Source organism: Moritella sp. F3 (genome assembly GCF_015082335.1).
Lineage (GTDB): Bacteria > Pseudomonadota > Gammaproteobacteria > Enterobacterales > Moritellaceae > Moritella.
In genome coordinates this window covers 115,344-173,014 of record NZ_BLRL01000005.1, presented here as the reverse complement: position 1 = coordinate 173,014, position 57,671 = coordinate 115,344, and the positions used below count along the sequence as shown (strand labels likewise).

Annotated in this window: 51 protein-coding genes, 1 tRNA gene and 1 riboswitch (2 of these 53 cut by a window edge); of the genes, 24 read left to right on the top strand and 28 right to left on the bottom strand. The window is 40.2% G+C overall.

Going from position 1 to position 57,671, the window contains the following annotated elements:
- From JFU56_RS10900 to JFU56_RS10870, 7 genes are all read right to left on the bottom strand, one after another.
- A protein-coding gene (locus tag JFU56_RS10900) for a hypothetical protein (protein WP_198437310.1) crosses the window boundary here: on the bottom strand, positions 1-179 show its beginning. 358 nt of this gene lie to the left of the window's left edge; only the first 179 of its 537 coding nucleotides appear in the window; it begins with the start codon at positions 177-179; its stop codon lies off the left edge, out of view.
- Positions 176-1,510 (bottom strand): type II and III secretion system protein family protein, encoded by a 1,335-nt coding sequence (locus JFU56_RS10895; protein ID WP_242065949.1) that lies wholly within the window; start codon positions 1,508-1,510, stop codon positions 176-178. Before JFU56_RS10895 ends, JFU56_RS10900 begins: the two co-directional genes overlap by 4 nt.
- A gap of 8 nt (positions 1,511-1,518) precedes the next feature.
- Entirely contained in the window at positions 1,519-2,322 is an 804-nt protein-coding gene (gene cpaB / locus JFU56_RS10890; RefSeq protein ID WP_198437309.1) for a Flp pilus assembly protein CpaB, read from the bottom strand.
- Between the two features lie 7 nt (positions 2,323-2,329).
- Complete coding sequence (locus JFU56_RS10885) at positions 2,330-2,782, bottom strand: prepilin peptidase (protein WP_256432192.1); 453 nt, start codon at positions 2,780-2,782, stop codon at positions 2,330-2,332.
- Complete coding sequence (locus JFU56_RS10880; protein ID WP_198437307.1) at positions 2,766-2,969, bottom strand: Flp family type IVb pilin; 204 nt, start codon at positions 2,967-2,969, stop codon at positions 2,766-2,768. The genes JFU56_RS10885 and JFU56_RS10880 overlap by 17 nt, the downstream gene beginning before the upstream one ends.
- 265 nt (positions 2,970-3,234) lie before the next feature.
- Positions 3,235-4,119: a LysR family transcriptional regulator gene (locus JFU56_RS10875; RefSeq protein WP_198437306.1), complete on the bottom strand. Its 885-nt coding sequence runs from the start codon at positions 4,117-4,119 to the stop codon at positions 3,235-3,237.
- A 388-nt stretch (positions 4,120-4,507) separates the two neighbouring features.
- Entirely contained in the window at positions 4,508-5,344 is an 837-nt protein-coding gene (locus JFU56_RS10870; RefSeq protein WP_198437305.1) for a TOBE domain-containing protein, read from the bottom strand.
- 357 nt (positions 5,345-5,701) lie between these two features.
- On the opposite strand from JFU56_RS10870, the gene JFU56_RS10865 reads away from it, so the two are divergent.
- From JFU56_RS10865 to JFU56_RS10830, 8 genes are all read left to right on the top strand, one after another.
- Positions 5,702-6,976, top strand: coding sequence for a serine dehydratase subunit alpha family protein (locus tag JFU56_RS10865; protein WP_198437304.1), 1,275 nt, complete (start codon positions 5,702-5,704; stop codon positions 6,974-6,976).
- A 286-nt stretch (positions 6,977-7,262) separates the two neighbouring features.
- Entirely contained in the window at positions 7,263-8,360 is a 1,098-nt protein-coding gene (locus tag JFU56_RS10860; RefSeq protein ID WP_198437303.1) for a diguanylate cyclase, read from the top strand.
- A gap of 444 nt (positions 8,361-8,804) precedes the next feature.
- On the top strand, positions 8,805-9,602 hold the full coding sequence (gene modA / locus JFU56_RS10855) for a molybdate ABC transporter substrate-binding protein (protein ID WP_198437302.1): 798 nt from the start codon (positions 8,805-8,807) through the stop codon (positions 9,600-9,602).
- Between the two features lie 41 nt (positions 9,603-9,643).
- The gene (gene modB, locus JFU56_RS10850; protein WP_198437301.1) at positions 9,644-10,330 is read left to right on the top strand and encodes a molybdate ABC transporter permease subunit; all 687 of its coding nucleotides are present in this window, start codon (positions 9,644-9,646) and stop codon (positions 10,328-10,330) included.
- Positions 10,330-11,418 (top strand): molybdenum ABC transporter ATP-binding protein ModC, encoded by a 1,089-nt coding sequence (modC, locus tag JFU56_RS10845; RefSeq protein WP_198437300.1) that lies wholly within the window; start codon positions 10,330-10,332, stop codon positions 11,416-11,418. Before modB ends, modC begins: the two co-directional genes overlap by 1 nt.
- Positions 11,419-11,566: 148 nt before the next feature.
- Complete coding sequence (locus JFU56_RS10840; protein WP_198437299.1) at positions 11,567-11,761, top strand: DUF1059 domain-containing protein; 195 nt, start codon at positions 11,567-11,569, stop codon at positions 11,759-11,761.
- 188 nt (positions 11,762-11,949) lie between these two features.
- A complete protein-coding gene (locus JFU56_RS10835) occupies positions 11,950-12,657 on the top strand; it encodes an AraC family transcriptional regulator (RefSeq protein WP_198437298.1) in 708 nt (235 codons plus the stop codon).
- A gap of 144 nt (positions 12,658-12,801) precedes the next feature.
- Positions 12,802-13,665, top strand: coding sequence for a DMT family transporter (locus JFU56_RS10830; RefSeq protein WP_198437297.1), 864 nt, complete (start codon positions 12,802-12,804; stop codon positions 13,663-13,665).
- A gap of 125 nt (positions 13,666-13,790) precedes the next feature.
- On the opposite strand, the gene JFU56_RS10825 is transcribed toward JFU56_RS10830, so the two are convergent.
- Complete coding sequence (locus JFU56_RS10825; protein ID WP_198437296.1) at positions 13,791-16,190, bottom strand: glycosyl hydrolase family 18 protein; 2,400 nt, start codon at positions 16,188-16,190, stop codon at positions 13,791-13,793.
- Positions 16,191-16,713: 523 nt separating this feature from the next.
- Positions 16,714-16,813: riboswitch (purine riboswitch) on the top strand.
- Between the two features lie 29 nt (positions 16,814-16,842).
- Here JFU56_RS10825 and add point away from each other — a divergent pair.
- Entirely contained in the window at positions 16,843-17,838 is a 996-nt protein-coding gene (gene add, locus JFU56_RS10820; RefSeq protein WP_198437295.1) for an adenosine deaminase, read from the top strand.
- Between the two features lie 123 nt (positions 17,839-17,961).
- On the opposite strand, the gene JFU56_RS10815 is transcribed toward add, so the two are convergent.
- Positions 17,962-18,753 (bottom strand): carbon-nitrogen hydrolase family protein, encoded by a 792-nt coding sequence (locus tag JFU56_RS10815; RefSeq protein ID WP_198437294.1) that lies wholly within the window; start codon positions 18,751-18,753, stop codon positions 17,962-17,964.
- 110 nt (positions 18,754-18,863) lie between these two features.
- On the opposite strand from JFU56_RS10815, the gene JFU56_RS10810 reads away from it, so the two are divergent.
- Positions 18,864-19,835, top strand: a complete 972-nt coding sequence (locus JFU56_RS10810; protein ID WP_198437293.1) for a ribonuclease Z — start codon at positions 18,864-18,866, stop codon at positions 19,833-19,835.
- On the opposite strand, the gene JFU56_RS10805 is transcribed toward JFU56_RS10810, so the two are convergent.
- Positions 19,828-21,231 (bottom strand): MATE family efflux transporter, encoded by a 1,404-nt coding sequence (locus tag JFU56_RS10805; protein ID WP_198437292.1) that lies wholly within the window; start codon positions 21,229-21,231, stop codon positions 19,828-19,830. The genes JFU56_RS10810 and JFU56_RS10805 overlap by 8 nt on opposite strands.
- Positions 21,232-21,393: 162 nt before the next feature.
- Between JFU56_RS10805 and JFU56_RS10800 the strand changes: the two genes are divergently transcribed.
- The 5 genes from JFU56_RS10800 to JFU56_RS10780 all read left to right on the top strand — a co-directional run bounded on the left by JFU56_RS10800 (position 21,394) and on the right by JFU56_RS10780 (position 27,980).
- Positions 21,394-22,272: a LysR family transcriptional regulator gene (locus tag JFU56_RS10800; RefSeq protein WP_198437291.1), complete on the top strand. Its 879-nt coding sequence runs from the start codon at positions 21,394-21,396 to the stop codon at positions 22,270-22,272.
- Between the two features lie 270 nt (positions 22,273-22,542).
- A complete protein-coding gene (locus JFU56_RS10795) occupies positions 22,543-24,255 on the top strand; it encodes an ABC transporter ATP-binding protein (protein ID WP_198437290.1) in 1,713 nt (570 codons plus the stop codon).
- Positions 24,256-24,361: 106 nt separating this feature from the next.
- A complete protein-coding gene (locus JFU56_RS10790) occupies positions 24,362-25,912 on the top strand; it encodes an ABC transporter substrate-binding protein (RefSeq protein ID WP_198437289.1) in 1,551 nt (516 codons plus the stop codon).
- A 143-nt stretch (positions 25,913-26,055) separates the two neighbouring features.
- Positions 26,056-27,030: an ABC transporter permease gene (locus JFU56_RS10785; protein WP_198437288.1), complete on the top strand. Its 975-nt coding sequence runs from the start codon at positions 26,056-26,058 to the stop codon at positions 27,028-27,030.
- Between the two features lie 5 nt (positions 27,031-27,035).
- A complete protein-coding gene (locus tag JFU56_RS10780) occupies positions 27,036-27,980 on the top strand; it encodes an ABC transporter permease (RefSeq protein WP_198437287.1) in 945 nt (314 codons plus the stop codon).
- Positions 27,981-28,150: 170 nt separating this feature from the next.
- Here the strand turns inward: JFU56_RS10780 and JFU56_RS10775 are convergent, their stop codons facing one another.
- Positions 28,151-29,620, bottom strand: coding sequence for a peptide MFS transporter (locus tag JFU56_RS10775; RefSeq protein ID WP_198437286.1), 1,470 nt, complete (start codon positions 29,618-29,620; stop codon positions 28,151-28,153).
- 335 nt (positions 29,621-29,955) lie between these two features.
- Between JFU56_RS10775 and JFU56_RS10770 the strand changes: the two genes are divergently transcribed.
- Positions 29,956-30,519, top strand: a complete 564-nt coding sequence (locus JFU56_RS10770) for a prepilin-type N-terminal cleavage/methylation domain-containing protein (protein WP_198437285.1) — start codon at positions 29,956-29,958, stop codon at positions 30,517-30,519.
- Positions 30,520-30,591: 72 nt separating this feature from the next.
- Here JFU56_RS10770 and JFU56_RS10765 read toward each other — a convergent pair.
- Positions 30,592-30,667, bottom strand: a tRNA-His gene (locus tag JFU56_RS10765).
- 348 nt (positions 30,668-31,015) lie between these two features.
- Here JFU56_RS10765 and JFU56_RS10760 point away from each other — a divergent pair.
- Positions 31,016-31,795 carry a hypothetical protein gene (locus JFU56_RS10760; protein ID WP_198437284.1) on the top strand — a complete coding sequence of 260 codons (780 nt, stop codon included), beginning with the start codon at positions 31,016-31,018 and terminating at the stop codon, positions 31,793-31,795.
- Positions 31,796-31,800: 5 nt separating this feature from the next.
- On the opposite strand, the gene JFU56_RS10755 is transcribed toward JFU56_RS10760, so the two are convergent.
- Both JFU56_RS10755 and JFU56_RS10750 read right to left on the bottom strand, forming a co-directional pair.
- On the bottom strand, positions 31,801-32,838 hold the full coding sequence (locus JFU56_RS10755; RefSeq protein ID WP_198437283.1) for a phospholipase A: 1,038 nt from the start codon (positions 32,836-32,838) through the stop codon (positions 31,801-31,803).
- Positions 32,839-33,020: 182 nt separating this feature from the next.
- On the bottom strand, positions 33,021-35,219 hold the full coding sequence (locus tag JFU56_RS10750; protein WP_198437282.1) for a TonB-dependent hemoglobin/transferrin/lactoferrin family receptor: 2,199 nt from the start codon (positions 35,217-35,219) through the stop codon (positions 33,021-33,023).
- A gap of 608 nt (positions 35,220-35,827) precedes the next feature.
- Between JFU56_RS10750 and gltS the strand changes: the two genes are divergently transcribed.
- The gene (gene gltS, locus JFU56_RS10745; protein ID WP_198437281.1) at positions 35,828-37,051 is read left to right on the top strand and encodes a sodium/glutamate symporter; all 1,224 of its coding nucleotides are present in this window, start codon (positions 35,828-35,830) and stop codon (positions 37,049-37,051) included.
- Positions 37,052-37,254: 203 nt separating this feature from the next.
- On the opposite strand, the gene JFU56_RS10740 is transcribed toward gltS, so the two are convergent.
- The 4 genes from JFU56_RS10740 to JFU56_RS10725 all read right to left on the bottom strand — a co-directional run bounded on the left by JFU56_RS10740 (position 37,255) and on the right by JFU56_RS10725 (position 42,011).
- On the bottom strand, positions 37,255-37,683 hold the full coding sequence (locus JFU56_RS10740) for a hypothetical protein (RefSeq protein ID WP_198437280.1): 429 nt from the start codon (positions 37,681-37,683) through the stop codon (positions 37,255-37,257).
- 97 nt (positions 37,684-37,780) lie between these two features.
- Positions 37,781-39,319, bottom strand: a complete 1,539-nt coding sequence (locus tag JFU56_RS10735) for a sigma-54 dependent transcriptional regulator (RefSeq protein ID WP_198437279.1) — start codon at positions 39,317-39,319, stop codon at positions 37,781-37,783.
- 128 nt (positions 39,320-39,447) lie between these two features.
- The gene (locus JFU56_RS10730) at positions 39,448-40,851 is read right to left on the bottom strand and encodes a lipopolysaccharide biosynthesis protein (RefSeq protein ID WP_198437278.1); all 1,404 of its coding nucleotides are present in this window, start codon (positions 40,849-40,851) and stop codon (positions 39,448-39,450) included.
- Positions 40,848-42,011: a glycosyltransferase gene (locus tag JFU56_RS10725; protein WP_198437277.1), complete on the bottom strand. Its 1,164-nt coding sequence runs from the start codon at positions 42,009-42,011 to the stop codon at positions 40,848-40,850. Before JFU56_RS10725 ends, JFU56_RS10730 begins: the two co-directional genes overlap by 4 nt.
- A 129-nt stretch (positions 42,012-42,140) precedes the next feature.
- Between JFU56_RS10725 and JFU56_RS10720 the strand changes: the two genes are divergently transcribed.
- Complete coding sequence (locus tag JFU56_RS10720) at positions 42,141-42,944, top strand: class I SAM-dependent methyltransferase (RefSeq protein ID WP_198437276.1); 804 nt, start codon at positions 42,141-42,143, stop codon at positions 42,942-42,944.
- Here JFU56_RS10720 and JFU56_RS10715 read toward each other — a convergent pair.
- From JFU56_RS10715 to JFU56_RS10700, 4 genes are read right to left on the bottom strand one after another with little or no spacing between them, the layout of a single operon-like run.
- Complete coding sequence (locus JFU56_RS10715) at positions 42,930-43,832, bottom strand: metal ABC transporter permease (RefSeq protein WP_198437275.1); 903 nt, start codon at positions 43,830-43,832, stop codon at positions 42,930-42,932. The genes JFU56_RS10720 and JFU56_RS10715 overlap by 15 nt on opposite strands.
- Positions 43,832-44,689 carry a metal ABC transporter permease gene (locus tag JFU56_RS10710; RefSeq protein ID WP_198437274.1) on the bottom strand — a complete coding sequence of 286 codons (858 nt, stop codon included), beginning with the start codon at positions 44,687-44,689 and terminating at the stop codon, positions 43,832-43,834. Before JFU56_RS10710 ends, JFU56_RS10715 begins: the two co-directional genes overlap by 1 nt.
- A complete protein-coding gene (locus JFU56_RS10705; RefSeq protein ID WP_198437273.1) occupies positions 44,686-45,537 on the bottom strand; it encodes a manganese/iron ABC transporter ATP-binding protein in 852 nt (283 codons plus the stop codon). The genes JFU56_RS10710 and JFU56_RS10705 overlap by 4 nt, the downstream gene beginning before the upstream one ends.
- Positions 45,534-46,466, bottom strand: a complete 933-nt coding sequence (locus JFU56_RS10700) for a metal ABC transporter substrate-binding protein (RefSeq protein ID WP_305798244.1) — start codon at positions 46,464-46,466, stop codon at positions 45,534-45,536. Before JFU56_RS10700 ends, JFU56_RS10705 begins: the two co-directional genes overlap by 4 nt.
- A 169-nt stretch (positions 46,467-46,635) precedes the next feature.
- On the opposite strand from JFU56_RS10700, the gene JFU56_RS10695 reads away from it, so the two are divergent.
- Positions 46,636-46,923, top strand: a complete 288-nt coding sequence (locus JFU56_RS10695; RefSeq protein WP_198437272.1) for a nitrogen fixation protein NifW — start codon at positions 46,636-46,638, stop codon at positions 46,921-46,923.
- Positions 46,924-46,953: 30 nt separating this feature from the next.
- Here JFU56_RS10695 and JFU56_RS10690 read toward each other — a convergent pair whose 3' ends face one another.
- Entirely contained in the window at positions 46,954-47,544 is a 591-nt protein-coding gene (locus JFU56_RS10690) for a DUF938 domain-containing protein (RefSeq protein ID WP_198437271.1), read from the bottom strand.
- Positions 47,545-47,752: 208 nt separating this feature from the next.
- On the opposite strand from JFU56_RS10690, the gene JFU56_RS10685 reads away from it, so the two are divergent.
- Positions 47,753-47,971 carry an acetyltransferase gene (locus tag JFU56_RS10685; protein ID WP_242065947.1) on the top strand — a complete coding sequence of 73 codons (219 nt, stop codon included), beginning with the start codon at positions 47,753-47,755 and terminating at the stop codon, positions 47,969-47,971.
- Positions 47,972-48,018: 47 nt separating this feature from the next.
- Here JFU56_RS10685 and emrD read toward each other — a convergent pair whose 3' ends face one another.
- On the bottom strand, positions 48,019-49,239 hold the full coding sequence (gene emrD / locus JFU56_RS10680) for a multidrug efflux MFS transporter EmrD (RefSeq protein WP_198437270.1): 1,221 nt from the start codon (positions 49,237-49,239) through the stop codon (positions 48,019-48,021).
- A gap of 386 nt (positions 49,240-49,625) precedes the next feature.
- Between emrD and JFU56_RS10675 the strand changes: the two genes are divergently transcribed.
- A complete protein-coding gene (locus JFU56_RS10675; RefSeq protein ID WP_198437269.1) occupies positions 49,626-49,964 on the top strand; it encodes a universal stress protein UspB in 339 nt (112 codons plus the stop codon).
- A gap of 34 nt (positions 49,965-49,998) precedes the next feature.
- On the opposite strand, the gene JFU56_RS10670 is transcribed toward JFU56_RS10675, so the two are convergent.
- Positions 49,999-50,409, bottom strand: a complete 411-nt coding sequence (locus tag JFU56_RS10670; protein ID WP_198437268.1) for a hypothetical protein — start codon at positions 50,407-50,409, stop codon at positions 49,999-50,001.
- Between the two features lie 338 nt (positions 50,410-50,747).
- Here JFU56_RS10670 and JFU56_RS10665 point away from each other — a divergent pair, with 338 nt between their 5' ends.
- On the top strand, positions 50,748-52,346 hold the full coding sequence (locus JFU56_RS10665) for an AMP-binding protein (protein ID WP_198437267.1): 1,599 nt from the start codon (positions 50,748-50,750) through the stop codon (positions 52,344-52,346).
- A 57-nt stretch (positions 52,347-52,403) separates the two neighbouring features.
- Here the strand turns inward: JFU56_RS10665 and JFU56_RS10660 are convergent, their stop codons facing one another.
- The 3 genes from JFU56_RS10660 to JFU56_RS10650 form a co-directional block, all read right to left on the bottom strand.
- Positions 52,404-53,825: an ATP-binding protein gene (locus tag JFU56_RS10660; protein WP_242065946.1), complete on the bottom strand. Its 1,422-nt coding sequence runs from the start codon at positions 53,823-53,825 to the stop codon at positions 52,404-52,406.
- Positions 53,812-54,510, bottom strand: a complete 699-nt coding sequence (locus JFU56_RS10655) for a response regulator transcription factor (RefSeq protein ID WP_198437266.1) — start codon at positions 54,508-54,510, stop codon at positions 53,812-53,814. Before JFU56_RS10655 ends, JFU56_RS10660 begins: the two co-directional genes overlap by 14 nt.
- Positions 54,511-54,808: 298 nt before the next feature.
- A complete protein-coding gene (locus JFU56_RS10650) occupies positions 54,809-56,515 on the bottom strand; it encodes a hypothetical protein (RefSeq protein WP_198437265.1) in 1,707 nt (568 codons plus the stop codon).
- A 246-nt stretch (positions 56,516-56,761) separates the two neighbouring features.
- Between JFU56_RS10650 and dinG the strand changes: the two genes are divergently transcribed.
- Positions 56,762-57,671, top strand: partial view of an ATP-dependent DNA helicase DinG gene (gene dinG, locus JFU56_RS10645; RefSeq protein ID WP_198437264.1) — the 5' end (the start) only. It continues 1,154 nt past the right edge of the window; only the first 910 of its 2,064 coding nucleotides appear in the window; it begins with the start codon at positions 56,762-56,764; its stop codon lies off the right edge, out of view.

The following is a 57,671-nucleotide window of genomic DNA, read 5'->3' as shown; positions in this document are numbered from 1 at the left end:
AACTCTTTTTCAGCACTTTCTTTTTGTTCTGGTGCTATTTTTAAACTTAATGAATAAATCACAGGAACGACATCGACTTGGGTGCCTCGGCGCTCAGCGACATGCTCTGCACATGCGGTGAGTATTAATGCGAGTACACATAATATGAAATAGCGTTGTAATCTTGAAAACGAGATCATTTTTTGAATCCTCCAGTGGCTAATACTTCATTTGCCCAGCGCTCACTTGCTTTCTCATAACTCCGATCAATGGCAAAGTAACGCTGCAAAGTAGTGGTTTTTTCCATCGTAGGTATCTGCACTTGAGATGCATGGATCGGCTTAACTAAGTTTACCGTTGCTACAATAATTAACTCTGTCTTATTACGCTGAGTACCAGAGCTACGAAATAACGCACCTAAAAGTGGAATATCGCCAAAAAACGGAATTTTTTTAATTGACTCAATATCTTCAGTGTTCAACAAGCCCGCTAGAACAAAACTTTGACCATCGCCTAATTCCACAGTGGTTCTGGCGCGACGGGTCTTTAATGCCGGGAGGTTATATGTGCCGCTGCTGTATTGATTATCTAACGTACTGACTTCAGGGCTTAAAGAGAGGATTATTTTGTCATCTCGTAATACTTTGGCCATTAAAGATAAACGTACGCCATACTCTTTGTAGAGCACATTAGTGGTGCCATCGACAACAGTAACAACGGGTAATTCGCCACCGACAAGGAAACTTGCACTTTCGCCTGAAATAACAGATAAATTAGGTTCTGCTAGGATTTGGCCTACTGAATCATCGGCAATTGCAGTGATAACAGATGTAATATCACTGGCACTAAATTTTGTCACTAAGTTCACAAATGTGCCTGCGGTTTGACCTATCGAACTATATTCAATACCAAAATTCTCTAAGAATGAGTGTGATACTTCAGCAATTGAAAGCTTCACATTAACCTGCTTGACTGCAGCGACTTCAATATTATTCACGATGCCAGCAAAATGACGACGCTTCATAAACTCCATTTCATATTTAGTGTCACTGCTAGCACTTTCCCACTCAATAATATAATCGCCTGACTTTTTATTGAGCAACTCACCAACAATGATATTGATATCATCCTTCTCTTGCTCTGTAGAAACGATACCGCTCAACACAACTTGGTCACCCACGTTATATATTGTCACATCTGCATTCGGGTATTTCAGTTGAATTTGCTGTTGTATATGCACCAAGCTTTTATTAATCACTAATTTATTATTGGTAATCGTATCGCCATTCTCATCAAAAACAATAATCGACGTACTACCAATTTTCTTACCAAAAACAACCACTTTATTGGCATCAATCACCTGATAATCGGCAATTTCAGGGTCAGCAATAAACACCGATGCAATCTGTTGAGTTGATTTAATTGTTTTCGCTTCGCCTTCTGAAAGGTTAACTATTTGTTGTGCTAACGCTGTATTGATACAAGATACCAATATAAGCATCACGACAGCTATTTTCCTGAAATACCACATATTCTTCCCTAGTTAATACTAATTTCATTCGCGCGAAACTCTTTAATCGCTTTATAGTCAGCTAATACATCACCGGCATCTGCAGTTAAATCAGCGGCTTTATAACGACCAATAGATTTATGCACTTCTAAATCAGCAATACGCTTTGCAACAGTCAACTTTGCAACTTGTTTACGCGTAAGCTCTAACACTAATACCGTTGCAGTAACGTCGTTGTTATTTTGGCCACCGGATATCGCACTTTGCTGAATTTTCAATACCTTAACCCCGATTAGCACAGGCGAAACAGATATTGATTTAAATTGCGGTTGAGATAGTTCATCACTATTAAACGATATCTTGCTGCCACCACTCGCTAGCGCAAGCACATCAACATAACTGCCATGACCGATAACACCGCCAATAATAACGTCTGGGTCAACTTTAATAGCAAAAGGAACTCTATTTTCAGCGAGTACTAACTCTACATATTCAGGGTCATTAGTGGCTGTAATATATTCAGAAAATACAGCCGACTCTACTGTTAACGCGCGGTTGTAAACACTACCTTCATCAAAATTTATGTTGGAGTCGTCGGCAATACCTAATGCATTTGCTTCACTTTCAGATAACTGGCGGATACTAAAATCTGAACGTTCAACAAGTTGCCCACGTTTAACGTCATTACGCACAAACAACACTTTAATTTTGTTCTCTTCAGCAACAGTTTCTGTTACTTGAGTTGCAGTGGCCGCTGGAACCTCTGTTAATAACCCATACAAACCAATAACAATCGCAAGTGTTGCAATCGCTATTATTAATTTTGTTTTCATATAAAACCTACAGAGATGCGGCTATTGCAAGAACACCGGAAAAACAAATTGGAAGCGCATATGGGATCCCGTTATCTTGTTTCGATAATTTATTCATGCGGATAGAAAGGTAATAAACAACAGCTAACAAGCCACCAGTAAATCCAATCACAACAAATGTAAGTAATATTAAATCGGGCTTTATCGCTAAAGAAAAAGCCATCAATAACTTAATATCGCCTGCTGCAATAACATTAACTTGAGTTAACAGTAAGCCGACCAAAAAGATACCAAGACAGACATAAACCGCAGTATAATTACCCGTCAATGTCATCAAAGAACAGGTGACGACCGCTAAGACCATCACAATATCATTGCGGACTTTCCGCACTTTAATATCCTGGTAACAAATAAAACAAGACAAGATGGCTATAATTAGCCATCCCAAAGCTTGTAAATACAAACTACTTACCAGCCGCACCAATGTTAGTCGTAATCGTCGTCATAGCGGCTGTTAACGCATCTTTTAGGCTCGTATTAAATACAGCAAGCACGATCGCTGACATAGCGACACCAATGATTGCGTATTCAATTGCAGTTACACCACGTTGATCGTTTTTGAAGTCATATAGTGCATTTGTTGTTTTAATATATAGTGCTGTGATCATGCTTTATCTTCCCTTAAATTAGATTGATTATTAATTCGCAGGCATCATATTCCCATTAAAAAAATTAGCATAAATACTACCCATTAACTTTTTATATAGGTGATTAAAAAAAACACTAAATATCATTTTATTTTTTAAATAAAGATAAAATAAAGCGAAAATGTGATATTAAATACACATAGTGAGTGTATTTAATATCACTGGTCAGACAAGGAATTAAAGAGATGAATAAAATAGAGGAATAAAAATAGTAACGAAGGAAAGATTAAATAAACTCAATTTCAGATATTTTGTTTTGTATCCAATTTAATTTATTGCTTAATTTTTTATTTTTCGGCCATAAAATAGACGCGACCCAATGCTCATTATTTAATTGGTTAAATGCAAAAGACACTTTCTTTAAACGATCTTCATTTAAATCACGTTTAGTCACGAAATTAGGTAAATGACAAATACCAATACCACTTCGACAAAATGATAATATAGTATGTATATCTTCAACACACCATATCTGAGTAGCAAAATTCATCTCATTCATAGATGAATAATTTAAATCTATTGGAGTGAGCAACCGAGAACTAGCCATACTTGTTAAGCTTATATTTGATACATTGCCATCTTTATAATTAGGTGAAGCGACCCATGAACTCTGCATATGAAAAGCGCTCACAAACTCACAATTTAATTTATCTAAGCCAGCAAAAAGGCCAATAGCAAAGTCTAATTTATTTTCAATGATTTCTTTATAAAGTAGCTTACTATTCTGCTGCATGATAAAAAGATCAACCATTGGATAACGATCAGAAAACTCACACAATATATCTGTTACTTTTTCAGAGCAAACTAATGGATCGATACCGATTCGGATTTTGACGTCACTAATAGATTCGATGACACGAGACTGATGAATAAAGTCATTATAGTGTGACATCATTAGTTTGGTGTTTTTTAAAACCTTCTCACCCTTATCAGTTAACACTGGGTACTTTTTATTTCTATTAAATAATTCGAAACCTAAATCTATTTCTAAATTTTGTATCGCAATACTAACCGATGCTTGGCTCTTTTTTAATTCTTTTGCGGCTGCACTAAATGAACCTTTATCGGCAGCTGAAATAAATGAGATTAAATTATCCATTTGTGGTTTCATCTTATTCCTTATATAAAGAACGCCAAAGTATCACTAAATTAAGATGATTGTATTATACAGCACTAACGATGTAAAAATATCATCTATAACATATGCTTATAGGTGGTCGAAAATGACACTAACCGTCACTTAAGTCACATAAAAACCTAGGCTTACTATATACACATATTAATATCTATTGGGCTTTATTTATCTTTATTAACCCTCATTGTTCTTTATTGTGCTTTATTGAGGTTTATTGAGGTTTGTTGAGGTTTGTTGAGTCTTATTGGAACATTTGAATAACTTGAATAGTAAGATCAGATTATGAATATAATAAATAAGGCTTTATTGATTAATAAATTCGCTAAGTGAACTTTAAGCCGTTATGCATTAATGTATTAAGACACTAACTCATACAAGCAACAATCGTTTGGCTAGCTGAAAAGGCCGCATAATATTCCCCACCAACCACAAGTTTTAATTTATTTGCTAATCGTGTATCAATCGACGCATAAATCATTTGTGCTGTTCGGTTGTCTAAACTGTATTTTCCAACCAGCGCCAAGCTCACTTCAGTCGTCTGAGTATTACTGTGAATGTCTTGGACAACACACGGTAATTGATTCAACGTCTGATCTGGCTGTTTAGTATTACTTAGCATTACAGCGGGTGCTTTAAATAACACTAAGATCGGTTTACCTACAGCGAGTGATAAACGCTCACAACTACTTTGAGTGATACCAGCATTGAGCTGTAACCCATTCGTCAGTTCAACTTGCAAACATACATTCAAATCATCATGATTAGAGCCTGTACTCGTTAAGCTATTGTCTAATGATAAGATGGTGCCTGATAATTGATTACGGGCACTGGTTTTCAATGACAGGTGAGCCATCACATCTAGCAGGTTATTCATGGGGATCGTTTGGTCTTGTAAAGCAGCTAATACCATGTCCTGCATTTGGTCAGTCAGTGCATACATTTGTAATAAGCGTTCTCCAAAAGCTGTTAGCTTAGCGCCCCCACCCCCTTTCCCGCCTTTTTCGCTATGTACAACAGGTTCTGGTAAACGGATATTCATATCTTTCACCGAATCCCATGCCGTTTTGTAGCTCATACCAGCGAGCTTTGCGCCCTGACTAATCGAACCACAAATTTGTATCTGTTGTAACAGTGCGATCCGTTTTGGATTTGCAAATACTTTATTTGCAACAGAAATTGTCAATAATGCTTGTAAATCCACGCTATATCATCACCTTGAAAATGAAGTCCCTATTGTGCGTTATCACTAAAGTAATAACAACTGAGACGCTACATGATAATCAAAAAAATGGGGAAGCGTACGATTTACTTTAGATGATACATAGCGAAGAAAAAATACAATAAATAAGTGTGATCAGCACCGCAAATGATAGCTACTTACCTTATTTAAGGAAATATTATTCCCTTTAGTCGATAATATTCATCCAGATAAGAAAAAATATTCTCCAAGTATAAGCGTACAGTAACCCTGTCAACGTAAAGAAACGTAAACCAACGTCTATTAACGTCAAATTACAGGTTGCTGAGGTTATTTGTCAGCACCGATGAGGGATAGCGAATGAATAACCAATGGCAGCAATATAAGCAACTACTGAATACATTTGTAAAGCCAGCTTTAGGCTGTACTGAACCCATCTCAGCCGCATATGCATCAGCGGTTGCAGCGAGTATGTTACCAGCTGCACCAGAGCAAATTACGGTTCACGTATCTGATAATTTATATAAAAATTCAATGGGTGTCTTTGTACCAGGCACAGGTAAAATAGGGCTAGCGATTGCGGCATCTGTCGGCGCTATAGCAGGTGATCCTGATGCAGGTTTAGAAGTATTAGCCCACATAACACCACTGCAAGTAACCCAAGCGCAAGCCTTAATTGATGCCGGAAAGGTCATTGTTAAGCGTACCGATTCGAAAGAATTTATATACTGTCACGTGGAAATGCAATGTCGAGAATATGTTGCCGTAGTCGAGATCAGTGGCGGTCATACGCAAATAACCAAGACAACGCTTAACGGTAAACTCGTGTTCAGTAATAACAGCTGTTCAGCCCAAAGCGCGAATAACATCACTGATAATCTCGATATCAGCATTAAAGGCATTTATGATTATGCAATGAGCACTGAGTTTACCGATATCGCCTTTATACTAGAAGCCGCAACGTTAAACTCAAATTTAGCAGATGAAGGGCTCGCGCATGCTTATGGATTACAAATCGGCAGAACGATGGATAAAAATATCCAGAGCGGTTTTATGTCTGCCGACCTCAACAACACCATTATTATGCGTACTGCAGCTGCATCCGACGCACGCATGGGTGGTGCGACATTACCAGCAATGAGCAATTATGGCAGTGGTAACCAAGGTATTGCAGCTACCGTCCCCGTCGAAATGATTGCGAAACACTACAACGCCACTTATGAACAACTTGCCCGTGCACTTATTTTAAGTCACCTTGGCGCTATTTATATTAAACAGCACTATCCACCGCTATCCGCTTTTTGCGGTAACACAGTAACCAGTGCATCAGCTGCGATGGCAATGGTTTACCTTGCTGGCGGTAATTATGAGCAGTCGTGTTATGCCATCCAAAACGTATTAAGCGATTGCTCGGGCATGGTGTGCGATGGCGCAAAATCGACCTGTGCGATGAAAGTAAAAACCTCGACCAGCAGTGCAGTAACAGCCTTTATGCTCGCAATGAATGATACCCAAGCATTCGATCAAGGTATTATCGCGCAAGATATAGAAAGCAGTATCCGTAATATCGGCATGTTAGTGACCAATGGTATGGTGAATACCGATACCACCATCATTAACATTATGTCCGCTTAGCACTGGTTTTTAACGTAAAAATAATCACGTTAGCTGTACATACCGTACAGCTAATTATACCGCATTAAGTTACCGCTAACTTAATGCGGTATAATTGCTAAGATTTATAAAAAAAAGCGCGCTTGTCAGCATATAAACCTATATAATTCGAGCGGCTTACCAGCATAACAATACCAAAATAGCTTTTTATTTTCATTAGAGTATTTTATTAGGAATGGCAATGCACAACCTATCGCCAAGATCGTACCGACTCCCCCTCCAAAATAAGTTGGTTGGTTTGTCAGTCATGATAATCATTGGAATCGTTGCCTTCGTGTTGTTTTTTTATCACTCCTTTTCGACCAGTTTGGAAGAAGAAAAAAAAGCGCAATCTAAAAACTTCATTGAATCTGCTCTCGGTATTATTCAACACTTTCATCAATTAGAACTATCCAATAAGTTGACCACTATTGATGCACAACAAATGGCGATGCGCACGCTGGAATCGGCAACCTACGGTGATGATGGTTATTTTTGGATTAATGATAACCAAGGCAAGATCTTAATACAGCCTTACATGCCAAACCTCGTAGGTCTAAACATGACTAACTGGGCAGATAGTAATGGCAAGTATATTTTTAAAGAGTTTGCTCGAGAAGCTAAGAATGGCGGTGGTTGGGTGTCTTATACTTGGCCTAAACACAATTCAGCCACTGAATATCCGAAAATTTCGTATGTCGCGCACTACCCTGCCTGGGACTGGCTCATTGGCACAGGTCTATATTTGGATGATATGAAAACAAACATCTTCTGGGCTGTATTCAGAACCACCGGTGTATTACTGTTTGGCTTCCTTATTTTCATTTTTACGACATTTATCATTGTTAACTATTTTGTGCATCAATTAAGTGAACTGTCGGTACGTGACGCGCTCACCAATTTATACACTAAACGATTTTTAAAAGAAATATCACCTGCACTGCTTAATCACAACAAGCTAACTGATCATCATTTAACCGTGATATTTATCGATCTTGATCATTTCAAATCAATCAACGATATCCATGGCCATGACCACGGTGACAAAGTCATTAAGCAAGTAGCAAATGTGATGATTCACAATGCGAAAAAAAGTGATTACTGTATGCGTTATGGCGGCGAGGAATTTGTTTTGATTGGTTTTTTCAAAGATGAAATTGCCGCTATCGATATGGCAGAGATGATCCGCCATCAAGTATCTGAAATAACTTTTGAAAATGACGAAAAGAAGTTTAATGTTACATTAAGTGCCGGTATTGCATTACATAATAGCCTTAGCGATGATAGTTTTGATAAAACCTTAAAACGAGCAGATGTAAAACTATATGAAGCTAAGGTAGCAGGTCGAGACCGCGTCGTACTTTAATTATGCAACACATTAAATCATCAGCATAAATATATCGGTTTCCGTATTTTTCATCTAAACGATATATTCATAGTCCTCGGCATGGTCAGCTACCGGTGGTCTAAACACGATTCATTAGCTCTGCCATTATCACTATCAGCTATTTTGTAAACCAACTATCAGAACAGTCTGTACGAGACTCCCTTACAAACCTGTATACCAAGCGTTTCTTAGAAGAAGTCATTCCGGGCATGTTAGAGAATGAGAAATATAATAACAGAGTTACATTTTAGTAATAATGTAAGATATAAAATTTAGCCTTGTTAATTTTCGTTAACAGGGCTAAAATTTGCCAAGCGTTATATAGTTAACTACATAACGGATTTAAATCGTCACTTTCACACAAGAAATAGTAGTTATCACACAATAGATAGTAACTACCACATCACAAAATAGAGGTTGTTAATGCCACCAAGATACCGTCATCCATTCAAGCATCTCACAACCATCCTGTTATTTATATTCAGCAGCAGCGTATTCGCTGGCGAACGCATCACTGTTTTTGCCGCTGCGTCATTAACCAATGCGTTAGCAGAAGTGGGAAACGCGTTTAAAGCGGATAACATTGTGAACCCGAGCAAGATAAATCCAGTATTCGTGTTTGCATCCTCATCAACCTTAGCGAGGCAAATTGCTCAAGGTGCGCCAGCCCAAATTTATTTATCAGCAAATCAAAAATGGATGGATTACTTAGTTGAGAAAAAAGCGGTCTTAGCCAGCTCAAAAGTAACCTTGTTACGCAATGCCTTAGTACTAATAGCCCCAAACAACAGCTCAGTAGATCATATAGTATTGAACAAACATTGGAATATAACCCAAGCTGTGGGAGATAGCAGAATTGCCGTTGGCGATCCAGATCATGTCCCCGCAGGTCGTTATGCTAAACAAGCGTTAAGTAATCTCGATTTATGGCAGCAAGCAATGCCGCTATTGGCTCGGGCGAATAACGTGCGCGGTGCATTAGCATTAGTAGAGCGTGGGGAATCTCCTTTTGGTATTGTTTATGCGACGGATGCGCAAATAGCTAAAAAAGTTAAAGTCGTGGCGGCCTTTCCTAGCAATAGCCATAAACCTATCGAATATCCATTAGTGCTGGTTGAGCATACGCCTTCAGCTGCCACTTCTACATTTTATCAATACTTGCAATCTGACGCTGCTCAGGCAATATTTGTTAAATACGGTTTTAAGGTCGATTCTGTTTAAGCTCTATCTATTTAAGGTCTATCCATTTAAGGTAACTGGCTTTGTTAAGTGATTATGAAATTGCAGCCCTGCTGCTAAGTCTAAAAGTATCGAGTGTCGCAGTGTTATTTAGCCTGCCATTTGGCATCATATGCGCGTGGATATTAGCCCGTTGTGAATTCCCTGGAAAATCGCTATTTGATAGTCTGATCCACTTACCTTTGGTGCTACCGCCTGTGGTAATAGGTTACATATTATTAATATCGATGGGGCGTCAAGGCAGTATCGGCGCGGTTCTTTATGATTGGTTTGGTTGGAGTTTCAGCTTTAGTTGGCGTGGTGCTGCATTAGCGGCTGCGATAGTGTCATTTCCATTAATGGTTCGTGCTATTCGCTTGTCATTTGAAAGTGTCGATATTCGCTTAGAACAAGCCGCACGTACACTGGGTAGTAATCGCTTACGCGTCTTTTTCACCATCACCTTACCGTTGACCTTACCTGGTATTGTTTCTGGCATGGTATTAGCTTTTGCCCGTAGTTTAGGCGAGTTTGGATCAACCATCACTTTTGTATCTAATATACCCGGTGAGACACGGACTATTCCGCTCGCCATGTACTCTTTTATTCAAACTCCAGGCGCAGAGCATGAAGCAGCTCGCCTGTGTGTCATTGCGATTATCATTGCCGTATTATCATTAACTGCATCACAGTGGTTAGCTAAGAAAGCCCAACAGCGAGTTGCCTCATAATGTTAACGATTGATATAAAGAAACAACTGGGCGATTTAGACTTACAGGTAAATGCACAAATTCCGATGCAAGGGATTTGCGCTGTATTTGGTCGTTCTGGGGCGGGTAAAACCTCGTTGGTGAATATTCTTGGTGGATTATCAACACCTGATAATGGTCAGTTAACCTTAGGGAATACGCACCTTTACCATCAGCAACAAAAGATTAACCTCCCTCCTGAACGACGTCGTATTGGTTACGTGTTTCAAGAAGCGCGTTTATTCCCCCACTACAGTGTGCGCGGCAACCTCAATTACGGTAATAAAGATAAAGACCAAGATCACTTTGATACAGTAGTGAGATTACTTGGTTTAGGAGAGCTATTAGACCGCTATCCATCGACACTTTCTGGTGGTGAAAAGCAACGCGTAGCTATTGGTCGCGCCTTGTTAACGCGACCACAAATGTTATTAATGGATGAGCCGTTAGCAGCATTAGACTTACCCCGTAAGCGTGAACTTATTCCTTATTTGTTACAGCTAGCTAAAACCCTTGATTTGCCAATTATCTATGTGAGCCACAGCTTAGATGAGATCTTACAACTCGCTGATACAATGCTGGTATTAGACAAAGGTAAAGTGCTAGTAAACGGTCACTTACAAGCGGTTTGGGACAGTGCTGAGATGCGCCCTTGGTTGCCAGCTAAGGAGCAAAGCTCACTGTTAATGGCAAGGGTCACAGAGTTGAACGAACGTTATCGTATGAGTAAGTTATCACTCACTGATGGTACTTATCTATGGATCAATGGCTTGCCTTTACCTGTTGACAGTAAACTACGTGTACGGATTCATGCCAACCATGTATCCCTGTGTAAAACACGCCCACAAGACAGCAGTATTCGTAATATTCTACCAACGGCAATTACTGAGATAATACACTCGGAATCAAGTGATAATGTACAGGTTAAATTAGCGTTTGGTGATGACCATATATGGGCCAATATCACCCCATGGGCATGTGATGATTTGACGCTAACCGTTGGGCAATCTGTGTATGCTCAAATCAAAGGTGTAAGCATGACTGAGAGTGAAGTAGCGCAGTCGTTTTGATTATAAAAGTAACCGTATAACACGGTGAGGCTTTGCTATAATTAACCTCTAGAACATATGTGATTTGTTCTTAACAATCGGTCGAGTCGGTTTATTCAATCATTAAATAGTCGCTCGACAATGTAACAGGCTTAAGAGGTACATAGTTATGGCCAGATATTATATTGATTGTCGCGATTATCCCGGTGATGTGAAATGCTCAGTGGCACTTGCAGCAGATTCCAAAGAAGAACTACTACAAGCCGTTATCGAACATGGGGCAAGCGTACACGGTTATGAAGATACGCCTGAATTCAGGACTAATATAACCAAAGAGTTTAAAGAAGGTACACCGCCGATGTAACTTGGTAAGACTTTCTGCTTATTAAGAAGAAACGGATCGCATATAAAACAAAGTGGCTCAGATTAACTATTAGCCACTTTGTTAACGTGACAAAAAACCAGCCTAATATTACTGACTCCTCTATCAAAATAAACACTTAGCCTTTAAGATATTAAATACTGTCCATCACCAGAGATAAGCGGATTAACATGCCTAACAACCTTTCTATTCGCGCTTATACCAGCCAAATACGCAGCCATTATCATGAGTACCACCAGCTGGTGCTACCATTGCATGGTGCGATTGATATTAAGGTTGGCGATTACACTGGCAAAGTCAGTATTGGTGATTGCGTGATTATTAAAGCTGGGCAACAACATGACTTTCGAGCAGATGATGCAGCCCGTTTTATTGTGGTTGATATGGCAATCCTTCCCGTTAATATTACCGAATCAGATATTGAAAAATTCTCGATAAACCCGCCTCTACTGGCTTATATACAATTCATCGACAAACAGCTGGCACATCAAGTCAATAAACAACTTGAATCGACTGCGTTTGAATTGTTCTATCAACTCCTTGCTCAACAAACATGTCATGAACGTATCGACGCTCGAATAGCAAAGGTTATCCACTTCATCAAACAAGATATCAGTGTGCTATTTAGTATTGAGCAGTTATCTGACATTGCCTGTTTAAGCACAAGCCAATACAAGAAATTGTTCAAACAAAGTATGAGCATGACTACACATCAATATATCACCCAACTTCGTATGGAAAAGGCCTCTGCACTGCTCGCTCATACCGACCTGCCTATTCGCATTGTCGCAGAGCAAGTTGGCTACCAAGACCTATCAGCCTTTAGCAGACGTTTTTCGCACTACTTTGGTCAATCACCTAAAGCGTTTAGTTATTAGTTCATCACCTTCTGAAGTTTATCCTATCAACTTGACTCAGATACTAAACAGCGTTTTAGCCAACAAAATCATCCTTTCAGCAAACAAGCTTATTAATTAAAGCCTTATTATTCTGTCATTAACATTACTTAAGGATAATAAATAATGGCTACATTATACGGTTTCATGGCGATTGGATTATGGGGGACTTTGGCGCTGTTAGGCACAGTTACGGCCAATATTCCTGCATTTCAATTACTCTCACTTTGTTTTTCTATCTCTGCAATCATTGTGATTATTAAGCGAGTCGCAATTAAAAAGCCCATATTTACTAAACCATCGTTAACCCTAACGCAGTGGCTGCTTGGCATAATTGGGCTATTTGGATTTCACTTCTGTTATTTCATGGCACTTAAATTCGCTCCGGTTATCGAGGTCAGTTTAATTGTGTATTTGTGGCCATTATTATTAGCAACACTCGTCGCTAACAAACAAAGTCGATTCAGAGCACTCATCGGGGGCAGTTTAGGCTTTATCGGTATCGCTTTCATTATTGTCGGTAATGGTGAACTAACGTTAAATAGCGACTATCGAATTGGTTATGCTCTTGCTGCTATCTGCGCTGTCATTTGGGGCAGTTATTCATGGTTCTTATCAACATCAAATAACGACGTTGAAGACATCGCTTGGTTATCTGCAGCCGTTGCATTATTAGCATTACTCGCGCATTGGCAATTTGAAACCAGTAATTGGAGTTTTAGCCTGTCAGAATGGGGCGGGATATTATTACTCGGATTAGGGCCTGTCGGCGGCGCTTTTTACTTATGGGACATAGCCTTAAAAAAAGGTAATCAACAATTGTTGGCGTCATTAAGCTTTAGCACACCTCTCATTTCATCTGTTATTTTGGCCATTGCAGGTTTTAACGCTTGGTCTACTAACATCATCATTGCACTCGCGTTAATATTATCCGGAGCAATAATTGCGAATACGAAGAAAAAACGAGTGCTTGGTGATGCCCATATATAGGCGCCTCACCTCAAGTTGATAACGCATTAATATCACTTTTCAATAAAATATTAATGCGTCATGTAGTATCAGTACAAATCATTGCCAGCGAGTGAAGAACCTTCATCTCTCGCTGACGCGTTAACCTAAGCTCCTGAGCATGTTACTGGCGTCCAGAACCAAGATGTTGAAGTTGGTACTTCCCAAGTACCTGGGCTATTTTTAGCTTCGTAACACGAACCTTGATACGAATATACTTCACCGTTAGATACTTGAGTCGAACCAGCAATAAATGGTGTTTCAGTAACAACCTCATCGACAACACATTGATCATCGACAAGCGAAGAACCTTCCTCACAAACGATTGGGTCTACAACACACTCACCGTTTACAATAGAAGAGCCGTCTTCACAAACTAAGCCTTGAGCGTTACCAGTAATGGTGACTGTTTTCTGAGATAAAGTGCCTTCATTATCTGTTGCTTTGAATATAACAGTATTACTACCAAGCGTTACCACAAAGCTGCCAGAGTAAGTTGTAGCATCTTGCGCCACGGTTTGAGTTACACCATTAACAGTAACCTCCACAGCTGCCACTGATTTATCATCCGTAATTAATGCTGAGAACTGAGCTGTATCACCTTCAGTATGTGCCACTGAACCCGATGGAAACGTAATACTAATGCGCGGCGCTTCATTCGTGATGACGTTACCAGACCAATTCGTTTGACCCTGCGGATTATTTACAGCTTGATTCATCGCGTTTAAGATATCGCCATTACCATCACCATCAATTTCCCATGAGAAGATACCACCAAGACCGAGACTCTTAAGGTATTCACCTTTAGCAAGTACAGAACGTGGCGTATCATATGTTAACAATGTGCCACTCACTTCATCCCAAACAAATGATGCTTTAGCTATTTCATCCCAACCTATGATTGCATTTGGGTTTGACTCTAGGAACTTAAGCACACCACGATAATCCATGATGCCAGCTTCCCAAGCCCAAGCAGCTTCGTTTACGTCTGTACCATCGCCACCAAGACTCCCATTAAATGGACTACCTTCAGAAGAATCAATGTGTGAACCGATAGATCCGATTGGGTTACCATTTTCAGCGACAACATCTTGCCACCCACGCGCATACATTGCTGCACCAACAACTAATTTCTTAGCTGGCACACCTTGCGCGAGTAAAAGTTTAGTTGCGTTATCTAATGTGTATTCAGGTTTCCCAGCAAACTCGCCAGCACCGTTACATTTGTCAGCTGAAATGTGAGCACCACAATAAATACCTGTTTGGTGACCCGTATTTGGACCCCATGCACCATAGAAGTCGTAAGACATCATGAAGATATTATCCATGTACTGAGCAGCAGCACCATAATCAACATCTTCGATCTTGTCGTAACCAACACCAATTGCAGATGTAAGCTCATATTTACGACCATATTCAGCTTCAAGTCCATCCAACATTGCACGTAATTCTTGCATTAATGCGATGTAAGCTGGGCCGTCTTTTTCTGGATCCCCTAAGCTGGTATTGGCACCATCACCACCAGGGAATTCCCAGTCAATATCAATGCCATCGTAGAATTTCCACGTTTTTAAAAATTCTTTTGTTGAAGCAACAAATACATCTCGATTAGCTTTTTCAGTGAAGCCAAAAAATGGGTCAGATAATGTCCAACCACCGATAGATGGCAGAATTTTAATGTGTGGATTCGCTTTTTTAAGCGCCATTAGACCACCGTAAGTACCTTTACCGATTTCTAATGAACCCACTTTCTTACCGTCTAAACGTGTTGCAGGTTCACCGTAAGTAGAGTTCAATGCCGCCCATGTATCATGAACAACAACCGAGTAATCAGGCAGGCCTGCGCACATCTTTTTTAATAACTCATGGCCTGAAGGATTTGGATCTAATAAAGATTTGTTGTCACCTGTACCACCACAAATTGGAATGAAGCCGTAGATGATGTGCGTTAGGTTATTAGCTGGAATATCATTAACGTTGTATTTACGTCCGTACACCCCCCATTCAACGAAGTAAGTACCGACAATATTATCTTTTTGTTGTGCGTAAGGCGTGTTAGCCGGATCTGTCGTCATTGGCAGGTCAGCTTTTAAATGCGAACCATCAGTATCCGAAATCAAGAGTTCAGTCGTTGCGCTTTCACTGCAACCATCAGCGTTACATAAACGCACAACCATGTTTTTTAAACCACCTTCAGTAAAAGATAAAACAGTACTTTTCCCTGTGCCTGAACCAGACATCATGACATTACCGTTAACTTCAACTTCCCACGTTGTCGCTTTATCACCAGACCAAACATTCCAGGAAACAGGCACTTCAACAACATCAACACGTGTATACATGTCTTTATAGCTAACAACTGCATCAGTATTAATTGTTACAAAACCTAGTTTTGAATAATCGGCCCACGCGATTGACGGTGCCTGAGGTGCTGCCGCAAGTACAGGTGCACTAATTGCCGCTACTATCGCTAACTTAAGGGTACTTTTTAAAAATATTGATTTCACAAGAACTCCATGTAATAAATTAGAAAATCGAAAATAGGCGTAATTACATACAACATGTATTGGCGGATATTCAAACAGTAACCATGCCAGTCAAGATCAACCCCCTCCAGAGGCTTATATAAAACCTACGCCCAACCGTTAATTTGCGCAACAAATAAAGAACATAAAAACAACAAAGTTAGAGTTCTATCAAACAATGCGGTCAGACCAGTACATTTTAAATTATTGAAACAGTGAGGTAATAGGTTATGTGAACCCCTAATACCCGCCCCTACAAAAACACAACATTCCAACTCAAAAACAATCACTTAAAAGTTATCATCGGCATCATTCATAACAAGTAAACCAAAACGAGATGCGATGACACAATTTTTATGTTATTTCTCTCACTCAAATTTCCACCTGTTATCAAGGCCCGTCCAATTGTTTCTTCATGGCCATTATTAACTATACGCGTCGCTAATAAGCAAAATTGATTAACGCACTAACCCAAGCGAATTGCAGAGTCGTTTTCAGACTGCTAAACTACGCGGTTAAATCACTTCGTATAATCCCAATAATATGGTTTGGGAGTTTCTACCAAGATCCTTAAACTCTTGATTATGAAGTCTGTAACTTTAAAACCTAAAAAAACAAATAAAGGTAGAGACTCATGAATTACTTTGACTTACCAAAGATTGATCTACATTGCCACCTAGACGGTAGTGTTCGCCCAGAAACAATCATTGCGCTTGCAGCAGAACAAAACATTACCCTACCAAGTAATGACATTGAAGAAATCAGAACCTTAATGATCGCACCTGAGACATGTACAGATCTTGGGGAATACCTACAGCGTTTTGACTTGCCATTATCAGTAATGCAAACAGCAGCAGGTATCGAGCGTATTTCTTTTGAATTATTTGAAGATGCTGCAAAAGAAAACGTAAAATACCTAGAAGTACGTTTTGGGCCTATGCTACACCTTGAGCAAGGTCTAACTCTTGAGCAAGTATTTGATAGTGTTGTTGCTGGTATGAAACGTGCCGAAGCAATGTATGACATCAAAGGTAACTACATTTTATCTATCTTACGTCACATGCCAAAAGATAGAATTAAAGAAGTACTGGATACGGCAGCTAAATACTTAAACGACGGCATTGTTGCATTCGATTTAGCCGGTGGTGAAGCACCGGGATTCTGCGCTGAGTTTGTGCCTTATGCAGAATATGCCATTGAAAAAGGTTACCGTGTAACCATTCATGCTGGTGAGCAAGGTGTGGGTCAGAACGTATTTGATGCAGTCTCATTATTAGGTGCAGAACGTGTTGGCCACGGTATTCATATTACTGGTCATGAAGATGCATACAATCTGGTTAAAACAAAAAATGTGGCACTAGAAACTTGCCCGAGTAGTAATGTGCAAACAAAAGCAGTTGAAGATTTAGCAAGTCACCCTGTTAAAGCTTTCTATCAAGACGGAATTCAAATCACCATAAATACCGATAACCGTACTGTGTCAAATACCACAATGACAGATGAAGTACGTAAAGTGATGGAAGAGTTTAATCTAAGCCGTGAAGACTACTTCAACATTTACAAGATCAGCATTGAACATGCATTCGCATCTGATGAAGTAAAACAGCATTTATCGACATTTGCTGAATAATAGTAACCTGTAATAAAAGGCGGGGTTGAAATATTCATGATGAATCCATTTCACACTCGTCTTTTGATTTCAGATTTCCATTTTAATCTCGGCCTCAATCTAAATCTAAATCTTATTCATGCTCTAGCCGATTATCTCATTCGTAATCCCGGCTATTTCCTCAAGCAGATTAACACCAATTACTTTTTTGTCTTTGCCTGCGCCAACGTCGATAGTTATCGTTTGCACTTCGGTATCAGAACCACATAGCATTAACGGCACACCTGTAGGTGAAATAGCTTGGCTTTTACCACAATAACTTCCGCTTATTGCACTCGTTTCTTCACTACCAATACGATTACAAGTAAATACAAACATACTATTTTCGATTGCACGAGCACGCGCGATATGCAAACTTTGTTCGCCACCAAAATTAGCCGGGTGTAATAACACATCGACACCTTTTTCAGCATACTGCCTTATGATCTCCGGAAACCATAAATCAAAACAAATAGCTAAACCGAATTTGACACCTAAATACTCAAACGTAACGATGTCACGGCCACGTGAAAAATACTGTTTATCGACATTTGTCAGTGCCATTTTTCGATATTTATCTTGCAAGCCGCTTTTATTCACCACCACAGTCGTATTATAAAAACCATCTTCCGTTTTCTCCGCAATACCAGCAACGATTAAAACATTATGCAGCGTCGCTAAGCCCTGTAGTGCTAGTAAGGTCTGACTATCATCTAAAGATTCAGAGAGTGTGTGGATTTCACTTGGGTCATTAAACAAATATCCGGTACTAAAGAGCTCAGGTAATAACACGACCTCTCCTAAGGAATCTGCATCATTAAGTAGCGTGCTCACTGCCGCTATATTTTCCGTTTTATTCTTATAGCTCACATTCATTTGCACTGTGGTAATTTTCACTATACTTCCCTTATTTACAACCTATCTAAAAGTCGCTATGTTAAAACACGATTAGCATAAAACAGAATACTCACCGATAACAACCTGGATAATACAAAAGAGCAGGCATCATGGAAATAGTATTTTTAGGCACCTCAGCAGGTATGCCAACCAAAAGTCGTAATGTCTCTGGCTTAGCTATACGTCGTGCAAACTCAAAACGCTGGTGCCTCGTTGATTGTGGTGAAGGCTCGCAACATCAGTTACTGCATACCAAGTTGTCTTTAGCACATCTGCAAGCCATCTTTATTACCCATGTACATGGCGATCATTGTTATGGCTTACCTGGATTACTTGCCAGTGCCTCGATGTCAGGCAGAACCGATCCATTGTGGATTGTTGGGCCCCGCGCGATTAAAACCGTCATCGACGTCATGCAAACGGCGACAGACCTACATTTAAACTATGAACTAAAATATAAGTATATTGATGATAATGATTCGCTCGATGATTTAGCCATTGAGTTCGATGTAGACGCTGTGGCACTCTCTCATCGCGTACCTTGCTTTGCTTATCGTTTCAGTGAAAATAGATTGAGTAATAAACTCGATGTGAAGAAACTAGAACAAGACAAGATCCCCCGAGATAAACGCTGGGGAGATTTACAGCAGGGCTTAGATATTCAACTTGAAGATGGCCGTTATATACGTGCTCAAGATTATTTATTACCGCTACAGCGCCCACGACAAATATTCATCGCTGGTGATAACGATACTCCGTCTCTATTAAGCCAAATGGCGAAAACCGCCAACGTATTAGTGCATGAAGCCACTTATACTGAAGATATAGCCATCAAAGTAGGCGCCGGACCTCAGCACAGTTATGCCAAACTCGTGGCACAGTTTGCCCAAGATATTGGTTTTGAAAACCTAGTGTTAACCCACTTTAGTCCCCGTTATCAAAGCGCAATAAACAGCAGCCCTTCTATTATCGATATCGAAAAAGAAGCGCGTACTGTTTATCATCAGAATCTATTTTTAGCCAAAGACCTTGACTGCTATACCTTAAACAAACAAGGTAAGCTGGCTAAAACGATTAACTAGGCTGCTGACATGGCATAACTAGTGATTCCTGCTCGCGCTGTTTTATGTCATGCCATACCAAAGGGGCGACAATAACAAACAGTGCAATATTAGATAAAGGTAATGCCAACCAGATCCCATCAACACCTAACCACTGGGGTAAAAAGTATAAAAATGGTAATTGAATAAACATATTCCCCACAGAAATAGCCAAGGCTTTCCCCCCTTTACCTATCGCCATAAAATACACCGACGCTAATACTATTATGCCATCTAAAAACATCGCGAATAAATGTAAGTGAATACCATTTTTAGCCTCTGTAATCAGTTCAGCGTTATCACTAGTGAATAAACTGATCATCAAATTCGGCATGACATTTAAAATCACGATAAAGCCAACTCCAGCAATAACCGTTACCTTTATCGACAATAGCAGCATTTTTTTGATATTTTCAAACTGCTGGGCACCAAAGTAATAACTCACTGGTGGCTGCATACCTTCAGCAATACCTTCTGCAACCAAGTAATACAACGTCATAATATAACCAACAATGGCAAACGCGCCGACTGTCGTTGATGTACCATATTGCATAAATAAACGGTTATGCAATGCAAATACAAAACTGGTATATAAGTACATCACTAATGATGAAATGCCTAAGCTAATGATCGTACTCATCATTAGTGGATTAACTTTAATCAAGCTCTCGTTGATCTTTAAGCTTGAGTGCTTAGATAGAAAGTAAATAATACCAATAATAGAAACCAGCAACTGCGCAATAATAGTCGCCAGTGCAGCCCCTTCAAGTTTCCATTGCCATAAACCAATAAACACATAATCGAGCACTATGTTCAACAGCGCACCGAAGATCATCAATGCCGTTGCCACATTTGGGCTCTCATCATTACGCACTAACATGGGGATAGCCGCTGCCATGATAGTCGCAACAGTCCCATAGGCAAAAATATTTACGTAATCAAAGCCGAGGTTGAAAATAACGCCCTCACCACCTTGCACACGCAGTAGTTCCGCTCCCCACAACAACAAACCCGTCGCGGAAAGTATTGCTAATACAACCATCAAGAAAAAGCTGGCATTAAGCGCTTGCTGAGCAGATGTTTGATCTTGCTCACCACGCTTCATCGAAATTAAGGTGCCACCACCCATACCAATCATGATGCCCAGTCCAGATACCACAAAGGTGATCGGCCAAGCCATATTAATCGCAGCAAGTCCTTGGACACCGACATAATGGCCGACGAAAATACCATCGATAATTTGATAAAGACCACTCACTAACATCGCGGTAATGGATGGGATAGCATAACGCCAAAAAGAACGTTTAATCTGCGCGTCAGATGCTACGTCACGCATGTTTTTAATTAATGCTTCAGCTTGTAACTGTGATGAACTCACAAAAACCTCTAGTTAATATTGAATAGTTATTTATTTAAGGGATTATGCTTGTTTTTAATATTGATGAAAGTTAGCATCCATCCGATTTTCGGATAGTTAGCTCGGGGTAACTCCCTATCTAACAGCACTACAGACAACTTACAGACAATTAAGAAGAATAAGATGAACTGGACAGTCGATCAATTAGAAGCATTTGTCACCGCAGTAAAACTCGGTTCCTTCTCGGCAGCAGCGCGCCATTTAGGTAAAGCACAATCACGTGTTAGTACAGCTATCGCTAACTTAGAAACCGATCTTGATATCATTTTGTTTGACCGCAGTGCACGGCTACCCGTACTGACCCTCGCTGGTGAAGATATGTATGCCGAAGCTGAAGCGGTACTACAACAATGCCAACGTCTACACTCTCGTGCGTTAACAGTGTCAGGTGGAGAAGAAATATCACTAACGATTGCCATGGATGAAGCATCCCCTATCACGGCATTTCAACATTTATTTACTGATATAGCCAAGCAATTTCCGTTACTAAAAATCAATATAATTAGTGGTTCACAAGCCGATATCGCCAAATGGGTCGATGAAAAAAAAGCCGATCTGGGGATCCTGTTTCATTTACAGACGCAATTAGACTCGCTCGAATTCATGTCCATTGGCAAGTTTAGTCAAACCTTGATCGTTGCACCAGAGCACCCACTGGCTAAGATCTGTGAGCCTAAAATAGAACAGTTAAGTCAATATAGACAGCTCGTCATTCGCGATCGCATGGGCAAAACACAAGCGAAGGCGATTTCACCAAATCATTGGCATATCGACAGCTATTATTACATTACTGAATTAGTCATCAGAGGAATCGGCTGGGCGCTGGTACCAGAACATGTAGCCAACATACATTGGTATAAAGGTGCTATATCAGAATTATCGACTGCAAACATCACTGACCCATTATTGATTGAGATGGGTATTGTTAAACGCCGAGATCAAGCCACAGGGCCAGTCATAAACTGGATTTATAGCGCGTTAAGCAAGGGTGTTACCAAATAGTTAATATATTACTTTCTGGTTAATTTTACGTAAATAATCTATATTTTGTCACTTAAATATTTTTGATAAATCTAAATAAACTGTAGATAACCTGCGTTTTAGTGCAATAAACTTGCGGAATCTAGATTTTTATACCTTTTATGTTGCTTTATTGCAGTTTATTTGTCAGATTAATACTCACGTAACATATCAGTGACATGTACTGCTGATAATGAATGGAATCAATTTTTCAGACTGGATGTAGAATCATCGAGTTATAAGGGTCTGGTAATGTCTTTATTAGAAGTAAAAAATCTTCGCATCGAATATCCGTCTCGACATGGTGTTCACGCAGCAGTGAAATCATTGTCGTTTTCTATCGAGCGCGGTGAAATTGTTGGTGTAGTTGGCGAATCTGGTGCAGGTAAATCAACTGTGGGTAATGCCATTATTGACCTATTAAGCCCACCGGGTGTGATCGCGAGCGGCGAAGTATTCCTCGAAGGTGAAAAAATATCAGGTTTAACACCGCAAGAAATGCGCTCAGTGCGTGGCTCTAAAATCGGTTTTATCTTCCAAGATCCAATGACATCGCTTAATCCACTATTCACCATCGAACAGCAAATGGTAGAAACCATCCTTGCGAATTTAGATGTAAGTAAAGAAGAAGCGGTTAGCCGTTCACTTAGCTTGATGGAACAAGTGGGAATTCCAGAACCTGAACTACGTATTAAACAATATCCTCACCAGTTTTCTGGCGGTATGAGACAGCGTGTGGTTATCGCGATTGCCCTGTCTTGCGAACCTGATTTAATCATTGCCGATGAACCAACGACGGCACTTGATGTATCAATCCAAGATCAAATTCTAACGCTGATCCGTGAGCTTTGTATCAAGAAAAACGTCGGTTGTATGCTGGTTACCCATGATATGGGAGTAGTATCAAACGTGACTGATAAAATCGCCGTAATGTATCGCGGTGATCTGGTTGAATTTGGCCCTACGAAGCAAGTGCTTAGTGATCCAGACCATGACTATACGCGCAGCCTTATTTCTGCCGTACCACGTTCAGATATCAAACTAGATCGTTTCCCATTGGTAAGCTATATCGAAGAAGCTGTCGAGATGAAGCAAATTGATATTAAGAACCATTGGTTAGGCCAAAGTGAAGACCAACGTGAATACACGGGTCCACTGTTGACTGTTGACGATGTAAGCCTGCGCTTTGTGACTAAAGATTCATTCTTTGAAAGCAAACGTGAATACGTACAAGCATCAAACAAAGTAAGCTTCGATATTAAAGAAGGTGAAACTTTTGGTCTCGTAGGTGAATCAGGTTCAGGTAAATCGACCATCGCCCGTATTATCGCAGGGCTGTATGCGCCAAACGAAGGTAAAATTACGTTTGAAGGTATCGATTTAACCGCTATTAAATCTGAAAAAGAACGTCGCCCTATTCGTCGTCAAATGCAAATGGTATTCCAAAATCCATACACGTCGATGAATCCAAGAATGAAAATTTTTGACATCATTTCAGAACCAATTCGTTTCCATAAACTGGCATCCTCTGAAGCTGAAATTCGTCAAATCGTACATGATCTACTGGATCACGTAGGCCTAGGTAGAATGGCAGGGGTTAAATACCCACATGAATTCTCTGGTGGTCAACGTCAACGTATTTCAATTGCTCGCGCACTAGCAACACGTCCGCGTTTATTAATTTGTGATGAACCAACATCAGCACTTGATGTATCGGTACAAGCGCAAATTCTTAATCTGCTAAAAGATTTACAAGATGAACTCAATCTAACGATGTTGTTCATCAGTCATGATTTACCGGTTATTCGTCAAATCAGTGACCGCGTTGGTGTAATGCAAAAAGGTAAACTGCTTGAAGTCGCACCGACAGAAGAATTATTTACTAATCCACAACATGACTACAGTAAGCACCTTGTTTCTTTAATGCCTGAATTTAAAGGTTTAAGAGATAAATTAGCAAGCTAGTACTTATTGTTAATGATAGTAAGAATACGAAAAAGCAACAGCTAAATAATAACAAAAAAACACAACATATACGGGCGTCACGTCCCAGCATGAAGGAGTTATGCAAATGAAAACCTTAAAGACCAAACTAGCCATTGCCCTAATGGCCGCAGGCCTAAGCTTTAGCGCTGCTGCAGCAGACATTACTGTTGCTTACGATGCAGATCCAGTATCGCTTGACCCACATGAGCAACTATCTGGTGGTACACTACAGATGTCGCACATGCTGTTTGATCCGCTGGTTCGTTTTACCAAAGATTTCGATTTTGAAGGCCGTATCGCTGAGAAGTGGGAACGTGTAAATGACACAACTTTCCGTTTTCACCTACGTAAAGGCGTAAAATTCCACTCTGGTAACCAACTTACTGCTGATGATGTTGTTTGGACATTCGACCGTCTACAATCATCAGTTGATTTCAAAAACGTTTTTTCTCCATACGAAAAAATGACCAAGATTGATGACTACACAGTAGAGATCGTATCTTCAGAACCGTACCCACTCGTGCTACAAACAGCAACTTATATCTTCCCAATGGATAAGAAGTTCTACACGGGTAAAATGGACGGTAAAGATAAATCTGAAATCGTTAAACACGGTAGTTCATATGCATCAACAAACGTATCAGGAACAGGCCCATTCACTGTTACGTCACGTGAACAAGGCGTAAAAGTTGTATTCGAACGTTTCGACGGTTACTGGGATAAGACATCTCCAGGTAACGTTGACAAGCTAACACTTGTGCCAATTAAAGAAGATGCGACACGTGTTGCAGCACTACTTTCTGGTGACGTGGATATGATCCACCCTGTTGCACCAAACGATCAAAAACGTGTTAAAAGCGCGAAGAATGTTGATCTAGTAACAGTATCTGGTACTCGTATCATCTCATTCCAAATGAACCAAGGCAGTAACCCTGCACTTAAAGATGTGCGCGTACGTCAAGCTATCGTACACGCCATTAATAATGAAGCGATTGTTAAGAAGATCATGAAAGGCTTCGGTACAACAGCTGGCCAACAAGGTCCTGCTGGTTACTCTGGCTATGACGCTGACCTAGTGCCACGTTATGACTTGAAAAAAGCAAAACAGTTAATGAAAGATGCGGGTTATGAAAATGGCTTTAAACTTTCAATGATGGCACCAAACAACCGTTATGTTAACGATGCAAAAATCGCCCAAGCGACGGCTTCAATGCTTTCTAAAATTGGCATTAAAGTTGACCTAAAAACAATGCCGAAAGCACAGTACTGGCCTGAGTTTGATCTTTGTTCAGCAGACATGATGATGATTGGTTGGCATTCAGATACTGAAGATTCAGCTAACTTCTCTGAATTCTTAACAATGACTAAAGATGCTGAAACAGGTCGTGGTGCTTATAACTGTGGTCAATATTCAAATGCTGAAGTTGATAAGCTAGTAAACAGCGCAAATGCTGAAACAGACACTGCAAAACGTGGTGTGATGTTGCAACGTGTTGAAAAAATCTTGTATGACGAAGCTGCTTTCGTGCCACTACATTGGCAAGATCTAGCTTGGGGCGCAAAATCGACACTACAAATTGAGCCGATTGTAAACGCACTAAACTTCCCGTACTTCGGTGACCTAGTAGTTAAATAACCTAAACGTTAAATAACGACTAAACCTTAACGGTATTTAATGCCGTTACTATGCGGTGTTTTTATCAAGATAACTCGATAAAAACACCGATTATTTTAAATAAATATAATGATAAAAGTTAATTTTACTTTGGGAGACAAGGAATGTTCACATTTCTGATCAAACGCCTATTTCAGGCCTTGGTAGTAATGTTCGTGATCAGTTTGGTAGCATTTTCCATTCAGGATAATCTAGGCGATCCGTTACGCGAATTAGTTGGTCAATCTGTATCAGAAGACGAACGACAAGCACTGCGTGATGATCTAGGTCTAAATGATCCGTACATGACTAAATACAGCCGTTTTCTTGTTAATGCACTACAAGGTGACTTAGGCACCTCGTATTTCTTTAAACGACCTGCAGCAGAAGTTATTTTCGATAAACTTCAAGCAACACTAGAGCTTGTGTTTGGTGCAGCCGTCATTATTGTATTCGTGTCGATCCCATTAGGTGTCTACTCGGCGATTCATCCCAAAAGTGCGCTAACAAAAATTATCATGGCAGTAAGTAGTATTGGTATTTCTGTACCGGTATTCTTAACTGCAATCATGTTGATGTACGTCTTCTCTATCGAACTAGGTTGGCTACCGTCTTATGGACGTGGTGAAACTGTTAATGTCATGGGTTGGGAAACTGGTTTCCTTACTATGGATGGTTTCTTACACTTAATTTTACCAAGCATCTCATTGGCTTCTATCATGTTGCCGCTTTTCATCCGCTTGGTTCGTTCTGAAATGCTTGAAGCGTTAAGTTCTGAATACGTTAAATTTGCTAAAGCGAAAGGCTTAGCATTAAACAAAATTTACTATGTACATGCCCTTAAAAATACCATGCTACCTGTGATCACCGTTGGTGGTGTACAGATCGGTACTATGATTGCTTACACAATCTTGACCGAAACGGTATTCCAGTGGCCAGGAACAGGTTTCCTATTCTTAGAAGCGATTAACCGTGTTGATACACCATTAATTACCGCTTATGTTATTTTTGTAGGTTTAATCTTTGTGGTAACAAATACCCTTGTTGACCTGTTATACGGGTTAGTTAACCCAACAGTAAACATTACAGGTAAAGGATAATTAGTATGAACACAGTGACTTCTTCTCATGTTCCTACTCGCTGGGAACGCTTTAAAAATTCAGACCTTATCTATTATTTTTTAAGAGATAAGGTAGCAATGTTCAGCTTTGCGATCTTCTTAACTTTCTTGATCGCAGCACTAGCAGCGCCATTAATAGCACCAACAGACCCGTATGATATTACCAGTATTGATATCATGGACTCTGAGTTACCGCCTTCTTGGTTAGAAGACGGCGACGAACGCTTCATGTTAGGTACTGATGATCAAGGTCGTGATATTCTATCAACCATGCTTTATGGTTCACGTTTATCACTGACGATTGGTTTCTTAGCCGTTGCGGTACAGTTAGTACTAGGCATTGTAATTGGTCTGTCTGCAGGTTACTTCGGTGGCCGTATTGATAGTTTCTTGATGCGATTTGCTGACGTACAGCTATCGTTCTCGACCATGATGGTAGCGATCATTGTCTCGGCTATCTTCAAAGCCAGCTTTGGTGCTGAGTTCTTTAGTCAGTATGCCGTCGTCATGCTCGTCGTGATCATCGGTGTGGCTGAATGGCCACAGTATGCACGTACTATTCGTGCGTCTGTATTAGCCGAGAAACAAAAAGAATACGTTGAAGCAGCACAAGTCATGGGCTTAAAGTCAATGCGTATTATGTTTAGACACATACTGCCAAACTGTCTGTCCCCTATCCTAGTGATTTCAACAGTACAGATTGCGAATGCGATCATGTCTGAAGCTGCACTGTCATTCTTAGGCTTAGGTTTACCGATTGACCAACCTTCTTTAGGTGCGTTAATCAGTACTGGCTTTAAATACATCTTCTCCGGTGCTTGGTGGATCACAGCCTTCCCAGGTGTATTACTGGTGACACTGGTTCTAGTAATCAACTTACTAGGTGACTGGTTACGTGATGCGTTTAACCCGAAGATCTATAAAGGTTAAATGTCATATGATTATCATCTAGGTAATTAAATACGACACAAACAAAAATGCCGCTCCCGTAGATAATATGGGAGCGGCATTTTTATGATTTATCAAGGCTGCACTCTTAATTACAGGCCTTAATTACAGCCCTTAATCACAGCTAACCTTAGTCATTACACGATCCGTTATTATGCTTGTGATATAATCATGTCTTCTGCTTCTTTACTCTTCTCAAGCATCTTACGAATAACAAATGATGCTAAGAATGCGACAAATACCATCACTACAGCTAAACCAGTTAATAGGCTAAAGTAGTCACCGTAAACTGTTTGTACGACTTCTTGCGTGATCTCTTGTCCCTTCTCCATCGCAATTGAAGTAGAGAATACTGCACCAACGATACCACTCATTGCCATTGCGACTGAATATAAACTTACCGAGAAATTTTCAATATGTTTCGGTGCCACAGACAAGATGAATGCCACAACCATACTGCCCACAATCACTTCAGCAAATGCTTGGAAGAAATGAATAGCCATAAATATTTCAGGGCGAATAACAGCATCTTCACCAACATTGAGTACGGCCATCGTCAGGATACCAAACGCGATTGCCGTTAAAATAAATGCAAAGCCGATTTTCGTTGCTGTCGTAAAGTTAATATTACGTTTTTCAAGCGATACAAACACATACACGATCACAGGGCCACCAACGATACACCAAAGTGAATTCATTGCCATTGCCGCTTCTGGTGCAATTGGGATAAACCCGAACAAGTCACCACGCATAGTATTGATTGTTACCATCGTCATTGAAGTCATCATTTGGCCGTAATAAACAAAGAAAGCTGTTGTTAATACAGTCATGATAAGGATAGTCCCCATCTTTAATGCATCAGCACGTTCCGATTTAAGCATTAATGAGATGAAGTAAAGGATCGCTGATGCACCAATTGCGTAGATGATATTTTGGCCAATATCCATATTTGAAAACATGAAGAATACTAAACCAATCATTGCAACAGATAACGTAGTGAATGCAATCCAGTTTTTGGTGCTTACAGGTGCTTGATCAATATCTGCACCTACTGTTGATAATGGTTTACGTGAAACGACTAGAATAGCGAAAGCAATGAAAGCCATCACAGCAGATAACATGAAACTGCCATTAAAACCAATTGCAAGTACGAACATTGGGAATAAATATTGACCTAAAAAGGCACCTATATTGTTTACTGAATAGTTAACTGGGTAACCGTTTTCAAAATCTTCTTGGCTTGCGAATGTACGTTTGTACAGACTTGGGTATGAAGGCGACATTAGACCACGGCCGTAACTGGCTAGCGCAATACCAACCAGACATAATTGTACATTACTTGCCGATGCACCGAAAACAAGTAAGCCATAACCTATGGCAAAGGCAAGATAAGCAATCGTTAACGAGCGATAAGCGCCTAAGAACTTATCTGCAATGAAACCACCAGCAATAGCAAACAACGGACCAATAGCAGAAAATGCACCAACAACCATCATGGTGTCGGCTTCGCTATACCCCAAATCTTCTAAAAAGAAGCGGGTTAAAATAATCATTACACCGTAGAAAGATAAGCCAAACAGCATTTGGCAACACATCATAGATTTATTCAGTCGATTCCACATAATTAATCTCTTTTATTATGGATAAGTAAAGAAAGGTAAATTCGACGAGATGTTAACACTTAAGAAGTAGCCAATAAGAGGTGGAGATCGCATAATCAAAACAAATTTGGCACATACAACTATCTAAACACCATTAACGCGAAATAAAAGACTGGTTAAAATGAAAAACTGCAGTTTATTGAACTTTAAGATAGATTCTTTGCGGCATTATAATTCAAATCAAGACGTCAAAATACGTAACCGACTCATATCGATAAGAATGAATACACCAATCATTTACCACTTACTTAATAATGAGTTACACTTAAGCAAGACAAGCATAAAACAGGCGCTATATGACATCTAAAGCAGTAAGAGCACAAGGGTTCACCCTTATTGAATTAGCTATCACCATCATCATTCTGGCGGTACTAGCGGCTGTCGCGATCCCTAAATTTGTCAATTTCCGTGAAGATGCTGAGATTAGTCGTGTTAAAGCAATTGCGGCCGCTTATCAAGAAGCGGTCAGTTTTGTGCAGATACGTTATCAAATATTAGGCTTAAGCCAAAACATGGCCAATATAGAGGGATTCGCAGATGATAATGTTGATGTAAATCCTAGTGGGTTTCCTCTTGGTATAGATAAGAATGTAGCCATGTCACAACCACACAACATAGGTAAAGGTCAAAAAGGCTGTCAATCATTATGGGAAGTATTATTAATAAACCCACCGTCCGTTTCATTTGAAGACGGCAACAGTGACTTTCAATCATATAGGCATAAGGGAGAAGAAGGTTATAATAGCCAGTGCAGTTATGTCCTACGCAGTTTAGGCGATACAGAATCTTATAAGTTAGCTGCTATGGTCATTAATTATGATGCAGAGAAAGGTAAAGTAACTACAATTTTCAGAGATTAATAAAACGAATCAAGCCCTATATTTTAGGCAAAAAAAAGCACCGAACATTTATATGTTCAGTGCTTCTTAATATGGGGCGACTGAAGGGATTTGAACCCTCGACAACCGGAATCACAATCCGGGGCTCTACCAACTGAGCTACAACCGCCATTAACTATCGACTCATCCCGCTAAACATTGTTAGCCAGACCGTCTGTTGTTTCGATGAGGTGATTATGCAGCAGTTAGTGAGCACATGCAAGTCCACTTATACCACGTGAACACTTTACACACCCTTCGTTTTAAAATTAAACAAAATAGTTAAATTAACAAGATAATACCGAGTATTAAGGCCGGTAAAATTTACCTTGCGATGATTGTAATGCCTGTATAAATAAATAAACCTAAAGGATTAGCTATATACGCCTAATTTCTTATGTTATTGCTACTATCACAACGGTCATCATAAATAGCGACCTTATCGTAAACAGCAGCAAGTATTGAGGTAATAAATATCATGAGTGAACAGATACTAAATATTGCGGATAACTTTTGGAACATACGCGGCGACTTTAAGATCGGCGGCATCTTAAATATAGGCACTCATGCATCAATCGTGCGCTGTGAAAATGGTAAATTTGTACTGCTTGATGCCTACACATTAACAGGAAAACTGAAAAACCAAGTCGATGCGTTAACCAACAATGGCGCAGAGCTTCAGGCCATCATTAACTTGCACCCTTTCCATACCATACATGTCAAAAAGGTACATGAACTCTATCCACACGCAAAACTTTATGGCACTCAGCGTCACCTCGATAAATTTCCGAATCTACCATGGCAATCACAATGCACTGAATCAAGTGAGTTTGCAGCGTTATTTTCTGACGATTTTGAGTTTTCTGTACCCGCTGGTGTTGATTTCATCTCAAGTAACGAAAACTTACATTTTTCATCCGTACTTGCTTATCACAACGCATCTAAAACGCTTCACGTCGATGATACGCTAATGTACTTGAAGTTTCCGAGTATCATTGGCGTACTCAAAAAACCAGAAGTCACATTTCATATGACACTAGCTCAAACACTAGAAAAAAGACCTGGTGCTGCAGCAGAGTTCAGGGATTGGGTAACGCAATTAATGAAAAAATGGGAAAATGCTGAAAATCTATGCGCTGCGCACTCGGCTACTTTTCTAGGTGATAAACATACATCACCGAGTGTCGCGGTTAAAATTGCATTTGCATTAAAAAAAGTAGAAAGAACATTGCAAGCACATGAGAAGAAGTTTGGTTAGTACCCTTAAAACATATTATTAAGCGCGATACCGATACCAAAGCGCGTCTGACTATGATTGTAATCAATGAGGCTTTCGCCATAGCCATTAAACACAGTGATATAACCTTTCAATTTGCCATATAAAGGTGTTGTTAGGTTTACTTGTATTGAACCATTATGTGTAGAAAAATTCTGTCGCATTTCTGCGCTTAATTCATATTTACCGAAAGCATAGCCAATACCATATTCGACATTGCCCATATAATCGGCGATGTCCGGATTATCGTCTCCTTTAGGACTTGTAGGCTCCGTTTTCTCATCTTCAGCTAGGCGGTACCAAGGCCTCACGCTCCAGACTAAATTACCTTGTTCATAGATGAACTCAGCGTAGACCCTATTCCATGAGCGAGATGATGTACCAGCACGGCCGTTCGATTGATGTTCAATTCCAACCATTACACCGGTATTTGCATCATTAGGATGCCAGTCTAGTGGTGCGACATAGAAGATTTCAGGTCGGTAATTAGTTTCTCTAAACGGACTCGAAATTTCATCGGCATAAACTTGCCACCAAGCTTCAAGCGTAAACCCAGCATAGATACGGTCGCCATCAACCAATAAAGAACTATAGCTCAATGGTAGTTTAAGACTTAACTGAAATTTCGATTCTACTTTTTTATAGCCGTCATCAAGCGCATTTAGATTACGATAGGCTTCAGGGTTAATTTGATTAGTACTGTAAACCGGTAAGATATAGTTCATTCTGTGAGGAGTTAGCGTAAACTCCGACGAATCATTTTGTCGTTCTGCAACGATGCGCCTTGTTAGCACCCCAGCCTTTACTGTTTTACCGCGAATAATAACGGTACCTTCTTCTTCAATGCTCTTTTGTGCTGCGCATATTGCTCTTACTTCCCCTAGCGTCACTTCTGATGCGCTATTCGCGACTTGCTGGTCAATACACTCACTTTGTGTTTGTGTAGCTGCTTGAACGTTCAAGCCTAAAAATAGCGACACTAAACCGAGTTTTGTATAATTCAACTGTTGCAAAATTAATTCCATTTATTGTGAACTCTAAGATCCATAGAGAGTATGTGGTGACTTAACTATATGAATAAGATATCGACCTTATGATAGTGGGTCAAGCAAGAATTAAGGTAGCGGGAATACGAAAAAATCCGCTGAGTAAAGGTCAGCGGATTTTCATGTACACAAATTAGTTAAAACGTCATACTAGAGACTAATTAAAAATCATATTTAACCGTTACGCCATAGTTACGTTCTGCTTGCGATAAATCATTATCTTGTGCTGTTAAGCCGCGTACATCGTTCCATAACCAATACTGTTCATTAGTTAAGTTATAAACACCAGCACGTAATGTTAAGTCTTCCATTGGTTTGTAATATGCAGTTAAATCAACAACCGTTGAACTTGGGTTTTCGATCTGCTCCCCAGGAACCGGATTAGTTGGATCTATGTCAGTTAAATTCAAATCACTTGAACCTTTCTTCGCTGTATAAACCGTTTTCAGTGACGTACCCCAGTTTGAGCTTGGGCTATCGTAGCTAAGACCAATAACCATATTCCACGGTGCAACACTATTAAGTGCTAAACCATCTTGATCTTCACCTTCTGTATAAGCAGCAGCTAAACGTAAACTTGTACCGTCAAATGCACCAATTAAGCTATCTAACCAAAGGTTAGTTGCTATTTCAGCACCTTTAATCGTTGCTTTATCTAGGTTTTCATAGCTAGTTACACTTATACCATTTGTATCAGTATAACTAATCTTATCAATGAAATTGTCGTAATCACTATAGAACACAGCAAACTCATAATTACCAGCAGCAAAGTTACCACGCAGACCTGTTTCATAAGAGATACTGCTTTCAGCTTTTAAGTCAGGGTTTGGTTCACTCTTATATCCATACGTGCTATTAGAAAATGAGTAGTACAATTCTTGGAAATCTGGGGCTCTAAATCCTTGACTTACTTGGGCAAAAACCTTGGTATCGTCGGTTAAATTATACAGAGCACCTAATTTTGCAGTCATAGCTGAGTCTGAGTACTCTTTGTAATCAGTAGGCTCATAGCCGCTTACATCTTGATATTTAGTCGTTGGGTCTGTGTTATCCGGTTTAGTATTGAAACTATCAAAACGTATACTAGGAGTTAAAACTAATGCATTATCTAATAACGAAATCTGATCTTGTAAAAACGCGCCCCATTTCGTTTCTTCAGCTTTTGGCATGTAATAATAAACTGTTGTTCCAGTATCACCTGTAGAGTGTTTTACAGAATGCGTGATATTGGTATTCTCAATATCACGAGTAGCATACGATAGACCGTAAGTTAAGTAATGTTCCATTCCTGCCAATGCGAAGGATTTGTCAAACTGAGCTCCAAGCTCGTAACCTTCCTCGCCATAAAAGTAATCTTTTAACTGACTAGCATCAGGCTGAGGACGAGGACGAGGTCCTGGCGTCATTGTAACCGTGGTACTACGGCTTGTTTGTGATACTTGTTTGCTTTTTTGCCAATCAAACTGTAATGCCATAGAATCAAATACAGAGTTATTTGCACTAAAAATATACTTGGCACCTAAACGTTGGCGTTCTCTCTGATCTGCAGCACTATAACTTTTATCCCAATCAGCAGTTAACGGTAAGTCTGTATCTGTATCAGAAAGAACCTGTTCACCAGTAAATTCAATCCGGTGATTTTCATTGATTTGATATTGCAGTTTTACTAAAACATTATTTTTTTCTGTTTCTTGCGGATCTGGCTTCCCAAAGTTTTGCTCTTCTTCACCAGCTCTGTGGGTATAAGCCACTAGCGTCTCTAAATCACCGGTACGATTAGCTAATGCAACAGATTGAGAGAAACTACTATCAACCGAGTGATAACCTAGTTTTACATGACCACCGCTATTATCGCCAGCATCAAGAAAATCACTTGGATCTTTGGTTTCAAATGCCACAATACCTGCAATCGCATCACTACCATATAAACTCGATGCCGCACCTTTTACTACTTCAACTGATTTAATCATATCTGGGTCAATATCTAATCGCCCTGATTGAATAAAAGACTTGCCAGAATCAAAGCGATTGGCTTGCGATACACCATCAACCACAATCTTAACGCGATTGCCTTCCATACCTCGAATATTGACACTTTGAACGCCATATCGAGGATCACTTTCTACTGTAACACCCGGTGTATAATCAAATAATTCACCAACATCTTTTACTAGATTAGCTTCAATATCATCAGCGGAAATTACACTTACTGACGCTGCGACATCTGTGAGTAACTGCTCCGATCGTGTAGCTGATACCACGGTCGTTGCGTCAGCCATATTGTTATTGGATTCAGCCATTGCTGGTATTGATAAAGCTAATAAAATAGATGTGGTTAAATACTTCTTATTCCAAGACATCGAGAATTCCCTACAGCGTCATTTATGTTTAAGTGGCGCCAATATAACAAGATCAAATGAGAATTACTATCATTCTCATTAATATTCGCATTTATTTTATCCTGAATAGCCTCAAACATGACAATCAATAATGTATTTTATATAAAATCATGTTAACCCATAGATTAGTGTGGTTTTTTTTAGACTTCATTAGCTCTTTTGATAGTTCAAATATCGTTATTTAACTATAAATAATGAATAAAAATTAAAATATGCTATATTCGGGCATTAATTTTCAATTAACCTATCCATAATAGATAGCTAAACTGCAAATCAAGCCGTTCACAGGGTAAACGTTTGCTTATGTACTAGGTATGGCACCAACGTACTTTATGTGTATTTTACATTTACAGGAAATATACATTTAACAAGTAATTTAACGCTCAGAGTAAACAATCCGGTCATCAATCATGAGGCTATGGATATCAATGGTCGGGATTTCATCTACGACACTATTTACTCGGTATTAAATCTCAATTTTAATCACAACATCAGCTTAATGATCTGTTTATCCACATTAAATTTAAATTTGTAAAACACATCACGCTGATTAATAACCAAGAGGTAATATGAATACTATTTATTCAATTGGTGAACTAGAATCTTTTTTAATCGCTTTTTTAGTACTATTTCTAGGGCATATCTGTAATAAGAAAATACCCGTACTGCAACGATTCAACATACCAGAACCAATAGTCGGAGGCTTAATCGTCGCCGTCATTATCACCATTTTGCACTTTAAAAATATCACGCTAGAATTCTCTCTGCCCCTACAAAGCACGCTAATGCTTATGTTCTTTAGCACGGTCGGTTTGGCAGCCAGCTACACTCAACTATTAAAAGGGGGCTCTAAAGTATTCCTTTTCTTAGCGGTTGCCTCACTTTACATTATCATTCAAAACGGTATTGGGGTTAGCTTAGCCACCATGCTTGGACTAGAGCCTATTTATGGTTTAATTGCTGGTTCAATCACCTTATCTGGTGGTCACGGTACAGGTGCCGCTTGGTCTCAAACATTTTATGAAATGTACGGGATAAATACCCTTGAATTAGCAATGGCAGCAGCCACTTTTGGCTTAGTCGTTGGTGGTATTATCGGTGGTCCAGTCGCCCAACGCCTTATTGCTAAAAATAACTTAGAATCCGAGTATGGCATTGGCACTAACCATCATGAACAATTCCCTGAGTTAGTGACTTATAATGAGTTGGAAGAAGACCGTATCACAGGTAAAAGTATCATCGAGACGCTGTTTATTCTGTTAACGTGTGTGGTCGGTGCTGGCTATGTCGAACAGGCGGTGTCATTACTTAACATCACGTGGTTACGTATTCCAGACTTTGTCTACGCGCTCTTTTTAGGCGTGATCATCACCAATACCACCGAAGTAACCAAAAGCTATAAAGTGAATACTGAAGCTGTTGATATCCTAGGTACCGTGGCTTTATCTTTATTCTTAGCAATGGCATTAATGAATCTTAAATTATGGAATATTTTTGATTTAGCATTACCGCTATTGGTGATTTTATCTGTACAGGCTGTCGTACTGGCTATTTTCTCGTACTTTGTCACTTTTAAATTAATGGGTTCAAATTACGATGCAGCTATTATTGCAGGTGGTCACTGTGGCTTTGGTCTCGGTGCAACGCCGACAGCAGTAATGAACATGGGCTCACTGGTATCACGCTATGGTCCGTCACCACAGGCGTTCATGGTCGTGCCTATTGTTGGCGCATTCTTTATTGATATTGTTAACTTGATTATCCTGCAAGGCTATATCAGCTTTATCGGATAAAAGACTGTTAATCAGGTCTGTCATTCACAGGCCTGATTATGATCTAACCACTACAACCCCCCACCTTGCTGTGCTGATTTCACTTTATTTGCCCGCCGGATACAAATAACGATATAACATAACGCGAGCACCGCTGGTATCGTCCATAATAAATTCATCATCATCTCCTTCTTTATCATTGAATATAAATTAGCATCATCACATTAGTGTATTGTTGGGTGCGGATCTTTAAGCCATTCAGGCGATATTTGTAATGCATCAAAACAGGATTCACAGATAGGATGACGACGGCTAAAGTCGAGTAATGGCATTAACGTAACTTTAATGGCTTGAGTTGCAAGGGCTTTGAAGGTGTCTGATACAGCTTCACCACGCAGTAATGACATCATCCATTGATGGGGCATCGTTAGATATCGCAGCGCGGTATAGTGCTGGTTTTGTGCTTCGTAAATAGTAGCTAAATGATGTTGGGTTGATATCCAAGCCATTAATAACGCTTCATCTTCAGGGTTATTCTCCCATTGCAGCTTTATCTGCTCCACAGCATTATGATAACAAAGTTCTGCATCTAACCATGATTTCTCACTCACACAGCGATGACCATCTTCCATTAACACTTTCCAAGTTTGCATAACCACACCTTTAAATAATAATGATTCTCATTATTATTTAAAGGTGGCTATCATGTAAAGCATAATTTATATAAAAAGAGATAATATGCCATATTAATCAATTCACATTACTCGATGACGCATGCGCCCAGCCCTGTCGCTTACGGTAAATAGTCGATGCGCTTATATCAAGTAATGCTGCGGCCTTAGGTATATTGCCATTACAATGTGAGATTGCATTCTCAATAATGCGCTTTTCACTCTTCCACAATGGCACAATACCTTCAGCCATGAGGCCTTCCCTCGTGATACCTTGCCCCACTAAGCCATCACCAACAATGCCATCATCAATACAACCGACGAAACCTTTTTCAGTGTTGATATCGTCAGGAAATAACCGCGGTAGCATCGGACTCGAGTTATGCATATTAAGATCGTCATCCTGGGCTAACAAATTCGGCGTTAACTTCTTTGTCACGACCATATTTGCTTGCTGTATTTCTATCGGTAACATGTGACTCGTAATCAATTCCCCCTCATTTAACACCACCATTTGACGGATCACATTTTGCAACATACGTACATTCCCAGGCCAAGCGTAATGGGTGATTATTTCAATCGTTTTATTATCAAAGCCTGTAAAAGATTTCCTCTCTTCTTTGCTGTAATCAATGAGTAGCTGCTGCGCAATCAAAAAGCTATCGTTATTACGCATGCGCAATGGCGGTAGTTCAATAGGAATTACGTGCAAACGATAGAATAGGTCCTCACGGAATCGCCCAGCAGTTACTTCATTCCAAGGATGGCGATTTGTAGCACTAATAAAACGCACATCGACACACTCTTCTTGTGAGCCGCCAACACGCTGAAATACACCTGTTTGAATAAAACGTAATAACTTACTCTGTAGATCCAAATCCATTTCACATATTTCATCGAGAAACAATGTCCCGCCATGTGCTCGTGTTGCAGCACCATCACGGTTGGAAGTAGCCCCTGTAAATGCACCTTTTACATGGCCAAATATCTCACTTTCAATTAATTCTTTCGGGATCGCAGCACAATTAAGCGCGACAAACGGTTTATTTTTCCGCACACCACAATCATGTACAGCTTGTGCACAAACCTCTTTACCCGTGCCACTTTCACCAATAATAAAAACAGACGCTTTACTACTAGCAACGCAACCAATGGTTTTGTAAACAGCTTGCATCGCTAACGAATCACCAATAAACCCATGAAAATTGGGTTTTGGTAAACTACTCTCATAATTTGCGACTAAGTTAATTAATTGGCGCTGTTTAAGGGCGTTACGCAATGTTATAGATAACCGTTTGGCATCGAAAGGTTTGACTAAAAAATCAAATGCTCCAGCACGCATTGCATCAACAGCAAGATCGATGGAAGCGTGCGCGGTGATCATAATAATACTAATGTCAGGATAACGTTGCTGCACTGTCATTAAAATATCCATCCCTGACATATCAGGTAACTGTATATCTAAAATAAGTAAGTCAGGCTGCCAACGTGTAAGCTCAACTAATGCATCTTTCCCTGATTGCACATAAGTAACATTAGCGCCTTCATTGCGTAAATAAGCACTATAAATAGCTCCCATAGACGCACTGTCTTCGACTAATAACGCAGTAAATTCCATATAATAATCCCTGTCGGCGCTATCTTAAATTACCATTATATCCACAGGCATTTAGCTGTTAGCAGTGGTAATAGCAGTAATGAATAAAGTTTGATCTCCATCCTTTAACTTTAGTTAGGAATATAGCATTAGTGAGAAATGTATCTACGCCATGCTGAAAATTGTAAACCTCGCCACAAATCTCGATAAAAATAGAGTAATAACAAACAGTTTATCGCCAACAGAATAAATTCAATGACACGATAACCCGAGATCTTACTCATATTAACGCTCAATAAGATCATAAAAATTCCCCATGATGTCAGTAAGTGTAATTTGCGATAAGATAAATACACCAAACGCTGGCTGATCACGTAGAAAAGTATGTAGCGAATTAAACCCGTTAACACCATCGTATTCAACAAACCTATCAACCCGTACGCCTCAACGGCCCAGTAGCCAACAACCAATAGATGCAAAGCGCAGCAACCACCAATAATAGTTGCCCATCTCGCATTCTGTTTCAAAAAACAACCAATATTTAATAATTCAGAATTGAATCGTAATACCATAATCAAGCATATCCAAGGGATCAAGCTGATACTCTCACGGTAGCTTTCGGGTAGTATGATATCCATCATAATGGGTGCCATGAACAGCATACTCCCCGCTAATAGCATACCTATTTGCACGCCGAGTACGGCATATTTAGCCCCCAAATCCGGATTGGTGTCGTGTATCTTAAAACGCCTTGCATACCACCACATACGAAACGGTTCAAAGGCCACCGATATCATTAATCCAAATTGCCCAGCAGCAAAGAATATGGCTAATTGTTGTTTGCCCAAATGGATCACAACCAACCAATTTTCTGCGCCATTCAGGCAATATACAAAAAAACCCGAACACACAATAAAGCCGATATAACGGTAATGATCTAAGGTGAAATTGGCTCGCCGTCCTTGCAAATTCGCGCGAAAATAAACTAACACAGCAATTGCGATGACAGAGCTACTAATGGCACTTGATAGCATCATCCCTGTTACCCCATAACCGGCCATAAGTAAGCCAATCGAAAGCGCTGTTTGTAGCGACCCCTGAGCAATAGAAAACACCATAAAAGGTACCGCTTGGTGGGTCATTCTGAAATAACAATAAGGTACGGTGAGTAACGAGGATAGCGATAAACTAATCAATAATAGTTGCAGATCAAATAAGCGTAAAGTAACCGGTAGCCAACTCATGATAAGCCCACTAAATGGTAAGGCCAAACACAAAAATGTCACCGCGCATAATAACGACAGCCTGAAGCATTGTCGCATCACAGCTTCGTTATCTTCTTTAACTTGGCCACTGGCAAAGCGAAATAAAATATCACCCAAACCTAAAGTCAGAAATAAGCTAACCATCGACGCTATACTGACTAAAAAATTAAGCTCCCCATAATCAACTTGCGTCAACATACGCGTCACGATGGGCATCATGATAAAGCCCAAACCTTTTAGTACAAAAATACCAATTCCATATATCAACATCTCCCTTAAACTATTCATTTAACTGTGGCTCCTTCAATCAAACGGGATAGTCGGAGGGCTTGTACTTGGGCATTAAAGTACTGCTCTACTCGCTGACGCGCCAGGAGCCGCATCTGGTCTCGCACGTTATTTTGGCATTGTATAAGCGCTTCAATCGCCAACTTTAATGCCAGTACGTCTTTCGATGCAACGATATACCCGGTATCTTCAGTCACAATGTCACGGCATCCCATGACATCGCTAGTAATCACAGGTAACCCCATCGCCATCGCCTCTTTTAATACCACAGGGCCACTATCACTATCGCCATCAGCAGAAACGCAAAACGGAGCAACAAAACCATCATAATCAGAACCTTTCTGCGCGATCCAATGCGGAGAGCGATAGCCCATCAAGCGTACAAATGCGGTTAAGTTTAATTTTTTAACTAAGTGCTGAAGGTAATTTTGCGCAGGGCCTTGGCCGACAATATCAAAATGCGGTCGTACATTTTCAGCAATCAGAGCCAATGCTTCTAACGCATAGGCAATGCCTTTTTTCTCGACCAAATGGCCAACAAAGAGCAACTCCAGCTGCTTATGTGACGGGACTGGATGTGCGGGGAAACGCGATATATCGACACCACTGTGCAATAAGTGTAAATGCTTTGCTCCAAGCAATTGAAAGTTCTTAATAATATCTTCGCACTCAGCAATGTTAAAACTACACGCCGTTAATTTATAACGAATATCATCATTATCTTCATATATGACAGAACCATGCTCGACACTCGAGGTGGTGATCTCCAACCAGCAAGCGGCGACGAGTGTGTACGCCAAACTGCAATGCATAAAATGACAGTGAAAATGCTCGCAGTGAAATTTATCGGCGAGATAAGCTAACTTTGCACCATAAGAAAGTAATGAACATGTCGTGATAGCATGCTGGTGATTAGCACATTTAAATGCCTTTGTCGTCGCTAAAGGGTGCTTAGCAACAAATGCAGATACTTGTTTATTAGATGCCATATTGACATCAATCACAGTCACATTATTAGGTAATGTCACCACTGAATCACGCTTAATAAAACAAAATACGGTGACTTGATGGCCCGCCTTTGCTAATGCGCATATTTCCGTTACCACAAATGTTTCGGAGGCTGTTGGGAATTCAGGAACAACAATCGCGATATGTTTCATTGCGATACCTTAAGTGAGAGGATTAACTTAAGTATAGAAATAATAACGTTAATGGCATTGTAGAAGTGAAATTATTGTAGTGCTGCCGTATAATATTCCGCTTTATCGTATTACTGAGTTTCTTTGACCATGCATATTAACCCCAACTGGCGCATCCTAACGATTGGCGATGGCGATTTATCATTCTCTAATGCCTTGCTTCAACATTATGCACCGGCGCAATTAACAGCCACCATTTTCGATCCACTTGCCACGTTGGAAAATAAGTATGGTGATGATTTTTATAAAAAATTACTCGCTCATAATTGCCAAGTATTAACTGGTTTTGATATAACTAAACCTGAGACATGGTCTGAAATAAAGCACCATAGTTTTGACCTGGTTATTTTCCAATTTCCACTCGTACCTGGCTTTACCTCTAAAACAGAGTTTAATGACAAATGCGCAGGTATTGGTATTAACACGCTAAATCGCCGCCTGTTACGCCAGTTTTTAATTAATAGTAGTGAACAGTTACTTGATCCTACTGGCCCACAGCTGTGTTATATCACCAGCAAAGACGTCAAACCTTACTCTGAATGGAATATTCAACATTCATTAATACGCAATACCGATATCCATTTCCTCGGTGAAATGAACTTCGATATCGCCAATTTTCCTGGCTACCGCATTCGTAATGTTGATCGTGATAAGCACGTTAAAGATACCAAGGGCATTACTTATGTCTGGAGTCTACGCCCTGCTAACCAGCTAGCACAGGCACTCAGTTCACAGTTAACACCGTCGACAATACTCGGTGATGATTGCTGTCATTACTGCCAAGCCGGCCCGTTTACTTCAGACCAGCATAGAGAGTCACATGAAAGCTCGCGTAAGCATTTACGTATGCAAGATTTCGAACAGCAATGGCTTGCCGATTTACAAACAGCTTAAGTCCGCAGCGATATCTTGATGTAAGTATTTTGACGCAGTTACTTTTGCTTGGTAACTGCTATAAATAAACACCAGAATAAAGGCGATACTCAATAACATGATAATCGTTGGTGCTGGCGCACTGTCGAGATAAAAGCTCAAGTATACACCAAAGAACGATGCTAATAACGAAATGAGTAATGCCACCAGCAGCATGCTTTGAAATTTATTCGTTAATAAGAATGCGATCGCCCCTGGAGCAATCAGCATCGCAATAACCAAGATCATACCGACAGCTTTTAGCGCGCAAACTATCGTTAACGTGAGTAATGATAACAGACCATAATGTAATAACCCTGTCGATAAACCGATCGCCTTCGCGTGTTGATGATCAAACACGAAGACCAGTAGATCCTTGCCTTTAATCAGCATGAATGCCACGACTAGGAAAGCGACAACCCCCACTTCCAAAATATCCTGCCATGTCACCCCAAGTACATCACCAAACAAGATATGATCTAAATGTACACCCGACTCTATTTTGGTCATTAATACCAGGCCTAAACCAAACATGCTCGAAAACACTACGCCCATGACAGTGTCTTCTTTCAATCGACTATTATCTTTAATAAAACCAGTCGCGAGTGCGCAAAAGATCCCCGCAACAAACGCGCCGATAACATAAGGAATAGCCAAGACATAAGCGATCACCACCCCGGGTAGCACAGAATGAGAAATAGCATCGCCCATCAAAGACCAGCCTTTTAATACCAAGAAACACGACAATAAAGCGGTTGGGATCGCCACAAGCAGCACAATTAAAAATGCTTGCTGCATAAAAGTAAATGAAAACGGCTCTAATAAGGTGTTTAATATTGTTTCAGATAACGTATCAAGTAAGCTCACCATTATAATGTCCCTATCGTTTGTCTAGCCTTGAACCTTGCCGCTAAATAACCATGCTTGGGCGCAAATACAAACGCCAATATAAATACCATCGCTTGCAATATCACAATGATGCCTCCTGTCGCGCCATCAATAAAATAGCTAAGGTAGGCGCCAATAAATGAACTCGCAGCCCCAATAATAACACTCAATATAATTACCCAAGAGAACCTGTCACTGAGTAGATAAGCAGTTGCACCGGGTGTGACCACCATCGCTATCACTAAAAAGGCACCCACAGTTTGTAGTGCCGCGACTGTACACGCACTCAATAAGGTGAAGAATAAAACCTTTAGCGCATTCGGGCTTAAGCCAATACTGCGCGCATGATGTTCATCAAAAAAGACGACCATTAGATCTTTCCATTTTAATATCAGTACAAACAATGAAATACCGGAGATTAATAACAGTTGTAAAGTATCAGCTGGGGTAATGGCTAAAATATTTCCCATGACGATAGTTTGGATATTTACAGATGTCGGTGACAGCGACACCATAAACAGCCCTAAACCAAAAAATGAGGTAAATATGAGCCCGATGATCGCGTCTTCTTTTAGCTTTGTACGTTGATTTAGAAACAGCATGGTTGTGGCAGCCAACCCGCCCGAAAAAAAGGCGCCCAAAGCAAACGGCAACCCTAACATATAGGCGCCAGCGACACCGGGAACGATAGCATGCGATAAGGCATCACCAATTAATGACCAGCCTTTCAACATTAAATACGCTGACAAAAACGCACAAACGCCGCCTACCAATGCACTAATAAAGATGGCATTGACCATATAATCATAACTAAAGGGGGTTAATAGTGACTCTATCATCGATTCCTCACTACTGGCGTTTGCTCACCGTCACCATAAAGAACCACTGGGCGTTCATGATCTGACAGTACTGTCACCTGCCGCTTATCATCATCTTCATGTAATTCATCGCCCGCAAGAATAAAGTGACGTAATACTCCACCAAAGGTTTTCTGCAAGTTATCCTGAGTGAATATCTCACTGGTTAACCCCGCCCCCAATATGGTACGGTTAATTAACACAGTTCGGTCGCAAAACTCTGGCACACTACCGAGATTATGCGTAGAGACTAAAATCACCTTACCTTCAGCGCGTAACTCCCGCAGTAACGCCATGATCTGCTCTTCTGTTTGTACATCAACCCCAGTAAAAGGTTCATCCAGTAAAATGACTTGGCTTTCTTGAGCCAACGCTCGGGCAAGAAACACACGTTTTTTTTGACCGCCAGATAGCTCACCAATTTGTCTGTACTTAAACTCACTCATATTAACGCGTTCAAGCGCCAAATTGACCTTATCATGATCGTTCCGCTTCGCTATACGTAGCATATTCATATGCCCGTAACGTCCCATCATAACGACATCTTTGACTAAAATAGGAAAATTCCAATCAATCTCTTCGCTCTGTGGCACATAAGCAACCAGATTACTTTTTAACGCCTTATTAACTGGCAAACCTAAAATATCAACCGAGCCTTTTGCTAACGTAACAAATCCCATGATCGCCTTGAATAAAGTTGATTTACCACTGCCATTAATCCCAACCAATGCCGTAATCGAGCCTTGAGGTAAGCTAAAACTGGCATTGACTAGCGCAGTATGGCCGTTTCTGTACGTCACACTAATATCGTTAACCGCTAATCCCATCATTCTTGTTCGAGTCCTTTTGCTATCGTACCGAGGGTGACTTTTAGCAAGTCAATATACGTTGGCACAGGTCCATCAATCGCACTTAATGAATCAACATATAAAACGCCAGCATAACGACTCCCCGTCTCACGGGCGACTTGCTGCGCTGGTCGGGCTGATACCGTACTTTCACTAAAGATGGCTGCAATCTGATTGGCTTTCATTTTATCGATAACCTTACGCACTTGTTGCGGTGTACCTTGAGAATCCGCATTAATAGGCCAAAGGAAAAGCTCTTTCAAATCATAATCACGGGCTAAATAACTGAACGCGCCCTCACTCGTGACTAACCAGCGTTGGTTTTTTGGTAAGGCCGCAAGTTGTTGTTTAAATGGTGCGACTGCATCCAATATTTGGGCACTATAATGCTGTGCATTTTGGTTATAAACGGCGGCGTTAGCACCGTCGAACATAACGAATGCCTGACGAATATTTTCAATATAAATCAAGGCATTGTCAGCTGACATCCACGCGTGAGGGTTGGGTTTACCAGAATAAGGACCTTGCGAAATACCCATAGGAACAATGCCCTTGGTAACGACAACACTAGGCACATCACGTAAATTATGGAAAAACTTATCAAACCATAATTCCAGGTTTAATCCGTTATAAATAATCAAATCAGCACCTTGCGCACGACGTATATCACCCGGTGTGGCTTGGTAGTTATGGATCTCGGCGTCAGGTTTGGTTATTGAAGTAACAACAGCAGCATCACCCGCTATGTTTCTCGCCATATCAGCGATCACGGTAAAGGTCGTCACCACTTTAAACTTGTTCTCTGCAGCGACTGCATTCGTCGTCCAAACAGCACTTAATAAAATTGTAAATAATGACAGTATTGAAAATATACTCGCTGGTGATAGCATAAAACGAAATTGATGTGGCATGGGACTTCCTTGTTTACTTCGGGATAAACTGATACTAGCAAGAAATTCAAAACACCTCAATACAAATGATAATTATTACCATTTGTATTTTTTGATCCACAACAACTAATCGTAGGCTTTAGATTTACGCTAATGAATTGCTATGGGAGAATTAAGCTAAAAGGCCGTTATGCAAACAAGCAAGCCCAGTACTGCAGAGCAGATAAAGTCATTAACCAACATCCCTGAGTTATTAGATTTTTTTGATATTGGTTTCGACAGTGGATTAATACACGAATGGCAAGATGATTTACTCAAACGCTTTAACGGTTATGTGTTATTAACCAAACCACAAGACTGGTTTGATTATCGCCGTTGTTTAAAGAATGCTTACTGTAAAGTACAACGCGGTCGGCTAGATCGCAGCAGTAAGACTCGCGTAGCTTGCCGTGGATGCACTTCTTGTGAAAGGCGTTAACCTGTTTGGGAAGCCATTATTAAGCCAAGCCTAAGACTTAACAAACACAAGTAAACGGTTATTCGCTGGCATTGTATGATCATGCATTAATACCAAGTCTTGTTCATTGGCAAGCTGATTAATCGCTTCAATATCACGAATACCACGCTCACTATCAATGTTCTTTAACCAGACATCAAAATCAGCATTGCTTGGACTGGTAAATAGGCCATCGTAATTAAACGGACCATAGATACACAGTTTTCCGCCTGATGCTAAATGCCTACCAACACCTTGAAAGAAACGCTTCACCAAAGGCCAGCTAACAATATGTAGCGTGTTCGCAGTAAAGATACCTTCCACACTGTCAATCGGCCAATCTTGGTTTAGATCTAATAATAGCGGACGCTTTAAATTAGCTAAATCAACACTGTCTAACCAAGTATGAATACCGGCATGATTACAGGCTAGATCACTGGTTTGCCAAGTGAGGAATGGTAACTGAGCCGCAAAATGTACAGCATGCTGTGCACTGCCCGTCCCGATTTCCAATATTCGCAGGGGCTGAGTAAACTCACCAGTGAGCACAGTTAAAATCGCTTGTTTATTATTTTCACAAGATTGTGAGAAAGGTTTATCCATATTGCACCTGTATCAATTATCCACTCCGTCTATGAGAAGCTCTGTTTATTACAGCCATGTTATAACGAGCTCTGTATCACGATATACCGAGCACGCTTATTACCAGCTTAGCTATTATCGCGAGTATCAACAGTTTAACTGATATTCAAAATAAAAGGTGAGCGCAGGCTATACTTTACTGGTAGAAAGCTGATAACGACTGGAGCGCATGATGTTTTTTAAACATAAAAGTAATAACGATATGATAGAGGTAATAGGACAAGACGATCTCACGAACCTATTCCATGATTCGGTAGTCGGTCGCTATCAGGTGGGTGAAGAACAACAAGATCCGGAAACCTTTAAAAAATCAGATCTTCTATTTCTTTCCGGTGAAACACTACCACTCTGCTGGACCGATCCGCATTATAGAGAAAATCAGCATTAGTTAAAATGGGAACGATCCTGTTCCCATTTTATTTAGTTATTAACGCATTATAAGCTCGGCGTCATCGCAGCATCATTCGAGAAACGACGTCGCACCCAAAGTATGCTAATCACCACTAAGACTGCAGCGACTAGCATCACAGAGCCAAGGTTAAACTGATCTTTTGCCCCCATCAATGATGCCGCTAATGTCGCAAGGCCCGCGCCTAAATTTTGCATACCACCTAAAATTGCCCCCGCAGTCCCAGCATGATGAGGAAAAGGCTGAATTGCCGCAGTTGTTGCTGCAGGAAAAATTATTCCAGCACCAATAAACGAAATAAACCCACCACCAATCAATGACACAACGGTGACTAATCCAGCCATGCCCGGAATGAAGATAGCTAGAGCTCCAACAATCAAAGTCACCATACCAATGTTAAACAAATTGCGTTGGCCGATACGTACCGATAACGTAGCAGATAACCAGGCACCCAATAAATACCCCGGTAATGGTAATACAAATAACCAACTTACCGTTGTTGGATCGAGCTTTAACACACTACCAAGCAATACACCTGCCGCAGCTTCAAACACAGCGATACCCGCGAATGTCGCAATAAGGCAAAAGACATAACCTTGGAATTGGCGGTTACTCAACACATAACTATAGCTTGTCCAAACGCGCTCATTACGACGCTTTTCTTTAGGCAATGTTTCATCAAACATCGTAAACATCGCTAGTGTCACTAGCGCGCCAAAGATCAGTAAAAACAGGTAACTTGCTTTCCAATCAAATGCCATTGAAAGATAACCCCCCACCACAGGTGCAAGTAAGGGTGAAAAAATGACGCCCATACTCACAAGGCTGTTAGCTCGATGCAATGATGCGCCATCATAGCAGTCACGCGTGACCGTTCTCGACATTGCGCCCGCACAACCTGTACCAGAGCCTTGGATAAAGCTAGCTAATAGAAAATACTCAAATGACGGAGCGAATAATGCCGCCAATGTACCCATCATAAATATAGTCATGCCCGCCATAATCACGGGTCGTCGACCAATGCGATCTGATAAAGGCCCATATACAAACTGTGATAAGCCGTAAGGGATCAAATAAGCCGCCATAACCGCTTGTAGATACGTTGGCTGAACCGCAAAATCGGTAGCCATTGCAGCAATAGATGGCACATACATTGTTTGTGTCATTTGCCCTACAGCAGTCAGTATAATAATTAGAAATAGTAATTTTGCCATATTGGCAGAAGACGATTGTTGTAGCACAACCATACCCTCATAATAAGTTACGAATATAAAACGGTAATTAAGGCTAAAAACCGCAATAATTAGAGATAAACTCTAGTTGGATTGATAATGAAAAGATTGGTGACAGGCTAAATCCATATACGCAATATCTTACTCTGCATTTCAGGCGGCATAATAGTCCTGAGCATCATCTTAGGCAAGTAAAAAAACAGGTGGAATACAGTACATTTTCAGATTTATCGGATTAGTTTTTGTAATGTATTAATTAAGTGTTAAATTATCGTTTCATAATATAAATAATTCGCTTTTATCGGTCATAAGATACCGAAAGTAGAAATATATATTACACTCATATTAATAAGGATAATGAAAGTAACTGGCATGCTAGCGTTTACCGCTAAGGGGAAAGGATGAATAATAGTGATCTTATTTTTATCGCGTTTTCAATTATCACGCTAATTAATGTCGCACGTGCTGTTTCTTCATTACGTTGCCTGCTTTATCACATGAGAGATATTGACCCGCTACTCTATCAGCGTGTTAACGGTCGGGTATTTTTTAATACTGAAGGTAATTACACAAAACAAATGCAATTATTCCATTACATCCGTCGTAATGAGCATTTACAGCACTTTGACGAATACTTTATTTACCGCTGCAGCAAGGTAAAAAGAATATTTACCTTATCCAGCTATCTCGTCGTTTGCAACATCCTGCTCATCCCAACCTTGATGTTTCTCGATTTTTAAGCGGTATTCACTCTTCTCTTCGATGCGAGTATATTTAAAAATCAATTTTAATACCTAAGCTCGCTTCTAGTTTCATATCCACATCTTCTAGCACATACAGGCTTGGACCAAGCTCTGCATACAGGGTTATCAGCTCAAAAGGTTGTTGAAACCCGATGCCTGAGCGTACAGCCACTTTATGCTTGTGGTGGTCGACAAGTTGCCCCCCTAAATAAACATATAGTGGGGCTAATTTAGGCTTTTCCAATAATTCAGCCACACTAAAGGTCTGATCAAACGCAACGCCGAAATCTTTCAACCCCAAAGAAAAACGTAAGTCGCCTTGTTGATATTGAACCCCAGACATAGGACTCCCTAAAAATACAGCAACTTGTTGTTTTGAAAAACTATTAAACGGACACATCAAAACCAGTATTAACATGCTGATACTCTTAATTTTAACCATAAATACCACTCCTTAAAAGCCAATATCAAACAGATACTCTGCGAATTAAATTAAACGCTATATAAAAGCCTAGCTGCAAATTGCACAAGCTGCTAATACGCTAAAATTAAATTTTGAGACAAGCTAAGCCGACCAGTTAGCCTATTTTCAAAAATATCGTGTTGCTCGCTGAAATAGATAAATTCAACAGTATGATAATAAATCATACGAACGTTTAAATTATTCGTTCAAAAATATTCCGATTAAATACACGAGTTGTAACCTATATGTTGCAACCAAATGACTAATTCAGTGTCACTTTATATTCACAACACAACTTAATAGATAGGAAGAATTATATGTTATCGAATGCTGCTGTAGAAAAAATAGAATTGAATGGACTCAACTGTATTGCTGATTTGATACTAGATACTTGTGAAGAATATGCGAATAGACCTGCTTACACCTGCTTAGGTAAAACCCTTACATTTAAGGAGATAGACCAGCTATCTGCCGCGTTTGCATCCTACCTACAAAACCATACAGACCTAAAACCAGGTGATAAAATTGCGATCCAATTACCGAGTATTACCCAATTTCCAATTGCTGCTTATGGCGCGACTCGTGCAGGATTAGTATTAGTTAACACCAACCCACTTTACACCCCGCGTGAAATGTTACATCAATTTAACAATTCTGAAGCCACGGCATTAGTCATCTTATCTGACCTGCTCCCTGTCGCAGAAAAAGTACTGCCTGATACCAATATCAAGACTATCATTACCACCCATGCGGCCGACTTACTCGCACCACAGGAACAAGGTTCTTCACAGCTAGATACCATTTCATTACTTGATGCGATTGCACTCGGTAAAAATAATCCTTACCTACCAGTTACTTGCCATATCGATGATTTAGCTGTTTTGCAATACACAGGCGGCACCACAGGCTTGTCAAAAGGCGCAATGCTCAGCCACGGTAATGTATTAAGCAATACCATCCAAACCAAGGGCCGTTTGTCTAACGAAATCACAGCAGGCGAAGAGGTGCTCATATCACCGCTGCCGCTCTATCATATATACGCATTTAACATCACTCTACTGCTGTACTTTAGTACGGGTGCCCATACTGTATTGATCCCAAATCCACGAGATATGCCGGGGTTTGTGAACGCGATTAAAACCGTTAAATTCACGGCATTTTCAGGCCTTAATACCTTATTTGTTGGTTTATGTACTCAGCCTGAATTTAAAGCATTAGACTTCAGTAAATTAAAAATAACCACTTCAGGTGGTACAGCGCTCACAAGCTCAACCGCGAAGTTATGGAAAGACGTCACAGGCTGCGATATCTGTGAAGGTTATGGGTTATCTGAAACATCACCGGTAGTCACATTCAACCGTCCAGGCGAAACCTTAGTTGGTTCAATTGGCGCAGCCTTACCGGGTACCGAGATTAAACTACTTAATGAAAATGATAATGAGGTTGCAGCAGGTGAAGCAGGTGAACTCTCAGTTCGTGGCCCGCAAGTCATGCAAGGTTACTGGCGTAGCGACGCAGCAACAGCTGAAGTAATGACCAGTGACGGTTTCTTTAAAACTGGGGATATAGCCGAACAATTAGACAATGGTTATTACAAAATTGTTGATCGTAAAAAAGACATGATCATCGTATCCGGTTTTAACGTTTACCCTAATGAAGTCGAAGAGGTCCTCTCAAATCACAGCGGTATTTTAGAGGCCGCAGTCATTGGTGTTCCTTTAGAGAAAACGGGAGAAGCGGTGAAAGCCTTTATCGTCAAATCTCAGCATAACCAAGACCTTGAAGAACAAGATATCATTGCACACTGTAAAGAATTTTTAACGGCCTACAAGGTACCTAAGCAAATTGTATTTATGGACGAGTTGCCAAAAACAGCAGTAGGTAAGATATTACGTCGCGAATTACGTACAGCGTAGCGCGACATTAGCAATAAAATGACGACAAGCACTCGCTGTCGTCATTTTAACGCTGACTTAAACACGACAACATTCGCATTTAAACTCAATGATAAACATCGCCCCACCCAACTTACTGGTTTTAATGTCCAGCTTTCCTTTCATGGTTTTAACCACCGTATTCACAATAGCCAAACCTAAGCCAAAACCACCAGTCTGTCTACTACGACTGTTATCTAACCGCGTAAACGCATCAAGTACTTGCTCTCGTTGCTGTGGACTGATCCCATCACCATCATCCTCGACGACGATACAGCAACAATTAACATGTTTTTTAAGCGTGATCTTAACCCTTGAATCTGCGTACAAACAGGCATTCTTCACGAGGTTATCAACAATGAGCTGAAGGTAGCGAGGATTACCATCCACACTCACAGCCTCGATATCAGCCGTGACATGGACATGAGGGTACTGCAGCTGAAACTCAACCATGCGTGATTGTATTAACGCCGCTAAGTCAATCTTTTGATGGAGCGAAGAGGGATTGTGTTCTATGGTTTGTAGCATCAGGATGTCATTTGCTAAAGCTTCCATTTCAACCGTATAACGACCTAAGTCATTGTGTAATGCCGTCGTATATTCATTATGAGCCTCATCACTTAGCAAGCCCATCACCAACTGAATACGCGTTAACGGTGTACGTAATTCATGGGCAATGGCATTCGCCATAACGCGTTGCTGATGCTGTGAATGCTGCAGCGATTCAGCCATTTTATTGAAACTTGTTGCCATTTGATTCAAAGGTGCGGGGATTTTATTGTTGACGCGAGTATCTAGCTCGCCCTTTGCCAGATCTAAACTAGCATCACTTAAACGATAGACGTGATTGGATATATTTCTCACACTCGCGTACAGCACTAAGGCAATACTTAAAAAGATAAAACCTAATAAAAAAATTTCCGCATTATCATCGACCCAATCCTGAGGACCATCTATTGGGTAGAGCGCTTGATTTCGATCAATGATGAGTAATAGCCCATCTTTATGCGGCAAGATCACAGCAAGACGATCATCTTCTACATCATGCTTATAGACAAATACCCCCCACTTACCAATACCAGCAGGTAAAGGTGGATAATTTTTATTCGGTTCTATATCAACAACGTCTAACAGCTCGTGCTTTCGATGATAGAGTAATGCTTGATTCATCTTGATATTTTTTATCGTAAACCCGGTAAATCGACTCAATAAATCGACTTCCATATTCCAGCGGTCGGTATCTTCGACAAAATCATCCAATAATTTAGACGCAAAACTCGCATCATGGACAAATGTTATATCATCAAGGTTTTCGTAGTAATAATCCATCGACAAACTAACAAAGACGATGCTGCCAATAATCACCGCCGTCACTCCAACATATAGCTTTAAAAACAGCGTGTTAAAGGAGTAGTGACGAATGAATTTTTTCAGCTTAGTAACCATATTATTGCTTAACAAATAGGTAACCCTTACAGCGAATTGTTTTGATTATTTGGTATGGGGCAACATCATCTTTTATCTTTTTACGTATACTTGATAAACGCATATCCAAGGCTCTATCTAGGCCATCAAACTCGACACCTTTGAGTGCGCGATAACATTCGTCTCGACTCACAATCGTGCCAGCTTGTGTCGCTAAATAGGCTAACATTTCATATTCTGCGCCCGTTAAAATAATCTCTTCGTTATTACGGGTAACTAAGCGCTTTAAGGTATCTATCGTTAAGCTGCCAGTATGGCTTAGCGCGTTCGTGTTTTTATTACTTCTATTTTCACGACGCAAAAATGCTTCTATGTGTGATAACAAGATATGTGGTCGTAGCGGTTTGTGTAAATAGCCATCAGCGCCAGTGTCTAATGCTGACATTTCCGATATTTCTTCACTACAAGCGGTCAACATAATAATCGGTCCGCTATAAAATTCACGACTTTGCTTACATACCTCAATCCCGTCTAAGCCAGGCATCATGATATCTAATACCACAAGATCGGGTTTTAATCGGGCTATATCAGCCAGTCCATCGGTGCCATTATTACTCAGTGATACTTGATAGCCTTTACTGCGTAAGAACATATCGAGAAGCCGACAAATCTCTAAATCATCTTCAACAATTAAAATGTGTTTGTTGTCATTCTCTAACATGGTCAAGGAAACCTTATATCATTATAAATAAATTAAAATACAGAGCTAATATATACTGTTCAGGTAAATTCAGCTTATTATCATTCAATGCAATTTTTTAAATTGTGCTACAGACACACCAGGCTTGTGAGAATATATGGATCGTCTTACCGTGTGGCGCTTTGACTGCGATTAAACAGACCAGTGAGAACATCCCAATAAGCACTTTGATATTAACAAACTTACGCATTTAAACCTCGTTGCTTTATATAATATATAAATATTTTATACAACATTAAAGCCAAGTCATCGGTACTCGTTATAGCCTAAGTTCGCTATCATTAAATTCAATTTTCTGAATATTTAACAGCTTATCTGTACCATTACGCCCATCAACCTTATCCTGTAGCAAGAAGCCCTCACCATCAACACCAACGATAAACTCAGACTGTAAACCGTTTACTTTATATATATTTACTCCACCTTTACCATCAATTTGGTTATTGCCTTGGTTTCCCATCAAGAGGTTATTTTGACTGTTGCCTGAAATATTGCTGCTATTTTTTCCAGTTAAACGCACCGACTGTAAATACTGTGATTTTGCCGTATAACTTAATACCGCATTATATTCCATATAAAAAGTGCTACCTCCAGCAAAACTCGCGTCTACATCCATAGTTGTTGGGATATATTCAGGTAAGAATGCTCCAATAATTGCCTGACCATCACTGTCTTGTACTGTTTGCAATGCGCGAGTTGTCGCGGTATAGCCATCCATACCTGCAGAAAGCCCTTGCCACATGCCATAATATGCTTCAACTATCGCGGCAAAATACTCATGAGAAACACTATTACCCGTTTCTGTATCACCTTCAGCACGCCATTCTTCCAGTTGTTCAGCATCAGGGTTCCATACTTTATTGGCAATCGCGACTTCAGCTTGTTCTGCGATCTGTTTTTGTAAAGACTTAACCGTTGGTGCGATACCTTGCGCTTGTGTTAAATGCAATACTTCTTCAAACGTCGCATCACGAGCGTCTGATGGCGCAGCTAGATAACGGCTATCACCCTCTACAAATATTTCGGTTGCATATAAGTCTTGCCCAGACTCAGCCAACTTACTGTTACCTAAACTACCTTCCATTGCTTGCTCTGAAGCCTGCTCATCATTAAAGATAAATAATGATGCGCCTCTATTCGCCATACTATTAGCGACAAGGGTTTTCTTCACTGTTGCAGTATCAGTTAAATAGAATTCCAATGTGCTTCTCGCTTTTACTAACTGCGCTAAAGACACCTTGGATTGAGCAAAAATATTAATCAGCTTACCATTGGGTGCTTTAACCCAAGTATAGCGATCAAACAAATCGGTGGCAGCCTGCCCAAACTCACTCGGAACAGGGAATACTTTAACCAGTTCATTCGCGGTCATTTCACGTGTTTCAACGTCGTACTTAGCGAGTTCAGCATTGCTCATCCAATGGATATCATTGGCGCTTGCCGCATTAAGGGTGTACCAATAAAAATTCGGATCGACACCAATTTTATTATAGTAAGTTAAATAGCGTTGGTGTTCAGGATGGTCGGCAGGTAAATCTTTACCTTCTGTACCACTACCGTCAGCCCAAGAGTGCACGCCAATTCGAGCGGTTGGATCGATCAATCGCTCAACACCTGCAAGGAAAAAATCCGTGCCGCCAGATGCAATCATAGCTTCTGCGGGTAATACTGTTTTTAATTTTTTGCTACGAACTAACAGTGATGCCTTTAAATTTTCGACATCATCTTTTGAGCCTGCTACTTCCAGCATTACAATCGTATCAACTTGCGGGTTGGCTTTTGTCATCTTGTTAAGCTGTGAAACGATATCACTATCAATAACGCCCCTCATATGAGCTTGATTTCCATAGACAGTAAATAGTTGTGTATTACCACCTGTTCCTGTTGATGAACTGCTACTATCAGAACTGTTGCAACCAGTAAGTAGTAACCCTAACAACACTGTGATGCTCGCAAGCCTTTGCATATGAACCTCTTAGAGATGACGAAAAATGACAGCGTCATAATATAAAAAGCGCGATTATGTTTCAGTCTTGAATTTGTCAGTTTTGTCAGCTTTGTCAGCGCTAGGTAGGTGCTAACTCGGCATTTCTATAAACTACTGTGAATTTATCAGTGTTCACCGACGTAATATCTATACAGATTTTATAATTGCGCTAAAATAGGGTGATTATAAAAGTACAAACGACCTTTCTTCAGATTAAGAGTAAACATGCTTTCAGATAAAAGTAAAAAGTCTATTCGTGATGTTTACCAGAACATCCGAGATTCACTACCTGACTTCGCAGTTCGTCGCTCACAAAATATTCTAGTGGCTGAAATGGCAAAGACCCTCGCCGGCAACTTTGATAAAAACCGTCGATTGATTATTGCCGAAGCAGGCACTGGTACAGGTAAATCATTAGCTTATCTGATTGCAGGGATCCCACTGGCAACCGATGCCAAAAAAACGTTAGTCATATCAACTGCGACAATAGCTTTACAAGAACAGTTGTTACATAAAGAGCTACCTTTCTTTCGCCGTCAATCGGGACTGAAATTTGAGTTTGCCTTAGTAAAAGGTCGTCAACGTTATTGCTGTGAACAAAAACTGGCAATGCTTGCTCAAGCAGATGATCAAATAGAACTGCTTGCTGACTTAACGACGATCCCTAAAAAACGTGATTTACAGCTTATCAAGCGCTTGTTTACTGCCTACGCGGCAGGTAAATGGAAAGGTGATATTGATGGCTGGCCAACGCAGATCCCGGATGATATCTGGCAAATGATCGTATCTGATCGCCACAGTTGCAGTAAATCATTTAGTGCTCACCGTAATTGTCCATTCCATAAAGCTCGAGAAGCCTTAGATCAGTGTGACGTACTCATCGTGAATCACGCCTTACTATTGGCTGATTTAGAACTCGGTGGTGGTATTATTTTACCTAAACCAGAAGACTGTTATTACGTTATTGATGAAGCACATCACTTGCCACGTATCACTCGAGACTTTTCATCAGCACATGCCTCAGTACTCGGCGCTAAAGCCTGGTTACAAACCATGGCAGTATCAATGCGTCAACTGACCCAAGCGATTGCATCCAGTGAAATATCTGATCCAGTCACTAAATTGCTCAGTTCAA

Coding starts and splice junctions, on each gene's coding strand:
- JFU56_RS10895 (WP_242065949.1), bottom strand. CDS start 1,510: ATGTGGTATTTCAGGAAAATAGCTGTCGTGATGCTTATATTGGTATCT.
- cpaB (WP_198437309.1), bottom strand. CDS start 2,322: ATGAAAACAAAATTAATAATAGCGATTGCAACACTTGCGATTGTTATT.
- JFU56_RS10880 (WP_198437307.1), bottom strand. CDS start 2,969: ATGATCACAGCACTATATATTAAAACAACAAATGCACTATATGACTTC.
- JFU56_RS10875 (WP_198437306.1), bottom strand. CDS start 4,119: ATGAAACCACAAATGGATAATTTAATCTCATTTATTTCAGCTGCCGAT.
- JFU56_RS10865 (WP_198437304.1), top strand. CDS start 5,702: ATGAATAACCAATGGCAGCAATATAAGCAACTACTGAATACATTTGTA.
- JFU56_RS10860 (WP_198437303.1), top strand. CDS start 7,263: ATGATAATCATTGGAATCGTTGCCTTCGTGTTGTTTTTTTATCACTCC.
- modA (WP_198437302.1), top strand. CDS start 8,805: ATGCCACCAAGATACCGTCATCCATTCAAGCATCTCACAACCATCCTG.
- modC (WP_198437300.1), top strand. CDS start 10,330: ATGTTAACGATTGATATAAAGAAACAACTGGGCGATTTAGACTTACAG.
- JFU56_RS10840 (WP_198437299.1), top strand. CDS start 11,567: ATGGCCAGATATTATATTGATTGTCGCGATTATCCCGGTGATGTGAAA.
- JFU56_RS10835 (WP_198437298.1), top strand. CDS start 11,950: ATGCCTAACAACCTTTCTATTCGCGCTTATACCAGCCAAATACGCAGC.
- JFU56_RS10830 (WP_198437297.1), top strand. CDS start 12,802: ATGGCTACATTATACGGTTTCATGGCGATTGGATTATGGGGGACTTTG.
- add (WP_198437295.1), top strand. CDS start 16,843: ATGAATTACTTTGACTTACCAAAGATTGATCTACATTGCCACCTAGAC.
- JFU56_RS10810 (WP_198437293.1), top strand. CDS start 18,864: ATGGAAATAGTATTTTTAGGCACCTCAGCAGGTATGCCAACCAAAAGT.
- JFU56_RS10800 (WP_198437291.1), top strand. CDS start 21,394: ATGAACTGGACAGTCGATCAATTAGAAGCATTTGTCACCGCAGTAAAA.
- JFU56_RS10795 (WP_198437290.1), top strand. CDS start 22,543: ATGTCTTTATTAGAAGTAAAAAATCTTCGCATCGAATATCCGTCTCGA.
- JFU56_RS10790 (WP_198437289.1), top strand. CDS start 24,362: ATGAAAACCTTAAAGACCAAACTAGCCATTGCCCTAATGGCCGCAGGC.
- JFU56_RS10785 (WP_198437288.1), top strand. CDS start 26,056: ATGTTCACATTTCTGATCAAACGCCTATTTCAGGCCTTGGTAGTAATG.
- JFU56_RS10780 (WP_198437287.1), top strand. CDS start 27,036: ATGAACACAGTGACTTCTTCTCATGTTCCTACTCGCTGGGAACGCTTT.
- JFU56_RS10775 (WP_198437286.1), bottom strand. CDS start 29,620: ATGTGGAATCGACTGAATAAATCTATGATGTGTTGCCAAATGCTGTTT.
- JFU56_RS10770 (WP_198437285.1), top strand. CDS start 29,956: ATGACATCTAAAGCAGTAAGAGCACAAGGGTTCACCCTTATTGAATTA.
- JFU56_RS10760 (WP_198437284.1), top strand. CDS start 31,016: ATGAGTGAACAGATACTAAATATTGCGGATAACTTTTGGAACATACGC.
- JFU56_RS10755 (WP_198437283.1), bottom strand. CDS start 32,838: ATGGAATTAATTTTGCAACAGTTGAATTATACAAAACTCGGTTTAGTG.
- JFU56_RS10750 (WP_198437282.1), bottom strand. CDS start 35,219: ATGTCTTGGAATAAGAAGTATTTAACCACATCTATTTTATTAGCTTTA.
- gltS (WP_198437281.1), top strand. CDS start 35,828: ATGAATACTATTTATTCAATTGGTGAACTAGAATCTTTTTTAATCGCT.
- JFU56_RS10740 (WP_198437280.1), bottom strand. CDS start 37,683: ATGCAAACTTGGAAAGTGTTAATGGAAGATGGTCATCGCTGTGTGAGT.
- JFU56_RS10735 (WP_198437279.1), bottom strand. CDS start 39,319: ATGGAATTTACTGCGTTATTAGTCGAAGACAGTGCGTCTATGGGAGCT.
- JFU56_RS10730 (WP_198437278.1), bottom strand. CDS start 40,851: ATGAATAGTTTAAGGGAGATGTTGATATATGGAATTGGTATTTTTGTA.
- JFU56_RS10725 (WP_198437277.1), bottom strand. CDS start 42,011: ATGAAACATATCGCGATTGTTGTTCCTGAATTCCCAACAGCCTCCGAA.
- JFU56_RS10720 (WP_198437276.1), top strand. CDS start 42,141: ATGCATATTAACCCCAACTGGCGCATCCTAACGATTGGCGATGGCGAT.
- JFU56_RS10715 (WP_198437275.1), bottom strand. CDS start 43,832: ATGGTGAGCTTACTTGATACGTTATCTGAAACAATATTAAACACCTTA.
- JFU56_RS10710 (WP_198437274.1), bottom strand. CDS start 44,689: ATGATAGAGTCACTATTAACCCCCTTTAGTTATGATTATATGGTCAAT.
- JFU56_RS10705 (WP_198437273.1), bottom strand. CDS start 45,537: ATGATGGGATTAGCGGTTAACGATATTAGTGTGACGTACAGAAACGGC.
- JFU56_RS10700 (WP_305798244.1), bottom strand. CDS start 46,466: ATGCCACATCAATTTCGTTTTATGCTATCACCAGCGAGTATATTTTCA.
- JFU56_RS10695 (WP_198437272.1), top strand. CDS start 46,636: ATGCAAACAAGCAAGCCCAGTACTGCAGAGCAGATAAAGTCATTAACC.
- JFU56_RS10690 (WP_198437271.1), bottom strand. CDS start 47,544: ATGGATAAACCTTTCTCACAATCTTGTGAAAATAATAAACAAGCGATT.
- JFU56_RS10685 (WP_242065947.1), top strand. CDS start 47,753: ATGATGTTTTTTAAACATAAAAGTAATAACGATATGATAGAGGTAATA.
- emrD (WP_198437270.1), bottom strand. CDS start 49,239: ATGGTTGTGCTACAACAATCGTCTTCTGCCAATATGGCAAAATTACTA.
- JFU56_RS10675 (WP_198437269.1), top strand. CDS start 49,626: ATGAATAATAGTGATCTTATTTTTATCGCGTTTTCAATTATCACGCTA.
- JFU56_RS10670 (WP_198437268.1), bottom strand. CDS start 50,409: ATGGTTAAAATTAAGAGTATCAGCATGTTAATACTGGTTTTGATGTGT.
- JFU56_RS10665 (WP_198437267.1), top strand. CDS start 50,748: ATGTTATCGAATGCTGCTGTAGAAAAAATAGAATTGAATGGACTCAAC.
- JFU56_RS10655 (WP_198437266.1), bottom strand. CDS start 54,510: ATGTTAGAGAATGACAACAAACACATTTTAATTGTTGAAGATGATTTA.
- JFU56_RS10650 (WP_198437265.1), bottom strand. CDS start 56,515: ATGCAAAGGCTTGCGAGCATCACAGTGTTGTTAGGGTTACTACTTACT.